Annotated in this window: 53 protein-coding genes, 1 tRNA gene and 2 pseudogenes; 46 read left to right on the plus strand and 10 right to left on the minus strand. The window is 46.6% G+C overall.

Features of this window, described 5'->3' with window-relative positions:
• Positions 1 to 129: 129 nt before the first annotated feature.
• The gene (locus QOS03_RS04795; protein ID WP_283575526.1) at positions 130 to 282 is read left to right on the plus strand and encodes a winged helix-turn-helix transcriptional regulator; all 153 of its coding nucleotides are present in this window, start codon (positions 130 to 132) and stop codon (positions 280 to 282) included.
• A 29-nt stretch (positions 283 to 311) separates the two neighbouring features.
• Here the strand turns inward: QOS03_RS04795 and QOS03_RS04800 are convergent, their stop codons facing one another.
• Positions 312 to 2,243: an ABC-F family ATP-binding cassette domain-containing protein gene (locus QOS03_RS04800; RefSeq protein WP_283575527.1), complete on the minus strand. Its 1,932-nt coding sequence runs from the start codon at positions 2,241 to 2,243 to the stop codon at positions 312 to 314.
• Positions 2,244 to 2,582: 339 nt separating this feature from the next.
• Here QOS03_RS04800 and QOS03_RS04805 point away from each other — a divergent pair, with 339 nt between their 5' ends.
• From QOS03_RS04805 to QOS03_RS04840, 8 genes and pseudogenes are all read left to right on the plus strand, one after another.
• Entirely contained in the window at positions 2,583 to 3,230 is a 648-nt protein-coding gene (locus QOS03_RS04805; RefSeq protein WP_169461294.1) for a redox-sensing transcriptional repressor Rex, read from the plus strand.
• 231 nt (positions 3,231 to 3,461) lie between these two features.
• Positions 3,462 to 3,746 (plus strand): co-chaperone GroES, encoded by a 285-nt coding sequence (gene groES / locus QOS03_RS04810; RefSeq protein WP_283575528.1) that lies wholly within the window; start codon positions 3,462 to 3,464, stop codon positions 3,744 to 3,746.
• 49 nt (positions 3,747 to 3,795) lie between these two features.
• The gene (gene groL, locus QOS03_RS04815) at positions 3,796 to 5,418 is read left to right on the plus strand and encodes a chaperonin GroEL (RefSeq protein ID WP_283575529.1); all 1,623 of its coding nucleotides are present in this window, start codon (positions 3,796 to 3,798) and stop codon (positions 5,416 to 5,418) included.
• 135 nt (positions 5,419 to 5,553) lie between these two features.
• Complete coding sequence (locus QOS03_RS04820; protein ID WP_283575530.1) at positions 5,554 to 7,155, plus strand: APC family permease; 1,602 nt, start codon at positions 5,554 to 5,556, stop codon at positions 7,153 to 7,155.
• Positions 7,156 to 7,279: 124 nt separating this feature from the next.
• The gene (locus tag QOS03_RS04825; RefSeq protein ID WP_283575531.1) at positions 7,280 to 9,118 is read left to right on the plus strand and encodes an APC family permease; all 1,839 of its coding nucleotides are present in this window, start codon (positions 7,280 to 7,282) and stop codon (positions 9,116 to 9,118) included.
• Between the two features lie 22 nt (positions 9,119 to 9,140).
• A complete protein-coding gene (locus tag QOS03_RS04830; protein ID WP_169461289.1) occupies positions 9,141 to 9,413 on the plus strand; it encodes a hypothetical protein in 273 nt (90 codons plus the stop codon).
• Positions 9,414 to 9,525: 112 nt separating this feature from the next.
• Positions 9,526 to 9,945 carry a MarR family winged helix-turn-helix transcriptional regulator gene (locus QOS03_RS04835; RefSeq protein WP_283575532.1) on the plus strand — a complete coding sequence of 140 codons (420 nt, stop codon included), beginning with the start codon at positions 9,526 to 9,528 and terminating at the stop codon, positions 9,943 to 9,945.
• Positions 9,946 to 10,004: 59 nt separating this feature from the next.
• Positions 10,005 to 11,315: pseudogene (locus tag QOS03_RS04840) on the plus strand (MFS transporter).
• Positions 11,316 to 11,466: 151 nt separating this feature from the next.
• Here QOS03_RS04840 and QOS03_RS04845 read toward each other — a convergent pair.
• Positions 11,467 to 12,108: a YigZ family protein gene (locus QOS03_RS04845; protein ID WP_283575533.1), complete on the minus strand. Its 642-nt coding sequence runs from the start codon at positions 12,106 to 12,108 to the stop codon at positions 11,467 to 11,469.
• 84 nt (positions 12,109 to 12,192) lie between these two features.
• Here QOS03_RS04845 and QOS03_RS04850 point away from each other — a divergent pair.
• Positions 12,193 to 13,541 (plus strand): annotated as a pseudogene (locus QOS03_RS04850) (DEAD/DEAH box helicase).
• A 62-nt stretch (positions 13,542 to 13,603) separates the two neighbouring features.
• On the opposite strand, the gene QOS03_RS04855 reads toward QOS03_RS04850, so the two are convergent.
• Positions 13,604 to 13,756: a hypothetical protein gene (locus tag QOS03_RS04855; protein WP_272208542.1), complete on the minus strand. Its 153-nt coding sequence runs from the start codon at positions 13,754 to 13,756 to the stop codon at positions 13,604 to 13,606.
• A 23-nt stretch (positions 13,757 to 13,779) separates the two neighbouring features.
• Between QOS03_RS04855 and QOS03_RS04860 the strand changes: the two genes are divergently transcribed.
• The 11 genes from QOS03_RS04860 (at position 13,780) to trxB (ending at position 24,467) form a co-directional block, all read left to right on the plus strand.
• Positions 13,780 to 14,187, plus strand: a complete 408-nt coding sequence (locus tag QOS03_RS04860; protein WP_169461284.1) for a ComF family protein — start codon at positions 13,780 to 13,782, stop codon at positions 14,185 to 14,187.
• A gap of 348 nt (positions 14,188 to 14,535) precedes the next feature.
• Positions 14,536 to 15,078, plus strand: a complete 543-nt coding sequence (gene hpf / locus QOS03_RS04865) for a ribosome hibernation-promoting factor, HPF/YfiA family (protein ID WP_006500424.1) — start codon at positions 14,536 to 14,538, stop codon at positions 15,076 to 15,078.
• Positions 15,079 to 15,291: 213 nt separating this feature from the next.
• Positions 15,292 to 17,658 carry a preprotein translocase subunit SecA gene (gene secA, locus QOS03_RS04870; protein ID WP_283575534.1) on the plus strand — a complete coding sequence of 789 codons (2,367 nt, stop codon included), beginning with the start codon at positions 15,292 to 15,294 and terminating at the stop codon, positions 17,656 to 17,658.
• Positions 17,659 to 17,735: 77 nt separating this feature from the next.
• A protein-coding gene (prfB, locus tag QOS03_RS04875) for a peptide chain release factor 2 (protein ID WP_283575535.1) occupies positions 17,736 to 18,852 on the plus strand; the annotation gives its coding sequence in 2 pieces (ribosomal slippage) (positions 17,736 to 17,795 and positions 17,797 to 18,852; 1,116 coding nt in all).
• Between the two features lie 59 nt (positions 18,853 to 18,911).
• The gene (locus QOS03_RS04880) at positions 18,912 to 19,247 is read left to right on the plus strand and encodes a PspC domain-containing protein (protein WP_169461281.1); all 336 of its coding nucleotides are present in this window, start codon (positions 18,912 to 18,914) and stop codon (positions 19,245 to 19,247) included.
• Positions 19,247 to 19,600, plus strand: coding sequence for a phage holin family protein (locus QOS03_RS04885; protein ID WP_283575536.1), 354 nt, complete (start codon positions 19,247 to 19,249; stop codon positions 19,598 to 19,600). Before QOS03_RS04880 ends, QOS03_RS04885 begins: the two co-directional genes overlap by 1 nt.
• 20 nt (positions 19,601 to 19,620) lie before the next feature.
• Positions 19,621 to 20,595, plus strand: a complete 975-nt coding sequence (hprK, locus tag QOS03_RS04890) for an HPr(Ser) kinase/phosphatase (RefSeq protein WP_283575537.1) — start codon at positions 19,621 to 19,623, stop codon at positions 20,593 to 20,595.
• Positions 20,588 to 21,421, plus strand: coding sequence for a prolipoprotein diacylglyceryl transferase (gene lgt, locus QOS03_RS04895; protein ID WP_283575538.1), 834 nt, complete (start codon positions 20,588 to 20,590; stop codon positions 21,419 to 21,421). The genes hprK and lgt overlap by 8 nt, the downstream gene beginning before the upstream one ends.
• A complete protein-coding gene (locus QOS03_RS04900) occupies positions 21,414 to 22,430 on the plus strand; it encodes an NAD(P)H-dependent glycerol-3-phosphate dehydrogenase (protein WP_283575539.1) in 1,017 nt (338 codons plus the stop codon). The genes lgt and QOS03_RS04900 overlap by 8 nt, the downstream gene beginning before the upstream one ends.
• Positions 22,431 to 22,499: 69 nt before the next feature.
• Entirely contained in the window at positions 22,500 to 23,405 is a 906-nt protein-coding gene (galU, locus tag QOS03_RS04905) for a UTP--glucose-1-phosphate uridylyltransferase GalU (protein ID WP_272218335.1), read from the plus strand.
• 126 nt (positions 23,406 to 23,531) lie between these two features.
• Complete coding sequence (gene trxB / locus QOS03_RS04910; protein ID WP_283575540.1) at positions 23,532 to 24,467, plus strand: thioredoxin-disulfide reductase; 936 nt, start codon at positions 23,532 to 23,534, stop codon at positions 24,465 to 24,467.
• A gap of 50 nt (positions 24,468 to 24,517) precedes the next feature.
• Here trxB and QOS03_RS04915 read toward each other — a convergent pair whose 3' ends face one another.
• Positions 24,518 to 25,459, minus strand: coding sequence for an L-lactate dehydrogenase (locus tag QOS03_RS04915; RefSeq protein ID WP_283575541.1), 942 nt, complete (start codon positions 25,457 to 25,459; stop codon positions 24,518 to 24,520).
• 178 nt (positions 25,460 to 25,637) lie between these two features.
• Between QOS03_RS04915 and QOS03_RS04920 the strand changes: the two genes are divergently transcribed.
• From QOS03_RS04920 to QOS03_RS04930, 3 genes are all read left to right on the plus strand, one after another.
• Positions 25,638 to 26,453 (plus strand): HAD-IIB family hydrolase, encoded by an 816-nt coding sequence (locus QOS03_RS04920; protein WP_283575562.1) that lies wholly within the window; start codon positions 25,638 to 25,640, stop codon positions 26,451 to 26,453.
• A gap of 42 nt (positions 26,454 to 26,495) precedes the next feature.
• Positions 26,496 to 28,220: a phospho-sugar mutase gene (locus QOS03_RS04925; RefSeq protein ID WP_283575542.1), complete on the plus strand. Its 1,725-nt coding sequence runs from the start codon at positions 26,496 to 26,498 to the stop codon at positions 28,218 to 28,220.
• A 71-nt stretch (positions 28,221 to 28,291) separates the two neighbouring features.
• Positions 28,292 to 28,930: a YfbR-like 5'-deoxynucleotidase gene (locus tag QOS03_RS04930; RefSeq protein ID WP_169461271.1), complete on the plus strand. Its 639-nt coding sequence runs from the start codon at positions 28,292 to 28,294 to the stop codon at positions 28,928 to 28,930.
• 42 nt (positions 28,931 to 28,972) lie between these two features.
• On the opposite strand, the gene QOS03_RS04935 is transcribed toward QOS03_RS04930, so the two are convergent.
• Both QOS03_RS04935 and QOS03_RS04940 read right to left on the minus strand, forming a co-directional pair.
• Complete coding sequence (locus QOS03_RS04935; RefSeq protein ID WP_283575543.1) at positions 28,973 to 29,749, minus strand: hypothetical protein; 777 nt, start codon at positions 29,747 to 29,749, stop codon at positions 28,973 to 28,975.
• 14 nt (positions 29,750 to 29,763) lie between these two features.
• Positions 29,764 to 30,555 carry a hypothetical protein gene (locus QOS03_RS04940; protein WP_283575544.1) on the minus strand — a complete coding sequence of 264 codons (792 nt, stop codon included), beginning with the start codon at positions 30,553 to 30,555 and terminating at the stop codon, positions 29,764 to 29,766.
• Between the two features lie 131 nt (positions 30,556 to 30,686).
• On the opposite strand from QOS03_RS04940, the gene QOS03_RS04945 reads away from it, so the two are divergent.
• The 9 genes from QOS03_RS04945 (at position 30,687) to whiA (ending at position 41,616) form a co-directional block, all read left to right on the plus strand.
• On the plus strand, positions 30,687 to 30,890 hold the full coding sequence (locus tag QOS03_RS04945; RefSeq protein ID WP_283575545.1) for a hypothetical protein: 204 nt from the start codon (positions 30,687 to 30,689) through the stop codon (positions 30,888 to 30,890).
• A gap of 49 nt (positions 30,891 to 30,939) precedes the next feature.
• Positions 30,940 to 31,635 (plus strand): HAD family hydrolase, encoded by a 696-nt coding sequence (locus tag QOS03_RS04950; protein WP_283575546.1) that lies wholly within the window; start codon positions 30,940 to 30,942, stop codon positions 31,633 to 31,635.
• A 149-nt stretch (positions 31,636 to 31,784) separates the two neighbouring features.
• Positions 31,785 to 33,824 (plus strand): excinuclease ABC subunit UvrB, encoded by a 2,040-nt coding sequence (gene uvrB / locus QOS03_RS04955; RefSeq protein WP_283575547.1) that lies wholly within the window; start codon positions 31,785 to 31,787, stop codon positions 33,822 to 33,824.
• An 18-nt stretch (positions 33,825 to 33,842) separates the two neighbouring features.
• Positions 33,843 to 36,695, plus strand: coding sequence for an excinuclease ABC subunit UvrA (gene uvrA, locus QOS03_RS04960; RefSeq protein WP_283575548.1), 2,853 nt, complete (start codon positions 33,843 to 33,845; stop codon positions 36,693 to 36,695).
• Positions 36,696 to 36,833: 138 nt separating this feature from the next.
• The gene (locus QOS03_RS04965) at positions 36,834 to 37,739 is read left to right on the plus strand and encodes a shikimate dehydrogenase (RefSeq protein ID WP_283575549.1); all 906 of its coding nucleotides are present in this window, start codon (positions 36,834 to 36,836) and stop codon (positions 37,737 to 37,739) included.
• Entirely contained in the window at positions 37,740 to 38,492 is a 753-nt protein-coding gene (aroD, locus tag QOS03_RS04970) for a type I 3-dehydroquinate dehydratase (RefSeq protein WP_283575550.1), read from the plus strand. It begins immediately after the preceding gene.
• 295 nt (positions 38,493 to 38,787) lie between these two features.
• The gene (gene rapZ / locus QOS03_RS04975; RefSeq protein WP_283575551.1) at positions 38,788 to 39,657 is read left to right on the plus strand and encodes an RNase adapter RapZ; all 870 of its coding nucleotides are present in this window, start codon (positions 38,788 to 38,790) and stop codon (positions 39,655 to 39,657) included.
• A gap of 12 nt (positions 39,658 to 39,669) precedes the next feature.
• Positions 39,670 to 40,659, plus strand: coding sequence for a gluconeogenesis factor YvcK family protein (locus tag QOS03_RS04980; protein ID WP_283575552.1), 990 nt, complete (start codon positions 39,670 to 39,672; stop codon positions 40,657 to 40,659).
• Between the two features lie 18 nt (positions 40,660 to 40,677).
• Entirely contained in the window at positions 40,678 to 41,616 is a 939-nt protein-coding gene (whiA, locus tag QOS03_RS04985; RefSeq protein WP_283575553.1) for a DNA-binding protein WhiA, read from the plus strand.
• Positions 41,617 to 41,807: 191 nt separating this feature from the next.
• Here the strand turns inward: whiA and clpP are convergent, their stop codons facing one another.
• Together clpP and QOS03_RS04995 are read right to left on the minus strand one after the other, a co-directional pair.
• A complete protein-coding gene (gene clpP / locus QOS03_RS04990; protein ID WP_283575554.1) occupies positions 41,808 to 42,401 on the minus strand; it encodes an ATP-dependent Clp endopeptidase proteolytic subunit ClpP in 594 nt (197 codons plus the stop codon).
• 170 nt (positions 42,402 to 42,571) lie between these two features.
• Positions 42,572 to 42,697, minus strand: a complete 126-nt coding sequence (locus tag QOS03_RS04995) for a hypothetical protein (RefSeq protein WP_272208555.1) — start codon at positions 42,695 to 42,697, stop codon at positions 42,572 to 42,574.
• A gap of 402 nt (positions 42,698 to 43,099) precedes the next feature.
• Between QOS03_RS04995 and QOS03_RS05000 the strand changes: the two genes are divergently transcribed.
• Positions 43,100 to 43,231 (plus strand): hypothetical protein, encoded by a 132-nt coding sequence (locus QOS03_RS05000; protein WP_006500395.1) that lies wholly within the window; start codon positions 43,100 to 43,102, stop codon positions 43,229 to 43,231.
• A 134-nt stretch (positions 43,232 to 43,365) separates the two neighbouring features.
• Here the strand turns inward: QOS03_RS05000 and QOS03_RS05005 are convergent.
• Positions 43,366 to 43,437: transfer RNA gene (locus tag QOS03_RS05005), tRNA-Arg, on the minus strand.
• A gap of 309 nt (positions 43,438 to 43,746) precedes the next feature.
• On the opposite strand from QOS03_RS05005, the gene gap reads away from it, so the two are divergent.
• The 8 genes from gap to smpB all read left to right on the plus strand — a co-directional run bounded on the left by gap (position 43,747) and on the right by smpB (position 53,240).
• On the plus strand, positions 43,747 to 44,760 hold the full coding sequence (gap, locus tag QOS03_RS05010) for a type I glyceraldehyde-3-phosphate dehydrogenase (protein WP_169461259.1): 1,014 nt from the start codon (positions 43,747 to 43,749) through the stop codon (positions 44,758 to 44,760).
• Between the two features lie 91 nt (positions 44,761 to 44,851).
• Positions 44,852 to 46,060, plus strand: coding sequence for a phosphoglycerate kinase (locus tag QOS03_RS05015; protein ID WP_272208557.1), 1,209 nt, complete (start codon positions 44,852 to 44,854; stop codon positions 46,058 to 46,060).
• A gap of 93 nt (positions 46,061 to 46,153) precedes the next feature.
• The gene (gene tpiA, locus QOS03_RS05020; RefSeq protein WP_169461257.1) at positions 46,154 to 46,903 is read left to right on the plus strand and encodes a triose-phosphate isomerase; all 750 of its coding nucleotides are present in this window, start codon (positions 46,154 to 46,156) and stop codon (positions 46,901 to 46,903) included.
• An 88-nt stretch (positions 46,904 to 46,991) separates the two neighbouring features.
• On the plus strand, positions 46,992 to 48,314 hold the full coding sequence (gene eno, locus QOS03_RS05025) for a phosphopyruvate hydratase (protein ID WP_033934339.1): 1,323 nt from the start codon (positions 46,992 to 46,994) through the stop codon (positions 48,312 to 48,314).
• Between the two features lie 111 nt (positions 48,315 to 48,425).
• Positions 48,426 to 49,976 carry a ClC family H(+)/Cl(-) exchange transporter gene (locus QOS03_RS05030; RefSeq protein WP_283575555.1) on the plus strand — a complete coding sequence of 517 codons (1,551 nt, stop codon included), beginning with the start codon at positions 48,426 to 48,428 and terminating at the stop codon, positions 49,974 to 49,976.
• 64 nt (positions 49,977 to 50,040) lie between these two features.
• Complete coding sequence (gene secG / locus QOS03_RS05035) at positions 50,041 to 50,280, plus strand: preprotein translocase subunit SecG (RefSeq protein WP_033934341.1); 240 nt, start codon at positions 50,041 to 50,043, stop codon at positions 50,278 to 50,280.
• Positions 50,281 to 50,336: 56 nt separating this feature from the next.
• Positions 50,337 to 52,739, plus strand: a complete 2,403-nt coding sequence (gene rnr / locus QOS03_RS05040; protein ID WP_283575556.1) for a ribonuclease R — start codon at positions 50,337 to 50,339, stop codon at positions 52,737 to 52,739.
• A 27-nt stretch (positions 52,740 to 52,766) separates the two neighbouring features.
• The gene (gene smpB / locus QOS03_RS05045; protein ID WP_283575557.1) at positions 52,767 to 53,240 is read left to right on the plus strand and encodes an SsrA-binding protein SmpB; all 474 of its coding nucleotides are present in this window, start codon (positions 52,767 to 52,769) and stop codon (positions 53,238 to 53,240) included.
• 56 nt (positions 53,241 to 53,296) lie between these two features.
• Here smpB and QOS03_RS05050 read toward each other — a convergent pair whose 3' ends face one another.
• Complete coding sequence (locus tag QOS03_RS05050) at positions 53,297 to 53,905, minus strand: LURP-one-related/scramblase family protein (protein ID WP_283575558.1); 609 nt, start codon at positions 53,903 to 53,905, stop codon at positions 53,297 to 53,299.
• A gap of 121 nt (positions 53,906 to 54,026) precedes the next feature.
• On the opposite strand from QOS03_RS05050, the gene QOS03_RS05055 reads away from it, so the two are divergent.
• The 4 genes from QOS03_RS05055 (at position 54,027) to QOS03_RS05070 (ending at position 56,838) form a co-directional block, all read left to right on the plus strand.
• Entirely contained in the window at positions 54,027 to 54,722 is a 696-nt protein-coding gene (locus QOS03_RS05055) for a uracil-DNA glycosylase (protein WP_272216072.1), read from the plus strand.
• A gap of 29 nt (positions 54,723 to 54,751) precedes the next feature.
• The gene (pta, locus tag QOS03_RS05060; RefSeq protein ID WP_283575559.1) at positions 54,752 to 55,726 is read left to right on the plus strand and encodes a phosphate acetyltransferase; all 975 of its coding nucleotides are present in this window, start codon (positions 54,752 to 54,754) and stop codon (positions 55,724 to 55,726) included.
• Positions 55,727 to 55,856: 130 nt separating this feature from the next.
• Positions 55,857 to 56,324: a tRNA (adenosine(37)-N6)-threonylcarbamoyltransferase complex ATPase subunit type 1 TsaE gene (gene tsaE / locus QOS03_RS05065; protein ID WP_283575560.1), complete on the plus strand. Its 468-nt coding sequence runs from the start codon at positions 55,857 to 55,859 to the stop codon at positions 56,322 to 56,324.
• Complete coding sequence (locus QOS03_RS05070; RefSeq protein WP_283575561.1) at positions 56,317 to 56,838, plus strand: GNAT family N-acetyltransferase; 522 nt, start codon at positions 56,317 to 56,319, stop codon at positions 56,836 to 56,838. Before tsaE ends, QOS03_RS05070 begins: the two co-directional genes overlap by 8 nt.
• Positions 56,839 to 57,010: the final 172 nt, after the last annotated feature.

The raw sequence follows: 57,010 nt of genomic DNA on the forward strand, positions 1-57,010 counted from the left end.
TGTGACGACACCATTAAAGACCTTTATGGGTTTTTCTGTCCACTAAAATGTTCAACTTAAATTTTACAATCTGCCATTTTAAAAGAGCTGCAGGAAAAAGGCATCATTAAGCGTGAATAGTATAACGAGATGCCAATTAGAGTCGAGTACTCGCTGACCAAAGAAGGACGCTCGCTTTTGCCGGTGGTGAATGCAATGTCTGATTGGGCTGCCAAGCACAGCCCTAAAGATCTGTATACTGGCAGGCATTTTGATAAAGTGCATGCTGATGATTTTAAATAATAAAAGCTCGGCTTGGTGCCGAGCTTTTATTATTCGGGATTTTCTTGGTTAAATTTCTCCAAAGCTTCAGCTGCCTCAGTCCATTGCAACTCGATTTCCTCACTTTGCGCTTTTAAAGCATCCAGTTCTTTTTGCAGATCAGTCAGCTTGGCAATATCGGTAGCAATCTCTGGTTGAGCCATCTGGGCTTCGATGGTCGCTTGTTTGTCTTCCAACTCGCCCATCTGAGTCTCCAATTGGTTGACCTGACGCTGCAGTTTGCGCCGAGCACGCTGGGTTTCTTTGCTCTGCTGATAGGAGGCTTGACCCGCTGACTGTTTGGTCTTGACTGTAGGCTGAATGGCAGCTGATGTTTTGGCCTGCTGGGTTAGATAGTCATCATAGTTGCCCTCATAATGGGTCATGCCATCAGCCGTCATGTGCAGGATGTCAGTAGCTACTTGATTTAAGAAGTAGCGGTCATGCGAGATGAATAAGACGGTACCGTCAAACTCGTTGATAGCAGTTTCCAAGACCTCACGACTGTCGATGTCCAAGTGATTGGTTGGTTCATCAAGGATCAAGAAGTTGATCGGCATAAATGACAGCTTGGTCAGCTCAAGACGTGCCTTTTCACCACCAGAAAGAGCACTGACCGGTTTGTAGACGTCATCGCCAACAAACAAGAAGCTGCCCAAAAGCGAGCGAATATCTTTTTCAGAAACTTCGGGATGATCGTCCCAGACTTCTTCTAAAACGTTTTTTTCGGGGTGCAGCTGCTGTTGTTCCTGGTCGTAATAGCCAATCTCTAAGTTGGCGCCAAACTTGATCGTGCCACTGAGTTTGGGAATCTTTTTCAAAAGCGTTTTTAACAATGTGGACTTGCCAATTCCGTTTGGTCCGATGATACCGATGCGCTGGCCTTTGCGGACCTTAAACGATAATGGTCCAGCCAGTTTTTGATCCTGATAGCCAATGTTGAGATCAAAAACATCTAAGACCTCGTTGCCAGAGTCATGATCACTGTGAAACTGAAAGTGAATAGAGGCATCATCAGTCACTGGACGCTCCAGGCGATCCATTTTCTCCAGCTGTTTGCGCCGGGCTTGAGCTCGTTTGGTTGTTGATGCGCGCACGATATTGCGATTGACGAAATCCTCCAGTTTGGCGATTTCTTTTTGCTGCTGCTCATAGTGCTTCCATTCCGCTTGCAGTCGTTCACGCTTATGGGTAACAAACTGAGTGTAGTTGCCGGTATAGTGAATCAGAGTCCGGTTGTCTAGATCATAAACATCGGTAACGACGCGATCCAAAAAGTAACGGTCGTGAGAGACGATCAAGAGCGCACCCTGGTAGCTTTTAAGATAATCTTCCAACCAGCTTAAAACACCCATATCCAAGTGATTGGTCGGTTCGTCTAAGATTAAAAGATTAGGCGACTGCAGCAAAATCTTGGCTAGGGCCAGCTTAGTCTTTTGACCGCCAGAAAGCGCATTGACTGAGGTATCATACATTTCTTCACCAAAGCCAAAACCATGCAAAACACCCCGCATCCGGGAGGCATATTCATAGCCGCCTTGCTTTTTAAACTGTTCCGACAGTCGATCATAGCTGGCTAGTACTTCTTGATAGTCAGCATCGTCAGGAGCAAGCGTTCCTAATCGTTCTTCCAGATCATGCAGCTGACGTTCTAGATCGTGTAGGGGAGTAAAAACGCTGTCTAATTCAGCCCAGATTGAGTTTTGACTGTCGAGTCCTTGATTTTGGGCTAAGTAGCCAATCGTGAGATCACGAGCATGGGTGACCGTGCCTTCATCGGGCTCGGTCAGGCCAGCAACGATTTTTAAGAAAGTCGTTTTACCGGCACCGTTACGGCCAACCAGGGCAGTACGGCCGTGATCTTGGATCTGCATATTCATATTGTGAAACAAGACATCGTTGCCAAAACGACGCTCAACGTTATTGGTTTGCAATAAGAGCATAGTTCAACCTCATTTTTATTGTAGATAATCAGTAAGATTGTAGCACAAGATTGAGTGGACTGGCGAGATTGAACCGAGTGACGACAATGTTAAGCATTTAATTTAGTGTGTAAAAAATCGGTTCGAGAGCAAATGATCAGATGCGCATAATCAAAACAGCAATCGGTTTTTCACAAATTCCTCATAGACAAGCATCGATCCCTGTAGCATAATAAAAGGCATGTTAAGTATGAAAAAAGATTCTTTTCTTGGAAAATAGTTCACAAAGTCTGGCTGAGTTGCTAAAATAATAAAGGAATAATTTTCACAAACTAGAATCTGAATTGGAGGAATCTATTAATGGCAACGCGTAAAATTCCCCGTGCCACGGCTAAGCGGTTGCCGGTCTACTATCGGTATCTGAACGTTTTGCTTAATGCCAACAAGCGGCGGGTTTCATCAACTGAACTGTCAGAAGCAGTCAAGGTTGACTCAGCAACGATTCGACGCGACTTTTCCTATTTTGGCGAATTGGGCAAACGAGGCTATGGCTATGATGTGGAAAAGCTTTTGAACTTTTTCAAGGGTATCCTGAATCAAGACAAACTGACCAGTGTGGCGTTGGTCGGGGTCGGCAGCTTGGGCAGTGCCTTGATGAACTATAACTTTCATCAAAGTACCAATCTGCGGATCAGTGCCGCCTTTGATCCTAAACCTGCTCTGGCCAATACCGTTAAGAGTGGGATTCCTGTCTACCCAGTCGGTGAGATGAAAAAGCAGCTGAAGGAACAGCAGATTGACGTTGTTATTTTAACGGTTCCCGGTGAAAAGTCACAAGCAGTTACTGATGAGCTGGTTGAGGCCGGTGTACACGGTATCTTGAACTTTACGCCGGTACGCCTGTCAGTGCCAAAAGACGTTCAGGTGCAAAACATTGACCTGACCAATGAGCTGCAGACACTGATCTACTTTATTGAAAACAACAATGCCAAAGATGGTCAAAAATAGTGTAACGCACGGCGAGCAATCGTCGTGTTTTTTTAATTATTGATCAAAAAGTCAAAATGCCTTGATATCAGTAACTAAAGCGTTTTTAAAAGTCTAATAGTCAAAATTGGTCAAAATAATTGTTGCATTTTGGCAAGATCATGATATAGTAGATCATGTAATTAGCACTTAGGTGATGAGAGTGCTAAATAAATATCTGAATTATTAATGATGATTGATGGAGGGATTAACGTGTTAAAACCATTAGGAGATCGCGTTGTTCTTAAAGCGGAACAAGCTGAAGAAAAGACGGTTGGCGGAATCGTGTTGGCTAACAATGCCAAGGATAAGCCAACGACGGGTACGGTTGTCGCAGTTGGCGAAGGCCGCTACCTGGACAATGGTCAAAAAGTTGCTCCAGTCGTTAAGGAAGGCGACCGCGTCCTGTTTGACAAGTACGCAGGCAATGAAGTTGAATACAAGGGTGAAAAGTACCTGGTCGTTCGTGAAAAAGACCTGGTTGCCATTGTTGACTAAGTAGACTTGTTTTCGCATTCGATCAATATTAATGAGGTGAAAATCTAAAATGGCAAAAGAAATCAAATTTTCTGAAGATGCACGCAAGGCAATGCTGCGTGGGGTAGACAAGCTGGCCAATACCGTTAAGACGACGATTGGTCCTAAGGGCCGCAACGTCGTTTTGGAACAAAGCTACGGTGCTCCTACGATTACCAACGACGGGGTTACGATTGCCAAGAACATTGAACTGGAAGACCACTTTGAAAACATGGGTGCCAAGCTGGTTTCTGAAGTTGCTTCCAAGACCAACGACAACGCTGGTGATGGTACGACGACGGCTACGGTTCTGACGCAATCCATCGTCAACGCCGGTATGAAAAACGTTGCCGCCGGTGCCAACCCGGTCGGCATTCGTCGCGGGATTGACAAGGCTACCAAGGCAGCCGTTGAAGAACTGCACAAGATGAGCCACGAAGTTCAAAGCAAAGATGACATTGCTCAAATCGCTTCGATCTCGGCTGCCAACCCAGAAGTCGGTGAACTGATTGCCGATGCTATGGAAAAGGTTGGTCACGATGGTGTTATCACGATTGAAGACAGCCGCGGCGTTGACACGACGGTTGACGTGGTTGAAGGGATGAGCTTTGACCGCGGCTACATGTCTCAATACATGGTAACTGACACGGACAAGATGGAATCCGACCTGGATAACCCATACATTCTGATTACTGACAAGAAGATCAGCAACATTCAAGATATTTTGCCATTGCTGCAAGCAGTCGTTCAAGAAGGCCGCTCGCTTCTGATCATTGCTGATGACATTACTGGTGAAGCTCTGCCAACGCTGGTTTTGAACAAGATCCGTGGGACGTTCAACGTTTGCGCTGTTAAGGCGCCTGGTTTTGGTGACCGTCGTAAGGCTCAATTGCAAGATATTGCCATTCTGACTGGCGGTACGGTTATTTCTGACGACCTGGGCATGAGTTTAAAGGATGCTACGGTGGCTCAACTTGGATCTGCCAACAAGGTTACCGTAACCAAGGACAACACGACCATCGTTGACGGTAACGGTGCCAAGGACGCTATTGCCGAACGGGTTGAACAAATCAAGCAGGCCATTGCCAACACGACTTCTGAATTTGACAAGGAAAAGCTTCAAGAACGTCTGGCCAAGCTGTCGGGCGGGGTTGCCGTAATCAAGGTTGGTGCCGCTACGGAAACTGAGCTTAAGGAAAAGAAGTACCGTGTTGAAGATGCCTTGAACGCTACGCGGGCTGCCGTTCAAGAAGGTTTCGTACCTGGTGGTGGTACGGCACTGATCAACGTTATTCCAGCCCTGGAAAACGTTGAAACCGAAAGTGACGATGAAGAAACTGGTGTCAACATCGTTAAGAAGGCTCTTGAGGCTCCAGTTCGTCAAATCGCTGAAAACGCCGGGGTTGAAGGCTCAATTATCGTTAACCGTTTGAAGAGCGAAAAGCCTGGTATTGGCTACAACGCTGCCATTGACAAGTTTGAAGATATGGTTGCCGCTGGTATCGTTGACCCAACCAAGGTTACGCGCTCGGCTCTGCAAAACGCTGCTTCAGTATCTGCAATGCTGCTGACTACGGAAGCCGTTGTTGCTGACAAGCCAGAACCAAAGAATGATCAGCCAGCTGCTCCTCAAGGCGGCGCCGGCATGATGTAATCCTTATTGGATGAATAAAAAGCGTCTCGACTTTAAGTTGAGACGCTTTTTTGCGTTTAATGGCCACTTAGTGGTATTCTGTTAGTTATGTCCATTAAAATGATGGGCGCTAACTTATTTAGTGGAGTAATTTTTATGTCATCAAAAATACCTAGTCAGAAAATGTCTTTAACTTCCGTCATTTTACTGGCTCTGAATTCATTAATTGGATCCGGATGGCTGTTTGGGGCTGGCGAAGCGGCTAGAATTGCGGGGCCGGCAGCGGTTATTTCCTGGATTTTAGGGGCGATCATCATCATGGTGATTGCCTTTAACTACGTAGAATTAGGGGCGATGTTTCCAGAAAGCGGGGGCATGAGCCGCTATGCTCAATACAGTCACGGCCCGTTGTTGGGATTCGTAGCTGCTTGGGCTAATTGGGTCTCTTTGATTACACTGATTCCGATTGAAGCTGTAGCCTCGGTTCAATACATGAGCTCATGGCCATGGAGCTGGGCCAACTGGACGCGTAGCTTTGTCAGCCATGACAGCATTACCAATCAAGGGCTGCTGGTGGTCTTTGCGTTTATGATCGTTTTTACGCTGATCAATTTCTGGTCAGTTAAGATCTTAACTCATTTTACGGGCTTGATCTCGATTTTTAAGCTGCTGATGCCGACTTTGACGATTGTCGTTTTGATGCTGAGTGGTTTTCATACCGGCAACTTTGGTCACAGTGTTCAAGGCTTTATGCCCTATGGCAGCCGTTCGATTTTTGAGGCGACAACGGTAGCCGGAATTATTTTTTCATACGATGCCTTTCAAACGGTCGTCAATTTGGGTGGCGAGATGAAGGATCCACAAAAAAACATCTATCGTGGGGTCGTGATCTCACTGACGATTACAGCTGTGCTATATATTCTGTTGCAGATTACTTTTATTGGTGCCGTTAAGCCATCACTTTTGTCTGCGCATGGCTGGCACGGGATTAATTTTGCTTCGCCGTTTGCAGATCTGGCCATTTTGATGGGGATCAACTGGCTGACGATTCTTTTGTATATTGATGCTTTCGTGTCGCCGTTTGGTACCGGGGTGGCTTTTGTTACCAATGCTTCACGAACGCTGGCGGCAATGGCGCGTGGCGATCATTTGCCAGCTTGGCTGGGGAGACTGCAGCGCCGCTATATGGTACCGCGTTTTGCCATGGTGGTGAATCTGATTTTGGCGGCTGTTTTGGTCTGCATTTTTCGTAATTGGAGTGCGCTTGCCAGCGTCATCTCGGCCTCAACGCTGATTGCCTATTTGACGGGACCGGTAGCTGCCGTAGCACTTAGAAAAATTGCGCCTGATTTGAAGCGGCCATTTAAGCCACGTTCTTTAAGCTGGATGGCACCATTGTCGTTTGTGCTGACCAGCCTTGCAATCTATTGGGCAATGTGGCCGACGACGATTGAGGTGATTTTTGTCATTTGCCTCGGTCTGCCAATCTATGCCTATTATGAGATTCGTTACCATCACGTTTCTTGGAAGATGCAGCTGAAAGGATGCGGCTGGCTGTTGGGCTATCTGGTGTTCATATCAATTATGTCTTATCTGGGTAGTGATGGCTTTGGTGGTCAGAACTGGATTGAATATCCTTTTGACTTTGTTGTAATCATTTTATGTTCACTAGTATTTTACTGGTGGGGGATCAATAGCAGCGTTGCTGGCCAGGATCTTGAATTGGGACGGGCCGTCAACGCGCGTATCGATGAATAGAGCAGCTTTGATAAAGTCTTTTAAACCGCTGATCCGCCAATTGCGGGTGGGTGGTATTAACCATTTTAGTGGTGTAGAATAACTGTTGACTTTATATCTTAATAGAGTGAAGGAGAAAAAGAATATGTGGCGGTATTTAAAACGCGTCCTCATTGGTAAGCCATTAAAGACGCTGGATGAAGGCCAGGCCCATTTGACCAAGTTTAAGGCATTGGCCTTGTTATCGTCGGATGCTTTATCATCCGTTGCCTATGGTACTGAACAGATTACGACTGTTTTGGTAACCTTGTCAGCGGCCGCGATCTGGTACTCACTGCCGATTGCAGCGCTGGTTTTGATTCTGCTGGTGGCAATCACGTTTTCCTATCGGCAGATCATCAATGCTTATCCAAGCGGTGGTGGTGCCTATGTCGTTGCTACCGAAAACTGGGGCCGCACCGGTGGCTTGTTGGCTGGTGGCTCACTTTTGGTTGACTATATGCTGACGGTCGCGGTTTCAACGACTTCCGGCACTGAAGCGATCGTTTCTGCGGTCCCGCAGCTTTATAAGTATTCGGTGCCGATTTCAGTCATTATCGTCTTGCTGATTATGATTTTGAACCTGCGGGGATTGAGTGATAGTGCCAATTTCTTAACGGTTCCGGTTTATTTCTTTATCGTTATGATCACGGCCATGATTGTTTGGGGCTTTATCAATATTGCCACGGGCCACTTGACCTATCATGCGACGGCATCGTTTGGAACACCGGTTGCCGGAATGTCGGCAGTGCTGTTTATTCGGGCTTTTTCAGCCGGTTCATCCTCATTGACCGGGGTTGAGGCGATCAGCAATGCCGTGCCAAACTTTAATGAACCTAAAAAGAAGAACGCGGCCAATACGCTGGCGATCATGAGTCTAATTCTGGCTGCCTTCTTTGGCGGAATCACGTTCTTTAGCTACTACTTTGGAATTGTGCCAAACTCACATGCCACCGTGCTTTCACAGATTGGTGCCGTAATCTTTGACGGTCATGGAATCGGCTTTTACCTGCTGCAGCTTTCTACGGCCATGATCTTAGCCGTTGCTGCCAATACTGGCTTTTCGGCCTTTCCAATTCTGGCGTTTAACATGGCCAAGGACAAGTATCTACCACATGCCTTTATGGATCGTGGGGACCGTTTGGGATATTCCAATGGGATCATTGCCCTGGCCGTTGGTGCCATCGTCATGATTTTGATCTTCCATGGTAAGACCAACATGTTAATTCCACTGTATGCGGTTGGTGTTTTTGTGCCATTTACGCTTTCTCAGTCCGGGATGATCATTCACTGGTTTAGACATCGCCAGGGACACTGGCTGGGCAAGTCCACGATCAATCTGGTCGGGGCCTTGATCTCGGCATGCCTGGTTGTCTTCTTGTTCTGGCAGCATTTTGGCAACGTATGGCCATACTTGATCATCATGCCTGCTCTGCTGTTTATGTTCTACAAGATTCACAACCACTATATCAAGGTCGGCATGCAGCTGCGGATTGCCGAAAAGACCAAGGTTCAGCTGCATGACTATGATGGTTCGACCGTGATCGTCTTGATTGGTAACGTGACCCGAGTTACCAAGGGAGCCATCAATTATGCGCGTTCAATCGGTGACTATGTCATTGCCATGCACGTCTCATTTGATGAAAACCCTGGTAAAGAACACAAGACGGCCAATGAGTTTAAAGCAGAGTATCCAGACGTACGATTTGTCGATATTCATTCGTCATATCGCTCAATTGCCAAGCCAACGCTGCGCTTTGTTGATGTCGTTGCCAAGCGAGCGGCAGCCAGAAACTATTCAACAACGGTTCTGGTACCGCAGTTTATTCCCAATAAGCCATGGCAGATGGCACTGCATAACCAGACCAGTGTCAGACTGCGAGCTGCTTTGAACTCACGGGAAAACATCGTCGTTTCCAGCTACAACTATCACTTGCATGAATAGCCAATAGGAGCAATTTTGAACTATGGAAAAATTTTTGAAGCATCGTCAATGGCTCTGGGCTGCATTAGGAGCAGTCGGTATCTTTTTGATTTCGAGCTTTTCAATTCGGCATCAGCACTTTGTTTCTGATCTGGGCGGCTTTTTGGGCTGCGTACTGCTGGTTGGCGCGTATTTGGGCTTTAATTGGACAAAGATTAAGAGTCATGATCGAAAAACCATTGCTTCGGTGCGATTGATCTTAGTTTTAGTTATCGTTTTGATCGGTTTGGAAGTAGTTCAATCATTACTTGGTTAACTTAAACAAAAGACTGACATTGATGAAAATCAATGTCGTTTTTTTGTTTTGACAGGCAATGAGACATGCCTTAGCATATTAATGTTAGCCGGCTAACAAAAAGGAGAAAAACATGAGCTATCTGGAAAAAGAACTGCATCAAACTGCCAACTATCTGGCCTGGAAGTTTGATCATTTTGCAAATGAATATGGATTGACCGGACAGCAGCTGTCAACGATTGATTTTTTGGCTAACCAGCCACAATGGCAAAGTACGCAGCATGCGATTGAATTGGAATTCAACATCAAACGGTCAACGACGGCCAAGATGCTGCAGCGAATGGAAAAAGCAGGGTTGGTTACCAGAAAAACTGCCAGCAATGACCGGCGCAACAAGATCGTTTCATTAACACCGCAGGCCAGGGTGTTTGCCAAGACTGCTCGTCGGTATCTTGACATGCGTCAGCAGCGTTTGGAAAATCGTTTTTCTTCTAAACAGCTGGCAGACTTTGAAGAAGTTTTGGCATATCTGCAAGAAAAGAGTGATGATTAGTGAATCAAACGGATCGAATCGATAAGCGGGTCTACGCAGCGATTCTAGCAACGGGACTGATGTCGTTTAGCGGTGTGATTGTGGAAACGGCAATGAACATAACCTTCCCCACATTGATGAAGGAATTTGATATTACAACAAACATGGTTCAGTGGATGACATCGATCTATCTATTGATCGTGGCAATTATCGTGCCACTGTCAGCCATCTTAAAGAAGTCGTTTGCAACCAAGAAATTATTTTTATGTGCCAATCTGCTGTTTATTACTGGGGCTTTGATTGATGCTTTGGTGGGCAGCTTTGCCCTTTTACTGATAGGACGAGCAATTCAAGGAATTGGAACGGGGATTGCCTTACCATTGATGTTCAATATTATTTTGGAACAGGTACCGCAAAGTAAAATTGGTTTTATGATGGGACTGGCCAATATGATTACCGGGATCGCGCCAGCAATCGGTCCAACCTTTGGCGGAATCGTCGTCAGCAGTCTTGGCTGGCGCTGGGTCTTTTACTTTTTATTACCACTATTGGTAATCTCTTTGCTCTTGGGAATCTGGGGTATTGAGCGGCAAAAAATCGATGGCATCAGCTTTGCTGGTATTGCCATGATGTTTTCCGGCTTGATTTTTGGCTTCAGCAACCTCAGCAGTGGTCAATTCTTAAGCTGGCAAGTTGGTAGCGCACTTTTGTTTGGGCTGATTGGCATGATTGTTTTGATTGTGCGCTCACTAAAGATTGCGGTGCCAATCTTGAATCTAAGACTGTTTAAGAACCAAGCTTTTGCTGGACACGTACTGGGCTTCTTTTTGACGCAGATCATCTCATTGGGCTTTGCCTTTTTGTTGCCAAACTATATTCAGCTGGTTAATGGCAACTCAGCGCTGCTAGCTGGGCTATTGGTCTTACCGGCTGGCTTTATGGGAGCATTTTTTGGTCCGTTTGGTGGTAAGCTGCTGGACTAATATGGTCCGTGCAAACCGATTTTAGCTGGCTTTACCAGCTGTGTGATCTCATTGGTGCTGTTTGCAGCCTTCAGCCGACAGCTAAGCAATATGTTTATTATGCTGATCTATATTTTGTATATGGGCGGCATGGGTGCGTGCATGGGCTGTGTTATGACCAGTGCCTTAAATACTTTGCAAGTTAAGGAGCGAACTCAAGGGAATGCGATTATGAACACGCTGCAGCAGTTTGCTGGTGCGATGGGGACCTCGCTTTCGGCTACCGTAGTGGCACAGAGTCAATACCATCTGCATGTTGGAACGGCTAAAGCTACGGCAATCGGTACGCAGCATGCCTTTATCATGCTGTTGATTTTTAGTCTGATCGTTTGGCTGAGCTACTTTAAGAGCGTGCCAAAGGAAAAATAAATAAACAAAGAAGCTGGGAATTAACTCAACCTCTTAACTATGTATGGATAATAATGCCTCAGCACAGTAGCCAGCCTTGCGGAGGTTCGAAGATAAACTCCGAAAATTGGTCGCAAGCTGATTTTCGGAGTTTTTTCTCACTCTCTTTTAGTTATGCCTTGGAATATGGAATCTCGTGAATGCGCGTCGGGCCTTTTTCAATTGTCAGCTGGTTGTTGAAACGATCAGTCAGCTGCTTTAGCCGTTCACTTAGCTGATCTTCATCAACATATATGCTGACGATGACACTGGCACCGTAATCTTCAGCGGCAATCTTAAGGTTGTTTTGCTTTAAAAAATAAAGTAGTGAGTCATGCTGTGAATAGGAAACATTGACTTTTAAAACGGACTGCTCGACACGTTCGACCAGTCCGGCCTGTTCGATGGCCTGCGATACCGAATTGCTGTAGGCACGAATCAAGCCGCCAGCTCCCAGCTTGATGCCGCCAAAATAGCGGGTGACGACGGCTAAAACGTTATGCAGCTGATTGGCCTTTAAAGCTTCCAGCATTGGTACGCCGGCGGTTCCACTAGGCTCGCCGTTGTCGCTTTCACGCTGAATCTGGTCGTGTTCGCCGAGCAGGTAGGCAAAGCAGTTGTGGGTTGCCTTGCGGTGAAGCTTATTAATCTGGGTAATTGCCGCTTGCGCCTGCTCTTCAGACTCAACGCGAAACAGGCTGCAGATAAAGCGTGATTTTTTAATGATGATTTCATGGGTGACATCTTGAGCAATAGTTAAAAATGGCGCAGTCATAAAAATTCCTCTTTATTATTTTATCGCTTAATTTAATTTGAACATGGTCTAATTGGCATAGAGTATCTCAGGAGGGGATTTGAAATGATAGAAGACTATTTTGGCCGTCGGATCTTGGTACCAATCGTTGATATGCCAAAAACACTGCCAGCAAAAATCAAGGTACTGCCAACGATGAAAGCTGCCAAGAGTACAATCATCTGTCAGCGCTGCGGTGCAAGAATCAGTTTAAGTGCCGCAGCGCTGCCCAATCATGAATTTTATTGCCCCATTTGCCTGAATCTAGGTCGAGTTGATACGCTGAGTAAATTTTACCATGTTGCCGAGCCAAATCAATTTTGTCCGCCATATCCGCAGCTGATTTGGCAAGGTCAGCTTTCATTGCTGCAAGAGCAGGTAGCAAAAGAGGTCCAGGTGAGCATGTGCCATCATGAAAGACGATTGATCTGGGCGGTTACGGGAGCTGGCAAGACAGAAATGATGTTTAAAGGACTGGCTGAGCGGCTGCAGCAAGGTGAGCGAATCGCTTGGGCCTCGCCGCGCGTTGATGTTTGCCTAGAGATTTATCCGCGTTTAAAAAAAGCATTTAAAAACTGCGAGATTGCACTGTTGTACGGCAAAGCTCAAGAACCGTATCACTATCGACAGCTGACCGTCTGCACCACCCATCAGCTACTGAGATTTTATCATGCCTTTGATAATCTGATCATTGATGAGGTCGATGCCTTTCCATTTGCGACTAACCCCCAGCTGTACTTTGCTGCCCAAAATGCCGTTAAGCCTGATGGTGGGATGACTTTTTTAACGGCTACGCCTGGTAAAGCATTGCTGCAGTCCGTAAAGCGAGGTCAACTGCAAGTCAGTTATCTGCCGCTGCGCTATCATGGTCATTTATTGCCAGTACCAAGAGTTGAGTTGACCTTAAACTGGCGTCTTCAGCTGCAAAAAGGTCATTTGCCGCCCAAAGTCAGACAAACACTGCAGCATGAGCTTGCGACTGGCCAGCGTTTTTTGCTTTTTGTACCACACGTTAAGGATCTGCCGGCAGTCAAGCTGGCTTTGCATAATGATTTGGAAACGATGGATTTTGCGACTGTCTATGCCAGTGATCCAAAGCGTCTGGAAAAAGTACAGGCGATGCGTGATCAAAAGTATTTTTTTTGGTTACGACGTCAATTTTGGAACGCGGCGTTACGTTTCCAGAAATTGATGTCATAATTCTGGGTGCCGATGATGAGGTTTTTTCAGCATCCGCGCTGGTTCAAATGGCAGGCCGAGCGGGGCGCTCACAAAAGCGTCCTACTGGCAGCGTCTGGTTTTACGTTGGGGCAATGAGCCGCCGGGTTCGCGAGGCTTTGTATCAGATTGCCTATATGAATCAAAAGGGGGCGCGTCTGCTTGCTAAAATGCCTGCTTTGCGGCGCGATGATTGAAAAACGTCTCAGCCTAAAACAATTGCTGCTGCCAGGTCGAATCCCGCAGCCTAAAATATGTATCAAGTGTCAAAGTCGCCTTGTTTTAAGGAAAAGTACTCATCCATGTCCAGGATGCGGTCGAAAGCTGCTGGCATCGGAAACGATATGCTGGGAATGTCAACAATGGCAGCATCAGTATGGCTGGCTATTGGCCAATCAAAGTCTTTACGCATATAATGACATGATGCGTGAATATATGAAAAGATATAAGTTTCAAGGAGACTATGGACTGCGCTTGGCTTTTCAGGCTGAATTCAACCAATTTTTAAAAGAATTTGACTATGATGTATTGGTCCCCATTCCAATAGCGCCGCATACATGGCAGACGCGTGGCTTTAATCAGACAACGGCTCTTTTGACACTGCCCTATACCACGGCCTTGACGACAATTGCGAATAATAAACAGAAACAATCATCCAAAACACGGCAAGAACGTCTAAAAACGCCACAGATTTTTCGCCTGACGCAGCCACAAAAAATCATTCATCAGCGGGTTTTATTGGTTGATGATGTCTATACGACCGGCCGGACATTATATCATGCAGCGGTTTTATGCCATCAGGCCGGTTGTCTTGAAGTCAAGAGTGCCACCTTGGTCAGTTAAAACTCTGTAAACGATTACAAAATGAATTTGTCTATTAAGGCAAAGTAATCTATAATAGAATTAGGATATGAGAAGAGTGGTCCTTCTGATATCAATCAGAACAAGCTTTTTGCTTGGACTGGAAGGAGATGAATTTCTGTCGGCAGATCTGGCGAGCACTATGCAATAGCAGCCCAATAAGTCTTATAGCTGATTTATTGGAAAAATTGCGGTTGTGGCTATCACCGTAGACTGCTGCTTGAGGCAAGGGCAGTGGTCTTGGGTGCCGTCTTTTCAGATTAATCTGTGACGGTAAGCATAGTGGGTAAATAATCAAATCTCGTCATTTTTGAGCGACAGAGAAGTGCAATGCTAAAATTCAATATTCGTGGTGAAAACGTCGAAGTTACCGAATCGATTCGCGACTACGTCATCAAGCGGATCAGCAAGCTGGAAAAGTTCTTCGAAGATAACGTTGAAGCAAACGCGCACGTTAATCTGAAGGTCTACCCTAACAAGACTTTCAAGGTGGAAGTAACGATTCCACTTCCATACCTGACGCTGCGGGCGGAAGAAACCTCCAGCGACATGTACGGTAGCATTGACTTGGTTACCGATAAACTGGAACGTCAAATCCGTAAGTACAAGACCAAGGTTAACCGTAAGTCCCGTGAAAAGGGCTACAAGAACATGGACTTTGTACCTGATGTTGAAGACGAACCAGTCAGTGATGATTTAAAGATCGTACGGACCAAGCAAATCTCCTTGAAGCCAATGGACCCAGAAGAGGCAGTTTTGCAAATGGACATGCTGGGACATGACTTCTTTGTCTTTGAAGATGCTGAAACCAATGGTACCAGCGTCGTATACCGTCGTAAGGATGGTCGCTACGGTCTGATTGAAATCAACTAGTCCGTAATCAAAGGAAAAGGAATGGCATTTTTAGCCGTTCCTTTTTTATTTGCTTTTGAGTTCTTCATTGGATAAGGCCTGGTTGAACAGTTTCATGTTCATGTCGCTGGTTCCATGTTAAAATGGGAAATATGAAAATAAAATGATAATGGGTTAGATCGCACCTGATGATTTAACTTTTTAGAATCATTGTAATGGAGGAAATGACGCTTAATGGCGAACGTACTGAAAAAGTGGATTGAAAGCGATCGACGAGAATTGCGCCGGATTGATAAGATTGCCAATCGGGTGGAAAGATACGCCAATCAAATGAGCAAGCTGACGGATGAACAGCTGCAAGCCAAGACGCCGGAATTTAGAGAACGCTACCAAAAAGGTGAGTCGCTTGACGATATGCTGCCAGAAGCCTTTGCGGTTGCTCGTGAGGCAGCCAAGCGGGTTTTGGGACTGTATCCCTTCCACGTCCAGATCATGGGGGGCATCGTTCTTCACGAAGGTAACATCGCAGAAATGAAAACTGGTGAAGGTAAGACGCTGACGGCCACAATGCCGGTCTACCTTAATGCGATCTCTGGTGAAGGCGTACACGTTATTACCGTTAATGAATATCTTTCCAAGCGTGACGCAACGGAAATGGGACAGCTGTACAATTGGCTTGGCTGCTCGGTTGGGGTCAACAACTCTGAGATGGATCCTGACGAAAAGCGTAAGGCCTACCAGTGCGACATTATGTATTCAACCAACAGCGAGATTGGTTTTGACTACTTGCGTGACAATATGGCTGTCTACAAAGAAGATCAGGTTCAGCGTGGCTTGAATTTTGCCATTGTCGATGAGGTTGACTCAATCTTGATTGATGAGGCACGGACGCCATTGATTATCTCAGGACCGGGTACGGGAACGTCAAAGCTTTATCAACAGACCGACCGCTTCGTCAAGAAACTGAAAAAAGACGTCGACTACAAGATTGATTTGGAATCCAAGACGGTTTCACTGACTGATGAAGGAATCAAAAAAGCTGATAAGTACTTTAATCTGGATAACCTTTACAACCCAGAGAACACGGCTTTGACGCACCACCTGGATCAAGCATTGCGGGCCAACTACATCATGCTGCGTGATAAGGACTACGTGGTTTCAAAAGATAAAGAAGTCTTGATCGTGGATTCATTTACTGGACGGATCATGCAGGGTCGGCGCTTTTCAGATGGTCTGCATCAGGCAATTGAAGCCAAAGAGCACGTGCCGATTCAAGAAGAAAACAAGACCATGGCCAACATCACCTACCAAAACCTGTTCCGGATGTACAAAAAACTTGCCGGGATGACGGGGACGGCCAAGACCGAACAAGAAGAGTTCCGTGAGATCTACAACATGGAAACCATCTCGATTCCAACCAACCGTCCCGTAGCTCGGATTGACGAGCCAGACCTGCTCTACCCAACTTTGGAAAGCAAGTTTAAGGCCGTCGTCAAGCGGATTAAGGCATTACACGAAAAGGGCCAGCCTGTTTTGGTTGGTACGGTGGCTGTTGAAACGTCAGAATACCTGTCTGAAATGCTGGACAAAGAGCATATTCCGCACGTTGTCTTAAACGCTAAGAACCATGCCAAAGAAGCCGACATCATCAAGAATGCCGGACAAGTTGGTGCCGTTACGATTGCTACCAACATGGCTGGTCGTGGTACTGACATCAAGCTGGGACCCGGCGTGCGTGAGTTGGGCGGCTTGGCGGTAATTGGGACTGAACGTCATGAAAGTCGCCGAATCGACAACCAGCTGCGAGGACGTTCTGGTCGTCAGGGTGATCCTGGGATCTCGCAGTTCTATCTGTCACTGGAGGATGATCTGATGCGTCGTTTTGGTGGCGATCGCATCAAGGCCTTCTTGGAACGGATGAAGGTTGAAGATGAGGATGCCGTCATCAAGAGCCGCTTTTTAACGCGTCAGGTTGAATCAGCTCAAAAGCGGGTTGAAGGGAACAACTACGACTCGCGTAAAAACGTGCTTCAATATGACGATGTAATGCGTGAGCAGCGTGAGATCATCTACAAGGAGCGTCAGCAGGTTATTACTGAAGAGAAGTCCTTAAAGTGGGTTTTGATGCCAATGGTTGAACGTACGATTCAACGTGAGGTTGATCAGCACACGCTGGGTGATCAAAAGGACTGGAAACTCCAAGAGATTGTTGACTTTGCCGTTGAAACGCTGGTCAAGCCAGAGCAGATCAGTATCAAGGATCTTGAAGGAAAGTCTCAAGAAGAGATTACCAAACATTTGATGAGTCTGGCCAATGGCGTCTATAAAGACAAGCAGCGCCAGCTTTATGATCCAGCACAGATGCTTGAGTTTGAAAAGGTTGTTATCCTGCGGGTCGTGGACTCTCACTGGACCGATCATATCGATGTGATGGATCAGTTCCGGCAGTCAGTTGGCCTGCGTGGCTATGGTCAGCTTAATCCATTGGTTGAGTATCAGACGGCCGGCTACCATATGTTTGAACAGATGATTGCCGATATTGAATATGAAACAACGCGTCTTTTCATGAAGTCGGAAATCAGACACAACGTTGAACGATAAAACCAAACAGGTACGGCAGCAAGGCGCCAAGCACGGTACCGCTGCCGTATTTTTGATTATTGAAAGGAAGAGTCACTTTGGAACTGAGTGAAGCCAAAAAGAATTTAGAAGCAATGCAGGCTGAGGTTGCACGCTTCGGGAGGTCTCTTTGACCTGGATGCATTAAATGAGCGTATCGCTGAAAACGAGCATCAAATGACCGCTCCTGATTTTTGGAACGATAATGAGACTGCTCAAAAAGTCATCAATGAAAACAATGACTTAAAGGCCAAACGCGACACCTACGTGCATCTAAAAGAACAGCTTGAGAACCTGCAGACGACGATTGAACTGTTAAGCGTTGAGCCCGATGATGAGCTTAAAGAAGCGTTTGACCATGACTATGAGGCCACGCAAAAAGAACTGCGTGAATATCGACTGACGCAGCTTTTGGATGGCCCATACGATGACAAAAACGCAATTTTAGAAATTCATCCTGGTGCTGGCGGTACCGAAGCTCAAGACTGGGGGGCAATGCTTTTGCGCATGTATGTCCGTTGGGCAGAGCGGCATGGCTTTGTCGTGGAGACGGCCAACTATGAAGCTGGTGAAGAAGCCGGTATCAAGAGTGTCAGTCTATTGATTAAGGGCCGCAACGCCTATGGCATGCTGCGCAGTGAAAAAGGCGTTCATCGTCTGGTTAGAATCTCGCCATTTGACGCAGCCAAGCGCCGTCATACGTCATTTGCCAGTGTTGACGTCATGCCTGAACTTGATGACAGTATTCAAATCGACATCGATCCATCTGATCTGCGCGTTGATACCTTCCGTTCATCAGGTGCCGGTGGTCAGCATATCAATAAGACCGAATCGGCCGTCCGAATCACTCACTTGCCAACTGGGATCGTGGTGGCTTCGCAGGCTGAGCGTTCACAGCTGCAGAACCGTCAGACGGCGATGAGTATGCTGAAATCCAAGCTCTATGAACTGGAAGAAGAAAAACAGGCCAAGCAGCGTGCTGAGATTGAAGGAGTACAGTTGGATATTGGCTGGGGCTCGCAGATTCGTTCATATGTCTTCCAACCATACACGATGGTCAAAGATAATCGCAGCGGCTATGAGACCCATGACGTGCAGGGCGTAATGGATGGCGATTTGGACCCATTTATCAATGCCTATCTGCAATGGCGGCTCAGCAAGAAAAATCCGCGTTAAAGCAGATTGTGATGAAAGCGAAAACAAAGTAAGATAGATAAGGAAAGGAAGGGAAAATCTTGACCAGAGAACAGCGTTATAAACCAAATCGTCGCCTGACTCGATCAGCAAGCGATCGTTATATTGCCGGTGTTTTTGGCGGCTTGGGTCGTTATTTTAAGATCGATCCTAAATGGCTGCGAATCGGCTATGCGGTGCTGACGATTTTGACTTCGATCGTCCCAGGGGTTTTGATCTATCTGCTGATGGCAATCATCATTCCAGCAGACCCACAACCTTTCAATTTTTTTGACTGGCTGAGCCATACCAAAAAAGGCGAACCGGAGCCAAAAGAATCACGACGAGTATTGCATAACGTCGAAGAGCATGATGTTAAATCAGGAAGGAAAGATTAATGGGCTTTTTTAAGAGCATTTTGATTGATGCCGTTTTATTTATCGCCTTAGCGGGCATATTTGCTCAGACCGGAATGTTTTATGTCTCCAGCGTTGGCGTGGCATTGTTGGCTAGTTTGGTTTTAGCAGTCTTGAATGCATTGGTAAAACCCTTTTTGATGCTGATCTCCTTGCCAATCAACGTCTTGACGCTAGGACTTTTCAGCATTGTAATCAATGGCTTGATGTTGATTATGACCTCGAGCGTAGTTGGTAAAAGCGCATTTTACTTTTCATCGCTGTGGTCAGCCATGCTGATTGCCTTGATTATGTCAGTATGCAATACGATTATTGCCAATCACTTTGAAAGCTAATTATCAGGAAGTGAATAAAAATGCCAGAAAGCGTAACTGTTGAAGAGTTGGTCAAAAACGTCCGACTCAAAGTGCTGCAAGGTGAAGACTATCTGCAGCGGCCAATCGTCACCAGTGACATCTGTCGGCCAGCATTGGAATTTGCCGGCTACTTTACTCATTATCCAGCTGAGCGAATTCAGCTCTTGGGAATTACGGAAACCTCTTTTGCCAAGGACATGACTCAAGAGCACCGAACGGAATATATGACCAAGATGTGCATGCCACAGACGCCATGCTTCGTTATCTCAACGGATCTGCCAATTCCAGTAGAACTGTCAAAAGCTGCCGAAGAGGCTCATATTCCAATTTTGGGCACGCATCTGACCTCTTCGCGAATTCTAAGCAACATGACCTCATATTTGGTTGGCTGTCTGGCCAAACGGCAGTCACTGCACGGGGTTTTGGTTGACATCAACGGGATTGGGGTTCTGATTACCGGTGACTCAGGGGTCGGTAAATCAGAAACGGCGCTGGAGCTGGTCCGGCGTGGTCATCGGCTGGTTGCCGATGATCGTGTTGAGGTTTACGCCAGAGACGAGCAGACGCTGGTTGGCTCAGCACCGGCAATTCTTGATCACTTAATGGAAATTCGGGGTATCGGGATTATTGATGTGATGAACCTGTATGGTGCCGGGGCCATTATGGAAAGTGACATCATCAACTTCATCGTCCACCTGGAAACATGGACGCCTGATGCACGGTTTGACCGGCTTGGCGATCGTGGTGACACGCAGACGATTCAAGGCGTTATCATTCCTAAGGTATCGATTCCGGTCAAAACCGGTCGTAACTTGGCTATTATTATTGAATCAGCAGCGATGAACTATCGTGCTGAAACGATGGGATACGATGCCACCAAGACTTTTGATGACAACTTAAACCGGCTGATTCAACAAAATTCGGTTCACGACACGCAGGTAAAGGAACAAAAACAGGGTCAAGAGCATGACTGATACACTCTTGAGTTTGGATCCGATTGCCTTTCGCCTGGGGGCAATCAAGGTTCACTGGTATGGTATCATTATTGCAACTGGTGTCGTTTTGGCACTGTGGCTTTCGATTCGTGAGGGCCAGCGCAAGGGAATCGATGAGGAGTACTTTTACGACTATCTTTTATGGGCGCTGCCAATTGCTGTAATCTGTGCTCGCATTTATTACGTAGCGTTTCAGTGGTCGTATTACTCTCGTTTTCCTGGTGAGATCATTGCAGTGTGGGATGGTGGGATCGCTATTTATGGCGCGATTCTGGGTGGCTTTTTGACCCTGTGGCTTTTTTGCCGGGCGAGAAGAATATCGACTTGGACGATGCTTGACGTCATTGCGCCAACCGTGATTATGGCTCAAGCGATGGGACGCTGGGGAAACTTTTTCAACCAAGAAGCCTTTGGGAAAATCACGACGCTGGTTGCCTTAAAGGCTCAGCACCTACCTGCTTTTATCATTAATCAAATGTATATTGGCGGTCATTATCGCGTGCCGACTTTTCTATACGAATCATTGTGGGATCTGACAGGCTTTTTGCTATTGGTGAGCCTGCGCCATCGCCCACGTTTGTTTAAGCAGGGTGAAATCTTTTTGACCTACGTTATGTGGTATGCATTTGGCAGATTCTTTATTGAAGGAATGCGCACGGACAGCCTGATGATCGGCCCCTTGCGTATCTCGCAAGTCTTATCTGCCGTCTTCTTTATTGGTGCATTAATAATTTGGATCACGCGGCGTCATTCAAAACAATTACCATGGTATGCCGCATCGTTGAAAGGAGAAAAATATGAGTAACAAAATTGCTGTTTTAGGTGCCGGATCATGGGGCAGTGTCTTAGCTAATCTTTTGGTTGGCAACAATCAAGAAGTAATGCTTTGGTCACGTGACTCCGAACAGGTGGTTACGATGAATCGCTGGCACATCAATCCTCAATACATGAAGGACTTTAAGTACTCCCCAGGTCTAAAGGCGACTGATGACATGGAAGAAGCTGTGCGGGGTGCCGAATATATTTTGATGGTCATTCCAACCAAGGGCTTGCGCGAAGTTGCCGGTAACCTGAATCAGATTCTGGTTAAGCTAAACCAAAAGCCACTTTTGATTCACGCCACTAAGGGTCTGGAACAGGAAACCTACAAGCGTCCTTCTCAAATGCTGGCCGAAGAAATTGATGAAAACCATCGTCAAGACATTGTCGTGCTTTCCGGCCCAAGCCATGCCGAAGACGTTGCTATCCAAGATATGACGGCAGTTACCGCAGCTTGTGCCAATCTGACGGCTGCTGAGCGCGTTCAAAAACTGTTCTCCAACAACTTTTTCCGAGTCTACACCAATGATGACGTCATCGGTGCTGAATTTGGCGGGGCTTTAAAGAATATTATCGCAATCGGTGCCGGTGCACTGCAGGGACTGGGCTACAAGGACAATGCACGGGCAGCTCTGATTACGCGGGGACTGGCTGAGATTCGGCGCTTAGGCGTGGCCTTTGGTGCTAATCCATTCACGTTTATTGGCCTTTCCGGTGTTGGTGATCTGGTCGTAACGGCTACCAGTAAAAACTCACGTAACTGGCGAGCCGGTTATCAGCTGGGGCAAGGACGCCAGTTAGAGGATGTCATCAGCAACATGGGTATGGTTATTGAAGGAATCTACACGGCCAAGGCAGCCTATGAACTGGCCCAAAAACGCAATGTCAAAATGCCGATTACCGAGGCACTCTACCGAGTTCTTTATGAAGGAGAAGACATTGAAACGGCGATTACCAATCTGATGAGTCGAAAGGCCACATCTGAAATGGAATAATCTGCCATAAGTATGGTAAAATGTAAGCGTGTAACTATTCTGCTATGAAGCTGAAAGGATTTTTTGATAATGAAACAAGTTCGTAAAGCAATTATTCCTGCAGCTGGTCTGGGGACGCGGTTCTTACCGGCTACCAAGGCCTTAGCTAAGGAAATGCTGCCAATCGTTGACAAACCAACGATTCAATTTATCGTTGAAGAAGCCCGTAAGTCAGGCATTCAAGATATCGTCGTTGTTGATGGCAAAAACAAGCGCTCGATTGAAGATCACTTTGACTCCAATCCAGAGCTGGAAGACAATCTGCGTGACAAGCACAAGGACGAGATGCTCAAGCTGGTTCAAGAAACCACTGACATCAATATCTACTTTATTCGTCAGTCACACCCCCGCGGTTTAGGGGATGCCGTTTTGACGGCGCGTGACTTTATTGGTGACGAGCCATTCGTTGTAATGCTTGGTGACGACTTAAACAACATCAACAACAACGGAACGCCATTGACTAAAGAGCTGATCGACAGCTATCAAGAAACGGGTGCCTCTACTTTGGCCGTTATGCGCGTGCCACATGAGGATACCTCAAAATACGGTGTGATCAATCCAAGTCAGGAAGTCAAGCCAGGGCTGTTCAACGTCACGAGCTTCGTTGAAAAACCAGATCCAAAAGATGCACCGAGCGATCTGGCAATCATTGGCCGTTACGTCTTTACGCCAGAGATCTTTGACGTTTTGGCTAAGACCAAGCCAGGCAAAGGCAACGAAATCCAATTAACGGATGCCATCAACACGCTGAATAAAACGCAACGGGTCTTTGCTCACGAATACAAAGGCGACCGCTACGACGTCGGCAACAAGTTTGGCTGGATCGAAACCAACATTGAATATGGTCTGAACCACCCAGAAGTCAAAGACGAGCTGCGCGAATACATTAAAGAACTCGGTGCCAAAATGACTGCTGAGGACAAAGCCAAGAAATAACATAAAAATGGGACGCCGTTATCAGCGCCCCATTTTTATTAACTAACAAAAAGTAAGCAAAGTTATGGACAAATAAAATCAAACCAAGTAAGATGGCATTAATCATAAATTATACGGAGGAACAACATGGCAGAAGAAAAACAAACCAGTTATGACGTAATCGTGGTTGGTGCTGGGCCTGCCGGCATGACTGCGGCCTTGTATGCCTCACGGGCCAATTTGTCCGTGTTGATGCTGGATCGCGGTATCTATGGCGGTAATCTGAACAACACGGCGGCAATCGAAAACTATCCTGGCTTCAAATCAATCCAAGGACCTGAACTGGCCCAGGATATGTACCAAGGAGCAACCCAGTTCGGTGCTCAGTATGCCTACGGAACGGTGGAAAAAGTTGAGCTTGATGGTGATCTAAAGCGTCTGACGACTGATATGGGCGATGTTTTTGAAACCAAGGCCCTGGTAATTGCAACGGGCACCCAGCAGCGTCATATGGGCGTCCCAGGTGAAGAAGAATATGGTGGTCGCGGCGTATCCTACTGCGCGGTATGCGATGGTGCCTTCTTTAAAAACAAGCATGTTATCGTTGTTGGTGGTGGCGACTCTGCCGTTGAGGAAGGAATGTATCTGACTCAGCTGGCTGATAAGGTAACGGTTGTCGTTCGTCGTGATCAGCTGCGGGCTCAGCCATTGATTCAAGAACAGGCCAAGCAAAATAACAAGATGGAGTTTGTCTTCAACACCAACGTTACCGAAGTGCTTGGCGATGAAAACAAAGTTACCGGCGTTAAGGTACACAATTCGCAAACCGGTGCGGATGAACAGCTGCAAGCAGACGGTGTCTTTATCTACGTTGGCAGCCTGCCAATGACGGCGCCATTTAAGAATCTGGGTATCCTAAATGAGCAGGGATATGTTAAGACCAATGATCTGATGGCTGCCGATGTACCAGGCATCTTTGCCATTGGTGATGTGCGTGAGACGCCACTGCGCCAAGTAGCAACAGCAGTTGGTGATGGTGCAATTGCCGGTCAACAGGTTTACCAATACCTGAGAAGTCTTTAAGCCAAAAAAGGATGGGTGATAACCCATCCTTTTTTATTGCCTTGGTATGCTTATTTGCCTTCCTTGGCGGCTTCTTGACTTTCGGCATACTTTTGCTTGATGTAGTTGGCAGAGGTCTGCAGCTTTTCCAGTTCTTCATCAGTCAGATCCAGTTGAACCTGTTTCAAGATGCCATCGCGACCAACAACGGCAGGGTAGGAAAGATAGGTGCCGTATTCTTCACGATAGTTGGAAACTGGCAGTTCCGTGTGGGCATCGGAAAGAATCGTGTTGACCAGACGAACGGCAGCCGTTGCGACCCCGTAGTTAGTGTACTTCTTGCCACGGAAAACGGTAAAACCGCCAACCCGTGCTTCTTGGTCCAGACTGTCCAAGTCCAAGCCGCGATCCTTGGCCAGTTCAGTAATTGGCTGATCCAAAACGCGAACCGTTGACCAAGCCGTAAATTGTGAGTTACCGTGTTCGCCAAGGTTATAGCCGGTAACGGAACGAGGATCCAGGTGCAGACGCTGAGCAACGGCCCGCTTCATCCGCGCGGAGTCAAGCAGCGTCCCGGTACCGATGACATGATTCTTTGGCAGACCAGTAACCTCTTGATAAATTGAAGTAATCACGTCAACTGGGTTGGTAATTACGACCATCTTGCCATGGAAGCCAGATTCCTTAATCTTTTGAGCAACCTCACGGACTTGAACACGCGTAAATGGCAGTTCGGCAAAGCGGTCATCATCTTTGTTATCCTGCAGCTTGATATTGCCAAGTGCTGAAACTACGACATCAGCATCTTCCAATTGTGAGTAATCATTAACGAAGATGTTGGTGTGGTTCTTCAGATTAGGCATTGCGTCGTAGAAGTCCAATGCGTCAGCTTTGACTTTGGCTTCGTTTTTGTCAATCAGCACCAGATCATCAACAAAGCCACAAGCAACAATATAGTGAGCGACTGCGGCACCAACGTTTCCCATTCCGATAACAGCAACTTTTCGACTCATACGGACATCTCCCTTTAAAATTAGAATAAAAACTTATTTTTTAATGTTTTTCTAATATTAACGCTATTTTTTATAAATGTCTATGAAAAGTTTGCTGAAAATAGCAAACTTTTTGCGAGTCGACCGTGCTAAGATTAGAAAAATACCATCTTTAAGGAGAAATGATTTAACAGTGGGCATGCAATATTATCTAATCAGCGATCTGGACCATACGCTGCTCAATGAACAAGGCAGATTGAGTCAAAGAACGATTCATGCCGTCGTTTCTAGCGGTCTTTCACTGATGCTGGACTCAGCAAGAATGCCGGCTCAGATGCTGGATGTCATCAATCAGCTGCAACTGAAGGGACCACAGACAGCCTTAAATGGCGCGGTTGTTTTTCAGCCAAATCAGGATAAATTTGAAATCTTAAACCAGCATGCGATTCCTGATCCAGCCGCGCAAAAGGTGCAAGAATTGATTGAATCGGTGTTTCCTCAGCTCAATCTTACCTGGATGGATGCTTTTGCTTGGCATGTCTCAACTTATGACCAAGGGGTAGCCAATGAGATCTTTTATACTGGCATCAAGCCAATCTATGATGTACATAATCGCCCAATCCAAAACGCACTGCAAATGCTTTTGATCATTGAAGATCCCATCCTTTTAAAAAAGGTCAAATCAGCAATCCTAAGTCTACAGTCAGCTGAGATTGCAGTACATGAAGCCGGTGATGGCTATTTGACGATTAACGCAGCCAGTGCCGATAAGAGTCAGGCTGCGCATTATTTGATCAATCATGGTCTAGCCAGTTATGGTCAGTTGATGGCATTTGGCGACGATGAAAACGATCTGCCGCTGCTTAAAAGCGTCGCTCATCCGGTTGCCATGGCAAATGCCAGTCAAAACGTTAAGGAAAGCGCTGAGATAATCGCTTTAAGCAACGAAAAAGATGGTATAGCCCAAATTATTGAACGAATTGCACCAAACAAGGACCAAGTGCGGTATACTTAAGTTACTGTGATACAGGTGATTATAATTTAAGGAGATGTCATTGTGAGTTGGAAAGATACCTACCAAACCTGGCTCGATCGCAAAGATCTGGAACCTGGCTTGAAGCGTCAATTGGCAGCAATGAAGGACGAAAAAGAAATTGAGGATGCCTTTTATGGTCCGCTTTCGTTTGGAACGGCCGGCATGCGAGGATTGATGGGTCCTGGGATCAACCGTATGAATGTCTACACGGTTCGGCAGGCTACGGAAGGTCTGGCTCAATTTATGGACACGCTGGGTGATGAGATCAAACAGCGCGGGGTTGCCATCAGCTACGATTCCCGTCACAACTCGCGTCTGTTTGCACACGACGCTGCCCGTGTTCTGGGAGCCCACAACATTAAGGTCTACATCTACGATAATCTGCGGCCAACCCCTGAGCTGTCGTTTGCCGTACGCTACAAGCACACTTATGCCGGTATTATGATTACGGCCAGCCATAACCCTAAGGAATACAACGGCTACAAGATCTACGGTGAAGACGGCGGTCAGATGCCACCTAAGGAATCTGATCTGATGACCAGCTATATTCGCAAGATTGATGATATTTTTGATATCAAGCTGGCTGACGAGCAGGAAATGCTGGATAACGGTATTGAAAACATCATGGGCGAAGACGTGGACGCCGCTTACCTTGAAAATGCTAAGACGGTTACGATCGACCATGAGCTGGCCAAAAAGTACGGTAAGGAAATGAAGTTTGTCTTCACGCCGCTGTGCGGAACCGGTCGAATGCTTGGCGAACGGGCCTTGCGTCAAGCCGGCTTTACCAACTATGAGGTCGAACCATTTGAAGGTCAGCCAAATGGTGATTTCCCTGGCTTGGAACATCCAAATCCAGAATTCCCTGAAGCCTTCGTTCGTTCTGAAAAGCTGGGTAAGCAGGTTAATGCCGATATTCTAATCGCTACTGACCCTGATGCCGACCGTCTGGGATGTGCAATTCGTCAGCCAGATGGTGAATACCTGCTCTTGACTGGTAACCAGATTGCCTCAATTATGCTGCACTACATTTTGGAAGCCCACAAACAGGCTGGTACGCTGCCAGAAAATGCAGCTGCTGTTAAATCGATCGTTTCGACTGAGTTTGCCACCAAGATTGCAGAAGACTATGGTGTCAAGATGGTCAACGTCTTAACCGGCTTTAAGTGGATTGCCGATCAGATTCACCAATATGAGACCAAGCACAACCACACGTTTATGTTTGGTTTTGAAGAAAGTTTCGGCTATCTGATCAAGCCATTCGTCCGCGACAAGGATGCCATTCAAACGCTGACGCTGCTGGCTGAAGTAGCTGCCTATTACCGGAGCCGCAATATGACGCTGTACGATGGTCTGCAGGAACTGTTCCAAAAGTATGGCTACTTCCAAGAAAAGACGATTGCCAATACTTATGCTGGGGTTGAGGGACCCGCTAAGATCAAGGGCTTGATGAAGAAGTTCCGTGAAGAGGCACCAAAGGACTTTGCCGGTCAAAAGGTTGCAGCTACCGAAGACTTCTCCAACAATACCAAGACGCTGGCCGATGGTACGGTTGAAGAACTGGGCATTCCAGAATCAAACGTACTGCGCTATGTTTTGGCTGATGGTACCTGGATTGCTATTCGTCCTTCTGGTACAGAACCAAAACTTAAGTACTACATTGGTACGAGTGCCGACACTTTGAATGGCGCTAAGCAAAAGCTGGTTGACTTTGAAAAGGCACTGCAGGAATTTGCTGAGGCCTAGTCAATCTGAAAAACGACTTGCGGGGAACCACAAGCCGTTTTTATTATTATTTTAAGAAAGCAGGTGATCAAATGGGAATGCATGAATACTTAAAAAGTCTGAGTGATCTTGAGATGATCAACCGTGCACCGGGATATTTTAAATTTGAGCAGCATAACGTGGCAGCTCATTCGTTTAAGGTTACCCAGGCGGCACAGATGCTGGGCGATATTGAAGAGCAGGCTGGCAATGAGATTGATTGGCGCTCGCTTTATGAAAAGGCCTTGAATCATGACTATACGGAACGCTTCATCGGTGATATCAAGACGCCGGTCAAGTATGCCACGCCAGAGCTGCGTGAGATGCTGGCCAAAGTTGATGACTCATTGACGGAAAACTTTATTGAAACCGAAATTCCGCTAGAGTTTCGTAAGGCCTATCGGCGACGCTTTAGCGAAGGTAAAGATGATACGATTGAGGGACGAATTTTATCCGTGGCTGATAAGATCGATCTGATGTATGAGTCGTTTGGCGAAATTCAAAAAGGCAATCCAGAGCCGGTCTACATGGATATTTATCGCTCCAGTCTAGAATCGATCATGGAGTTTCATGAGATGGCCAGCGTTAAGTATTTCTTAAAAAGAATTCTGCCTGAACTCTTAAAAGACAATGCGGGGACGCAAAGTCAGACGCAATTGGCCGTTGTTACCACGCAGATTATTCAACGTTAAAATTAAAATAAAAAGATTCTGCCGAAATGCAGAATCTTTTTGTTATATGGAAAATGGCAACAGCAGCTGGACATGTCTTGAATTGACGTTTGCAAGCGGCAGTGATTTAAATGAATCTTGAGTTAAGGGCTCATTATGCCAGCTATTTTGAGTGGGTACCAAAAGATAAGGCCAAGCTGCTTGAATTCTTGAGGTCATGGAAAAATTAATAACAACCTCGCTAAACCAGCGATGGACTAGTGCCATGGCAATATTGCTTAAAGCACCGACAAAGTCTGCAACGTTATTAAAATGAGCCAGTTCAGCATCGTAATCCAAAATCTCATGATCATGGGCCAGATCTCTAGCCAGGGCAAGCAGCGGTACGATGCCGGTCTGTAGCAGAAAATAGTCGTTTCTATCATGTGACTGACCGTGATAAAGCTGCAGGGCCTGCCAGGACTGCTGAGTGCCGATGACGTCAAGCAGAGCTGCTATAACTTCTATAGTCTGAACGACGGTCTGTTCAGAAGCGGGTCGCAATGAATTGGCATAGCTGGTCATCATTTGATCAGCAAGGCTGGTCGAGCCGGCAAAGCGCCAGGGATTGGCCATGAACTCCTCGGTAAATGAAGGAATTACATGATGAAGTCTCTGGGCGGCAATGCGCTCGCGCTGCTCATCAAAAACGGTAAACGTGTTCAGTCCCAGCGGTGAATAGTAAAATTCCGTCTCACCCGGTTTTAATGGTGACGATGAAAATGTCTTTAAAATGTAGTCATGGACTGGGTCGCTGGAAAACTCCTGCAATAATAGTTCAAACAACTCATCTGGGATCATCAGCATCATCCTTTCTAATCATGATCCTCACTGGCCAAATCGGCATTCAAAGACATGGCCATAATGACGCGACCATGCAGATTCCAATAATCCGCGCGTGTAGGAAACTCATCTTGCAGCGTCCAGTGCTCGAAATGGCGATCCGGCTGTAAAAACAAGGTGTCGCTAGCAGCGGCCTCGCCAAGGTCAGGCTGCTCGGTCATTTCCAGTGCTAAGGCATGAAATAAGGTAAAAACCCATTGATCAAATTGGTGATAATTGGTTGAAAACAAATCATCAGCCGAGAAGTTAAAGGCATTTTCCATTGAGTGGGCTAAATGATATAAAGGTGCAAAGCCGGCGGTAAACATCTGATAGTCATGATGCATTGGGTCAGTACCGAAAAAGCACAGTAAGGCATGATCCAGTGATGTCGTTCCCACATGATCCAATAACTGAGCGCTGACTCGCCAGATATGAATTGGCTGACCAGTCAGCTCTCCCATCCAGCGCGTGGCCTGAGCCGTTGAATAGCGATAGTCGCTTTCGTTAAAGTCCTGACTGAAACTTTGAGAAAAGGCCAGCTGCTGAAATTTCTCCGGAATGCCGCGCTTTTTTTGCATCATCAGTGAGCGCTGATTCAGTTCCATCCGTGCTTGATCATAAGCTGCGATGGTTGTTTTAGTGGGCCGAAAGATAAACTCGGTCTGTCCGGGCTTTAAAAGTGGTGAGCGAAAGAATCCGGTTAGATAATTGGTATGCCGATTAAAGCGGTAGGTCAGATACTCACGCTCCAATCCTTTGCACATGGCTGGCGTAACAAACATGGCCAACTTCCTTTCCGATACTGAATAGATATAATTAATTTTTTCACGTTTTTTCTGATTTGACAAATAAATGCATTTTTGAACTTGATCGCCTATAATTTAGTTCAACGCTACTGCAAGGGGGATTTTAAATGGATAAGCCAACGCGCCGTCGAATTGATGGTCAGATTCTACTGTCGGGCCTGGCTAATTTTGCCATGTTTGTCGGCGGCTTTTGTCTGGCCGGTCATCATATGGGCTGGATGGCGGCCATGCTGCTGATTTATCTGGCAGCTACGGGACTGCAGTTTTATCTGATGGGTAAATTAGCTACCCAACAGCGTCATGATGATTAAAAATGCGCTATACTAAGTGAAGAATAATTTAAAAAGGGGTCAATTGCCAATGATTTTGACTTTTGCCGTTAATGGCACGCTATTGGATGAAACGCCATTTTTTGATGCATTAAAAGCACTTGCCAAAGAGCCAGAACTGGATGAAGAACAGGTTGTTTCGGCTTACCGCTTCTACCAGGCTCGCTTACAGTATGGCCAGGCATACCAGGATCAAAAGACGATCTTAAAGCAGACCTTAATGCTGATGGACGTGCAATTTAATGACCGCGGCTGGTTTGGTCGTCACTATGACGAGCTGCTGGCCGCCCAAAAAGAACTGCATCCATTCAACGATGCTTTAAAGGCGCTGCCGGTATTAAAGCGTCATAATAAACTGTATGCGATTGCCAATACCGACAATGATATTGCTCAAGCTCAGCTGCAGGAATTGAATGAATGGCTGGATGGCATCTTGACTGCTGAACAAGTACAGGATTACCAGCCACAGGCAGCCTTATTTGATCTGGTCAGCGAAAAGCTCAACCTTGACCAACAGGCTCATGCACATATCGGCAGTGATTATTGGCAAGATATCAAGCCAGCTGCTGATCGGTCTTGGCATAACGTTTGGATCAATCGGCAAGGAATGGCCAACTCACGGATGTACAAGCACAATAAGGCGCTGCCAACCTTAGAGAAGCTGCCAGACTATATTGCCCGCGTTGTGCCAGATATGGAGGAACGAGCTGCGCACCAATCAAACTAAAGAGCTTAAGCTGCCAAATCAGGCGGCTTTTTATTTTTAAGGCAGGAGCAAATCGTTAGACGAATAAACGTTCGTGTGCTAAACTTGTACCGATTTTATGCGACGGCAGAATCAGCGAATCCTGCTGTCGTCAACAAGGAGGAATTCTTTTGATTTATCGTCAGCCTGATCGACCATTTGAACTGGTTTCTGACTACCGGCCAACCGGTGATCAGCCCGAGGCCATTGCTCAGTTGACGCAAGGTCTTAAAGAAGGCGAGCATGCCCAGATTCTGCTGGGGGCAACCGGGACTGGCAAGACGTTTACGATCTCAAACGTCATTGCCCAAAACAACAAGCCAACACTGATTTTGTCGCACAACAAGACTCTGGCCGGTCAGCTGTATGGTGAGATGAAAAAGTTCTTCCCCAACAATGCAGTTGAGTATTTTGTTTCCTATTATGACTACTATCAGCCGGAAGCCTATGTACCATCCAGTGACACCTATATTGAAAAGGATGCCTCAATTAATGATGAGATCGATAAATTGAGGCATGCAGCCACCAGCGCGCTTTTGGAACGCAATGACGTAATCGTTGTCGCTTCGGTTTCCAGTATTTTTGGTTTGGGTGATCCGCGCGAATATCGTGATCATGTCTTGTCGCTGCACGTTGGTCAAGAAATCGAGCGTAACCAGCTGCTTAGAGACCTGGTCGAGATTCAGTTTGATCGCAACGATATTGATTTTCAGCGTGGCCGTTTTCGCGTTCATGGCGACGTTGTCGAGATCTTTCCAGCTTCGTGTGACCAGCGAGCACTGCGCGTTGAGTTTTTTGGCGATGAGATCGATCGAATTCGTGAAGTCGATGCTTTGACTGGCGAGATTATCGGTGATCGTGAACAGGTTTCGATTTTCCCGGCTACGCACTTTTTAACCAGTGACGATATTATGGATACTGCCTTACCACAGATTGAAGCTGAGATGAAAGAGCAGGTTGCAAAATTTACTAAAGAAGGCAAGCCGTTGGAAGCGGAACGGATTCAGCAACGGACGACCTATGATATTGAAATGATGCGCGAGATGGGCTACACCAACGGTATTGAAAACTATTCGCGCTTCATGGATGGCAGAAAGCCCGGCGAGCCACCATTTACGCTGTTGGACTTTTTCCCTAAGGATTTTCTGCTGGTCGTTGACGAATCACATCAGACCATGCCACAAGTACGTGGGATGTATAATGGTGACCGCGCTCGTAAGCAGCAGCTGATCGATTATGGATTCCGGCTGCCAAGTGCTTTAGACAACCGGCCACTGAGACTAAGCGAGTTTGAAGAACGAATCAATCAGGTTATCTACATGTCAGCCACACCAGGCCCTTATGAACTGGCCCAGACTGATCATGTTGTTCAACAGATTATCCGGCCAACCGGACTTTTGGATCCTAAGGTTGAGGTTCGGCCAGTTATGGGACAGATTGATGATCTGGTTGGTGAGATCAATCAGCGGATCGAAAAGAACGAGCGCGTCTTGATTACGACTCTGACTAAAAAGATGTCAGAGGATCTGACCGACTATCTAAAGGATCTGGGCTTAAAAGTCAAATATCTGCACAGTGACATTAAGACATTGGAGCGAACTCAGATTATTCGTGAGCTCCGGTTAGGCAAGTTTGATGTTTTAGTCGGAATCAACCTGTTGCGGGAAGGTCTGGATATTCCGGAAGTTTCGCTGGTCGCAATTTTAGATGCGGATAAGGAAGGCTTTCTGCGCAATGAACGCTCCTTGATTCAAACCATTGGGCGGGCTGCCCGTAATGCTAACGGTCAGGTTATCATGTACGCCGATACGATTACCGATTCAATGCAGGGTGCCATCGATGAGACCAAGCGGCGGCGTGAAATTCAAGAAGCCTACAATCAGGCCCATCATATCGTGCCCAAAACCATCATCAAGCCGATTCAAGAAGCGATTAGTGCCGTTAAGCCAGCCGAAGATACTGGTAAGGTTGAGCATGATACTGAATTTACGGTCAAGGACTTTAAGGCCCTGGCTAAAGACGAGCAGGCAAATCTTTTGGCTGAGCTGACCGAGCAGATGCGCTCAGCTGCCAAGCGACTTGATTTTGAACAGGCGGCCACGCTGCGCGATACGATCATGGAACTCAATGCCGCAATCAAGCATCAGAAAACCAAACAGGCTAAGCACTGAGACTAGGGGGATTTGGCAATGGCCAACGATAAAATCGTGGTGCATGGTGCACGTGCCCACAACTTAAAAAATATAGACGTAACGATTCCTAAAAACAAGCTGATCGTGATCACGGGGCTTTCCGGATCAGGCAAGAGCTCACTGGCCTTTGATACACTGTATGCTGAAGGACAGCGTCGCTATGTTGAGAGCCTTTCTGCCTATGCGCGGCAGTTCTTGGGGCAGATGGACAAACCCGATGTTGACTCGATCGATGGCCTGTCACCGGCAATTTCGATCGATCAAAAAACAACTTCGCACAATCCGCGTTCTACGGTCGGCACGGTTACTGAGATCAATGACTTTTTGCGGCTGCTGTGGGCAAGGGTTGGGACGCCAATCTGTCCTAATGATGGCAGCGTGATTGCCAGTCAGTCCGTCGAGAAGATGGTTGACCGTGTATTGGAATTGCCAAAACGCACGCGACTGCAGGTCTTGGCTCCGGTCGTTCGTGATAAGAAGGGAACACAAAAAGCGGTCTTTGAAAAAATCAAGAAGGCCGGTTTCGTCCGTGTCCAAGTCGATGGCGAGACCTATGATCTTGAAGAGATTCCAGAGCTGGATAAAAATAAAAAGCATACCGTTGACGTGGTGGTTGATCGAATCATCATCAAAGATGGTATCCGCTCGCGCCTATTCGACTCGTTTGAGGCTGCGCTGCGTTTAAGCGATGGTTATGCAACGGCGGACGTGATTGGCGGAACGCCATTGATGTTTTCTGAGCAGTATGCCTGTCCAGTCTGCGGCTTTACGGTTGGCGAATTAGAACCACGACTGTTTTCATTCAACGCACCGCTGGGGGCCTGCTCTGAGTGTGAAGGCCTGGGCAGTAAATTAGAGGTTGACGAAGAATTAGTCGTGCCAGATCGACAAAAAACACTGCGTGAAGGTGCCATGCTGCCATGGAATCCAATCTCGTCTCAGTACTATCCAAAAATGCTGGAACAGTTCTGTGACTCGGTTGGCATTGATATGGACGTACCATTTGAAAAGCTGCCGGCCAAGCAGCAAAAGCAGGTTCTTTATGGCAATGGTGAGACGACGTTTCATTTTCATTATGAAAACGACTTTGGCGGGGTGCGTGACGTTGACGTACCGTTTGAAGGCGTCATTAACAATGTCAAGCGGCGTTACCATGAAACCAACTCTGACTTTACTCGTGAGCAGATGCGCAAGTATATGACTGAGCTGCCATGTCCGGCCTGTCATGGCTATCGTTTGAACGAAAAGGCTTTGGCCGTTAAGATCATGGGTAAAAACATTGGCGAGGTCTCTGAACTGCCAATCAGCCAAGCCATTCCATTCTTTAAAGATGTTGAGTTGTCACCAGCCAAGACCAAGATTGCCAAGCCGATTCTAAAAGAAATTTTGGATCGCTTGACGTTTATGGCTAACGTTGGCGTTGAATACCTGACGCTGAGTCGAGCCGCACGGACGCTTTCGGGTGGTGAGGCGCAGCGAATTCGGTTGGCTACTCAGATTGGCTCAAACCTTTCCGGCGTCATGTACGTCTTGGATGAACCATCAATTGGTCTGCATCAGCGCGACAATGATCGACTGATCGCTTCACTCAAGAAGATGCGTGATCTGGGTAATACTCTGATCGTCGTTGAACACGATGAGGATACCATGCGGGCAGCTGACTACATTATCGATATTGGCCCCGGCGCCGGTGAAAACGGTGGTCAAGTCATGGCCGCTGGAACGCCAAAACAGATCATGCGTTCACGCAAGTCGCTGACTGGTCAATATCTTTCCGGCAAACAGCTGATTCCTGTACCTGAAAAACGGCGTAGCGGCAACGGAAACTTTATTGAACTAAAAGGCGCCCAGGCCAATAATCTGAAAAATATCGACGTTAAATTCCCGTTGGGTGAATTTATTTGCGTAACCGGCGTTTCCGGATCTGGCAAGTCAACGCTGGTCAATCTGATCCTCAAGCGCATCCTGGCTCAAAAGCTTAATGGTGCATCAGCCAAGCCAGGACGCTATGCTTCGATCAGTGGTCTGGAAAATATCGAAAAAGTCATTGATATTGATCAATCGCCAATCGGTCGGACGCCGCGCAGCAATCCGGCAACCTATACCGGGGTCTTTGACGATATTCGTGATCTGTTCGCACAGACCAATGAGGCTAAATTACGCGGCTATACCAAAGGACGCTTCAGTTTTAACGTCAAGGGCGGTCGCTGTGAGGCCTGCCGCGGTGATGGGATCTTAAAAATCGAGATGAACTTTTTGCCTGATGTCTATGTACCATGTGAGGTCTGTCATGGCACACGTTATAATTCCGAAACGCTGGAAGTTGAATATAAAGGCAAAAACATTGCTGAAGTCCTTAAGATGACGGTTTCTGAAGCACTGGAATTCTTCAGTGCCATTCCGAAGATCCGGCGCAAGCTGCAGACGATTGAAGACGTTGGGCTGGGCTACGTGCAGTTGGGTCAGCCGGCAACGACGCTTTCGGGTGGTGAGGCCCAGCGGATGAAACTAGCCAGTGAATTGCACCGGCAGTCGCATGGCAAGAGCTTTTATATTCTTGATGAGCCGACAACCGGTCTGCACATGTCTGATATCAAGCGGCTCTTGGGTGTTTTGCAGCGTCTGGTTGATACCGGCAATACCGTCTTGGTAATCGAACATGACCTGGATGTGGTTAAATCAGCGGACTGGCTGATTGATCTGGGGCCAGAAGGCGGCGAGGCTGGCGGCTATATCGTGGCCACCGGGACGCCAGAAACAATTGCTGAAGTGTCAGAAAGCTATACGGGACAATACCTCAAGCCGATGCTGGAGCGTGACCGCAAATGGGCTGCTCAGCATGAAAGATAAAATGATTTTGATTTGAATGTTACTAGTCCAGTGGAGTTTGATCCGCTGGACTTTTTAATTAAGATTGAAATTCCATAATCGTTATATTAAGATTAGAATATTATATTTTAATTAAAAATAAAAACGGAGGTCTGGCTGATGGATCTGAACAATATTCATACCGGGAAAAACATTTCACTTAATGGACACACGATTTTAATTGGCTTGATGGCGGATCCGATTCGTCACTCAATGTCGCCAACGATGCATAACAATGCTTTTGCTAAATTGGGTCTAAACTACGCCTACCTTTGTTTTGAGATTGATAATCAAAAGCTGCCCAAAGCTATTGATGCCATCAGAACGTTGGATATGCGTGGCTCCAATATCTCAATGCCCAACAAGCAAAAAGTAATTCCATACCTAGACAAGCTGGATGAATCGGCTGAACTTTGTCAGGCCGTCAATACCATTGTTAACAATCATGGCGTCTTGATGGGCTACACAACGGACGGAATCGGCTTTATGCAATCGTTGCGAGACGAGGGGCTGGATATTAGTGGCAAAAAGATGGTGCTGACCGGAGCAGGCGGTGCTGGGACACCGATTGCCATGCAAGCAGCAATTGATGGCGTTAGTGAGCTTTCGCTGTTTAACATTGCCGATGACAAATGGCCAAATGCCGAGCGCAACGTCAAGATCATCAATGAAAAGACCGGTGCTCATGCTACGCTGCATCGTTTAGAGGATCAGGATGACTTTAAAAAAGAGCTGGCCGATTGTGATATCTATGTTGATGCAACCGGTGTCGGTATGAAGCCACTGGAAGATATGACTTTGGTTGAGGATCCAAGCTGGTTCCATGAGGACATGATTGTCTACGATACGGTCTACTCCCCACGTGAGACCAAGCTGATGAAGGTGGCCCGGCAAGCAGGCGTCAATCACGTCTTCAACGGACTGGGCATGATGCTGGAGCAAGGAGCCGCAGCTTTTAAGCTTTGGACTGGTCAGAACATGCCGGTTGAATACATTCGCAATCTGCTTTTCAAAGAGGAAGATTAGATGAAAGAGGTTAAGCTTAGAAATATCGTCTTGGGCAATGGCAGACCTAAAATTGCCGTTCCAATCGTTGCTGATGATCAAACATCCATTGAAAAGCAGGCACAAGCCATCGTAAATGCGCAGCCAGACGTTGTTGAATGGCGAATTGATTTTTTTGATGATGTCCTGGATTTTGAAAAACTACGCTCAGCAGCCCTTAAATTGAGAAAAATACTGACTGAGCTGCCGCTTTTAACCACGTTTCGCACGATTGAAGAAGGTGGCAGTCGAAAGCTTGATGAAGCAAAGTATTTTCAGATCGTACATTTTGTAATTGAAAATGAGCTGACGGATGCCATTGATCTTGAGCTGTTTCATCAAAGATCTCAGATTGAGCGAATCGTAGCACTGGCAAACACTCATGGTATTAAGGTAATTATGAGCAGCCACGATTTTGCCCGAACGCCAGCTGCTGAAGAGATCTATTATCGCTTGCACGTGATAGCTGATCTTGGTGCCGATGTGGCTAAGATTGCCGTTATGCCGCAAAACTCAAATGATGTTTTGACACTTTTGCAAGCGACTGCTCAAGCACATGCACAACTGGATTTGCCATTGATTACCATGGCCATGGGCGATCTAGGGAAGGTAACGCGCATGGCCGGTGAGGTCTTTGGCTCAGCATTGACGTTTGGTGCCGTTGAAAAGGCCTCAGCCCCCGGTCAGCTAAGCATTGCCGAATTAAGGAGGGCACTGGATAATTTAAAAATTTAAGATAATTGATCTTAAAAGCATGAGGCTGGGAATTAACTCAACCTCTTAACTATTTTATGGATAGTAATGCCTCAGCGCAGTAGCTGGCTGGCAGTTCAAACGCTGATAAATCAGCATTTGACCGACCTAGCCATCATTGCGGAGGTTCGAAGACAAACTCCGAAAATTGGTCGCAAGCTGATTTTCGGAGTTTTTTCTCACTCTCATGCTTTTTTAATGAAAAGTCATTAAAATTAAAAGACACGCCCGGGTGTGATACAATGAGAAGCGTATTTTGAATTGAGGTGATAGCTCCGTGGCAAAACCACTACAAGTCGTGATCATTACTGGGATGAGTGGCGCCGGTAAGACGGTTGCCGTTCAAAGCTTTGAGGATCTAGGCTATTTTGTAATTGATAACATGCTGCCTAATCTGGCGGAAAAATTTGCCGACGTGATCCAAAACGCTGCTGAATTCGACCAGATGACGATGGTAATGGACTCGCGATCACAAGCATTCTATGACCAGATTCTACCTTGCATTCAGCGCTTGAAGAATCGGACTGATCTAAAAGTTGAAGTTTTGTTTTTGGATGCCAGTGATGTTGAGCTGGTATCACGCTATAAGGAAACGCGGCGCTCGCACCCGCTGTCACGGCAAGGTGGCGTTTTAGAAGGAATTCAAAAGGAACGGACGCTTTTGAGTGATCTGAAGAGTCAAGCCGACGTTGTTATTGACACCACTAACCTGACGCCGCGCAATCTGCGGCTACGGATTGATGACTACTTTGGCAATGGTCAGACCAGCAGCTTTTTTGTTGAGGTTATGTCGTTTGGTTTTAAATATGGATTGCCATTAGATGCTGATATCGTTATTGATGCTCGTTTTTTGCCCAACCCATTCTATCTGCCTGAGCTCAAGCATTTAACCGGCAACGATCAGCCAGTCCAAGACTATGTGATGAAGAGTCAGTTGGCCCAAGATTTTTATTCACACCTCAAGGCCCTGTTAAAGGTAACCTTACCTGGCTATATTCAAGAAGGCAAAAGCAGCCTGACGATTGCCATTGGCTGTACTGGCGGTCAGCATCGTTCAGTAACGATTGCCAACCGGTTAAATCATGATCTGCGTCAGGATGGCTATACGGTCAATCTGCATCATCGTGACGTCGATAAGGCAAAATAAGGAGGCATTCAAATGATCCACAAACCTAAAATCGTCATGATCGGTGGGGGGACGGGACTTCCTGAGATTCTACATGGTCTTAGGGACAAAGACGTTGACGTTACAGCAATCGTGACGGTAGCCGATGACGGCGGCTCATCAGGAATCTTGCGCGACTATGTCAATGTGGTACCGCCTGGTGATATTCGCAATGCACTGGTTGCCTTATCAGAATTATCGGAACTAGAGCTGTCAATTTTTCAATATCGTTTCAACAGTACTGACCAGTTCCTGGCTGGGCATGCGATTGGTAATCTGATTATTTCAGCTTTGGCTGAGATGAAAGGCGGCGATATTTTCGCTGCCGTGCAGGAACTGTCGTCATTGATGAAGATTAAAGGACACATCTATCCGGTTACCGATGAGCCGCTGACCTTAAATGCCGAGTTTACTGACGGTTCGACATTGAGTGGTGAATCCGAGATTACGGCGGCACATAAGCGAATTCAGCGGGTCTGGATCACGCCGTCCAATAATGAGAATCATCACCAGGCAAAAGCGGTCAAGCAGGTTATTGATGCCATTATGGATGCCGATCAAATCGTATTAGGACCAGGGAGTCTGTTTACCAGCATCTTGCCCAACCTGATGATCGAAAACGTTGGTCGGGCCGTCTGTGAAACCAAAGCTGAAGTTGTCTATATCTGCAACATCATGACACAAAAGGGTGAAACCGACAATTTCTCAGATGCTGATCATGTGCGCGTGCTCAACTCGCACTTAAAGCAAAATTTCATTGATACCGTTTTGGTAAATATTCAGCCGGTGCCAAAAGACTATATTGATTTTCAAGAATGGAACGAGATCTCTCAGCCTGTCAAGCATGACTTTCAAGGCTTGCGTGATATGAGCTGTCGGGTAATTTCCAGTAATTTCTTGCGTTTAAGAGACAATGGGGCGTTTCATGATCGCGACAAGGTGGTGGCTGAACTGCTGAATCGTCTACATGGCGTCCATTATTAACAAGAGGGGGAATCGCGCATGTCATATGCCAACGAGGTAAAAAAAGAGCTGACGGGGCTGCAGGTGCACTTGGATAATGCCAAGGCCGAACTGATGGCGCTGATTCGGATGAATGGCGCTTTAGGAATTGCCAATCGCAATCTGGTTTTAAACGTTCAAACGGAAAGCCCGGCGATTGCTCGCAGAATCTACTCGCTTTTAAAGCAGTTTTATCAAGTTGAAAGTGAGATCGTCGTCCGGCGTAAGATGAAGCTTAAAAAGAACAATCAATACGTGGTACGCCTGCGCTATCACGCCCAAGAGATTCTCAGTGATCTGGGAATTTTGGAAGGTTTTCAGATTAAAGAAAAGGTTCCAATGGCATTGCTTAAGGATGATTTGATGATTCGTTCGTATCTGCGTGGGGCGTTTTTGGCGGGCGGTTCAGTCAATAATCCTGAGACATCGCGCTATCATCTGGAAATTTATTCTTTATATGAAGAACATAATGAAATGATTGCCCAGATGATCAATCGCTATCATCTGAATGCCCGAACCACGGCTCGCCGCAGCGGCTACATCGTCTATCTGAAAGAAGCCGAAAAGATTGCCGAGTTTCTTCAGTTAATCGGTGCTACCAATGGCATGCTCAAGTTTGAAAATATTCGAATCGTACGTGACATGCGCAATTCCGTCAATCGACTGGTCAACTGCGAGAATGCCAATATGGATAAGGTTGCCAATGCATCCAATCGCCAAATCGAAAATATCCGTCTGATTGATTCAATGGTTGGTTTGGACAGTCTGCCAGAAAAGCTGCGCGCTATTGCCGAAACCCGTCTGGCTCATCAAGAAGTCAGTCTAAAAGAGCTCGGCGTTTTGGTGCCAGGTGGTCCAATCTCGAAATCAGGGGTTAACCACCGATTGCGTAAATTAAATGCCTATGCCGATGAATTACGGCACGCTAAGAGCAACTAAAAAGAAACTGAGAATAAAGTCCGAAAATAGAAAAATGGCTGAAGATTGCGTCACTCAAAACGTTGATCTTCAGCCGTTTTATTATTAAAGATTGTTTTATTTCACTATAAAAATTAATCTTTCCCAGCCTCAATAGCAAATAAAAGCCACGGCTGATAACAGTCGTGGCTTTAGTTATTTAGGTCAAACAATTACTTCAGTTTGGCACTGTTTTCCATGATGCCGTCAAGCAGACCGTAGTCAACGGCTTCCTGGGCCGTTAAGTAGTGGTCGCGTTCAGTATCACGTTCGATTTGCTCAATTGGCTGGCCGGAATTTTCTGCCAAAATGCCATTGATCATCTTACGCGTCTTCAAGATTTCTTCAGCTGCGATCTGAATCTCGGTTTGTTGACCTTGAGCACCACCAGATGGTTGGTGAATCATAACCGTTGAGTGTGGCAAACCGAAACGCTTGCCCTTGGCACCAGATGATACCAGCACGCTGGCCATTGATGCGGCCATACCGATTACGATGGTCTGAACATCGGCTTTGATGAAGTTCATCGTGTCATAGATGGCCATCCCAGAGGTTACGACACCACCGGGTGAGTTAATGTAAAGGTAAATATCTTTGGTTGAATCTTGCGCATCCAAGAATAGCAGCTGCGCAACGATTGAGTTTGCCATGTCATCTTCAATCGGACCGGACAGCATAATGATGCGGTCCTTCAACAGACGTGAATAAATGTCATAAGCGCGTTCGCCGCGTGATGACTGTTCAATGACCGTTGGAACTAAGCTCATGCTTTGGCCTCCCTCTTAATTAGCAGTAGTCAGCTTCGATTGCTAACTTATGTGAATACTATACTCGATAGGTCAGAAAAGGTCAAATGTTTTGTCACAAAAAAAGACGCTGCCAAGTACGACCTAAATGTCGTCAATGACAGCGTTTTCTAGTCTTATAATAGGTAGAATTATTTCAAGTCAGCTGAGATCATGCTCAGTTCTTGATCGGCGATTTCGGCATCCAGCATGGCCCGATCGTCATTTTCGATCAATTTCTTAAGTTCGTTCAATTCGTGCATGTTCTTTTTAAACATAGATTTCATCTCCCCGAATAATATGGATTTGTGAATGAATTAATTGTTAACCTCTGTGATGTCTAAGACTATACACCCAATTGGTATTATTGACAAGTGCCTATTTTAAGCTATTTTTGGTTTTTATGCCTAAATTGGTATAGGTCAAATTGGCGGAAAACGTTTATCAATTTTTTATTGTGAAAATAGTGCTAACGTTTCCAAAGGTCAACGCAGACTGGCTTTCCAGCTTAGAAATTAAAAAATGAGCAAGATGCCCAAAATCAGTCAGATAATCAAAAAATTTTTTTGAATTTTATTGATGACAGCTTGGTTGTAATAATAGTTGTTGATTTTTGATACCTTGACCCTTATAATTGGAATGTTGATTATTTACGTTAGATATAAAGGAGGCATATTGCTATGCGTAAAGCACATCCATACGGCGTACAAGGCCGTCGCCCAGTCGCAGACCGTTACACGCGGGCTAAGAAGGAAAAGAAAATCGAAGCTATTCGTAAGTGGGCTAAGCAAAAGCCAGCTGAAGAAAAGTAATTTGCTTTTCCATTTAAAAAAGACCTCATCCAGGCTGACTGTGATGAGGTCTTTTTTATGCTGATTTTTAATTAAGATCATTTAAGTATAATAAAAGCACTGATCAGCCTGACCAGTGCTTTGATGTACCTAAATGCGCCCCCCGGGAGTCGAACCCGGATCTCGAGAACCGGAATCTCACGTGCGATCCATTACACTAAGGGCGCATCTTGTTTAGATGAGTTCGCATAAATAACGCGAACGTTTATTATAATATCCTTTGCAGCACCAAAATGCAAGAGGAAAATGAATATTTTTACAAAAATATTGGATGGATCCAATTTGATGAAAACTAAATACATTTCCATGGACAAGTTAGTCGGTTTTGAGTATCATAAACAACGTAGGTTAGTGTGATTGTTTAGCTAGCAGACAAAATTGCCAATTTTTTCCTTAAATTTGGCAATTTTGGATGAAAAGTTGTGGTAAACTAAACAAGAACATTGAATTATTTTCCTAAAGGAGGAAATTGCAGTATGACTGTAAAAATTGGTATTAATGGCTTTGGCCGTATTGGTCGTTTGGCTTTCCGTCGGATCCACGAACTGGGCTCCAAGGACATTGAAGTTGTTGCAATCAACGATTTGACTACTCCTTCAATGCTGGCCTACCTGCTGAAGTACGACTCTACTCACGGCAAGTTCCCTGGCGAAGTTTCTTCCACTGACAAGGGCATCGTTGTTGATGGCAAGGAATACCCTGTATACGCTGAACGCGACGCACGGAACATTCCTTGGGTTAAGAACGATGGTGTTGACTTCGTTCTGGAATGTACTGGTTTCTACACTTCTGCAGAAAAGTCACAAGCACACCTGGACGCTGGCGCAAAGCGTGTGCTGATTTCTGCACCTGCTGGTAACATCCCAACTGTTGTTCCTGGTGTTAACCTGGACACGCTGAAGGCTGACGACAAGATCGTTTCTGCTGGTTCTTGCACGACCAGCTGCCTGGCTCCAATGGCTTACTTCCTGAACAAGGAATTCGGCGTTAAGGTTGGTACCATGACTACGATCCACGCATTTACTTCCACGCAAGCTATCCTGGACGGTCCTCGTGGCAAGAAGATGCGTAACAACCGTACTGCAAGCACGAACACGATTCCTCACTCTTCTGGTGCTGCCAAGGCTATCGGCCTGGTTATCCCAGAACTGAACGGTAAGCTGTCCGGTCACGCACAACGTGTTGGTGTCGTTGACGGTTCCCTGACTGAACTTGTTTCTATCCTGGACAAGGAAGTTACGGTTGATGAAGTCAACGCTGCTATGAAGAAGGCAACTGAAGGCAACGAAGCCTTTGGTTACACTGAAGACCCAATCGTATCTTCTGACATCATTGGTTCTACTTACGGTTCTGTCTTCGACCCATCTCAAACTGAAATCATGTCTGATGGCGAAGGCGCACAACTGGTTAAGACGGTTGCTTGGTACGACAACGAATACGGCTTCACTTGCAACATGATCCGTACGCTGCTTCACTTCGCTACTCTGTAATGGTAATGCGAACTGAATAGTACCAATTAGGAAGGCGGGAGGAGGAAACTCCGCCCGCCTTCTTTTCAAATTAAGGAGGAATTGGTCAATTATGGCTAAAATGACTGTTGAAGATCTTCCATTGGAAGGCAAAAAGGTTTTGATGCGTGTTGACTTCAACGTGCCAATCAAAGACGGTGTCGTTGGTGACGACAACCGAATCGTGGCTGCACTGCCAACGATCAACTATGTAATCGATCATGGTGGTCGGGCAATTCTGTTCTCCCACCTTGGTCGAATCAAGAAGGAAGAAGACAAGCCAGGTCTGTCACTGCGTCCAGTTGCAGAACGGCTTTCCAACCTGTTGAACAAGCCAGTTACCTTCGTTCCAGTAACGGAAGGTAAGCAATTGGAAGATGCCATCAACCAAATGAACAATGGCGACGTACTGCTGGTTCAAAATACGCGTTACGAAGACGTTAAGGATGGCGAATACGTCAAGCGTGAATCTGGTAACGACCCTGAACTTGGTAAGTACTGGGCTTCCTTGGGCGATGTCTTTGTCAACGATGCCTTTGGTACGGCTCACCGTGCCCACGCTTCCAACGTCGGGATTGCGCAAGCGATCGGCGAAGGCAAGTCAGGTGTTGGTTTCTTGATGGAAAAGGAAATCAAGTTCTTGGGTGATGCCGTTGACAACCCGGTTCGTCCTTTTGTTGCCATCCTGGGTGGTGCCAAGGTTTCTGACAAGATTGGCGTTATCGATCACCTGTTGGACAAGGCCGACAAGATCATCATCGGTGGCGGTATGGCCTACACGTTCTACGCAGCTAAGGGCATCAAGACTGGTAATTCACTGGTTGAAAAAGACAAGATCGACGTTGCCAAGCAAATTATGGACAAAGCCGGTGACAAGCTGGTACTGCCAATTGACAATGTAGTTGCCGATGCCTTCAAGAATGATGCCAACACCAAGGTAGTCGAAGGCGACATTGACGATGGCTGGATGGCCCTGGATATTGGCCCTAAGACGATTGAACTGTACAAGAGCGTATTGGCTGATGCTAAGACGGTTGTATGGAACGGTCCAATGGGTGTCTTTGAAATGAGCAACTTTGCCAAGGGTACGCTGGAAATCGGCAAGTTCCTGGGCACGCTGACGGATGCTACGACGATTGTTGGTGGCGGGGACTCTACGGCCGCTGCTAAGCAATTGGGGATTGCCGACCGTCTGAGCCACATTTCAACTGGTGGCGGTGCCTCATTGACTTACTTGGAAGGTAAGGAACTGCCAGGGATTGCAGCAATTTCCGAAAAGTAAAGATATTTAAGCGATTGATTAGCATAGTAGCGATTCAATCGCTTTTTTTGATAAAATAAAAGTAGCGGAAAAATAATTAGAGGAGGCTTTTGCATGCGCGTACCAATTGTTGCGGGCAACTGGAAGATGAATAAGACGGTTTCAGAGGCCGTTGAATTTGTTAATTACGTTAAAAACGATCTCCCAGACCCTAGTGAGCGTGAAACCATTCTGGCTGCACCCACGCTGTCTTTAACGTCAATGGTACAAGCGGCGAAAGATACGCCGTTAAAAATCGCTGCTGAAAATTGTTATAGTCGAATTGCGGGGGCCTATACCGGCGAAACCAGTCCACGCTCTTTGTCTTTAGCAGGCATTCATCATGTCATCTTAGGGCATTCTGAGCGGCGGCGGCTGTTTAACGAGACCGATGAACTAATCAATCAAAAGGTTCAGGTGGCCTTGCGCAATGGCCTGTGCCCAATCGTCTGCTGTGATGATACAATGGGACGCCGAATTGCCGGTAAGAAGGTTCGCTGGGTTGTCAGCCGCATTCTGGCCGATTTAAAAGGTCTGTCACCGATTGACGTTACCAAGGTTACGATGGCCTTTGAGCCAAGCTGGGCAATCGGTACCGGGCAAAGCGCCGACCCAGAGCAGGCGGCAGAAGGATGCTACCTGATTCGTCAGACGATTCGCGATATGTATGGCGAAGATATTGGCAATGCCGTGCGAATTCTTTATGGTGGCAGCGTCAATGAGACCAATATCAATGCGCTGATGGCCTATGATGATATCGATGGCGTTTTGGTTGGTGGCGCCAGTCTGGACCCCAACCGATTTTTAAAGCTTGTAAACTCTTAAGATAAAGCTTGTTTTAAATTGTTCTGAATAATACAATGGAAAGCGGAAGAACTTTCCAATTTTAAAATGACAGAGGAGAGATTCATCAATGTCACTCATTACTGATATTTATGCTCGTGAAGTCCTGGACTCACGTGGTAACCCAACTGTTGAAGCAGAAGTCTACACTGAAGCTGGCGGTGTTGGCCGCGGTATCGTACCTTCTGGTGCTTCTACTGGTGAACACGAAGCGGTTGAACTTCGCGATGGCGACAAGAACCGTTTTGGCGGCAAGGGCGTTCTGAAGGCCGTTGCTAACGTCAACAACGTAATTGCCAAGGAAATCGTCGGCATGGAAGTTACTGACCAAGTTGCAATCGATAAGGCAATGATCAAGCTTGACGGTACGCCTAACAAGGGCAAGCTGGGTGCCAACGCTATCTTGGCCGTTTCCCTGGCTGCTGCTCGGGCTGCTGCTGATGAACTGCAAGTGCCACTGTACAACTACCTTGGCGGCTTCAACGCTCATCTGCTGCCAACGCCAATGATGAACGTTATCAATGGTGGTGCCCACTCTGACAACAAGGTTGACTTCCAAGAATTCATGATCATGCCAGTTGGTGCACCAACTGTTCGTGAAGCTATCCGTTGGGGTGCGGAGACTTTCCACGCCCTGAAGAAGGAACTGGAAGCTGCTGGTAAGGTTACCTCAGTTGGTGACGAAGGTGGTTTTGCTCCTGACTTTGCCAACAACGAAGAACCATTCCAATACCTGATCAAGGCGATTGAAGACGCTGGCTACAAGCCAGGTAAGGACATTGCCATTGCTTGCGACGTTGCTGCTTCTGAACTTTGGAACGATGAAGACAAGAAGTACAAGCTGCGTTGGTCCACTGGTGAAGAATACACCACTGAAGAATGGATCGAATACCTGACTGGTATCATTGAAAAGTACCCAATCGTATCCGTTGAAGACCCAATCGACGAAAACAACTGGGATGACTGGGTAACGATTACCAACAAGCTGGGTAAGAAGGTTCAACTGGTTGGTGACGACTTCTTCGTTACGAACACGGACTACCTGCGCAAGGGTATCAAGATGGGTGCTGCCAACTCCATCCTGATCAAGCTGAACCAAATTGGTACGCTGACTGAAACGGTTGAAGCAATCGAAATGGCTAAGGAAGCCGGCTACACGGCTATCGTTTCCCACCGTTCTGGTGAAACTGAAGACACGACGATTGCTGACCTGGTTGTTGCTACTAACGCCGGCCAAATCAAGACTGGTTCCATGAGCCGGACTGACCGTCTTGCTAAGTACAACCAACTGATGCGGATCGAAGACAACCTGGGCGACGTTGCTCAATACAAGGGGATTCACTCCTTCTACAACCTGAGCGAACAAGCTCGTCAAGACATCGAAAACCGTTAATTTTTCAATTAATGATTTTAAAGCGTTTGGATTTTTCCAAACGCTTTTTTTGCGACCGCAAATCTGTGCTAGACTAGTTTAGTAACAAGAATTTTTGGGTGTGAAGAGAAAGTGAAAACTACAAGAATTGCAAGACTCAGGTATGCAAATCTACGTCAGCTTGGCCGCGCCACCATCATTGGCCTGCTTGCCGGACTAGTTGTAAGTTTGTTTCGCTGGGCAATTCAGAATCTGTTAAATGGGGTCATCAGAGCATTTGGATATTTTCATGGTCATCCATTTTGGCTGCTGCCTTGGAGTTTGGCAAGCATACTGGTCGCGCTTTTTTTAGGACGATTGGTGCAGAAAAATCCGGATATTAAAGGTTCTGGGATTCCTCAAGTTGAGGGACAGCTGACAGGACAGTTTGATGAAAAATGGTGGCCGGTACTGTGGCGCAAGTTTTTTGGTGGCATTATCAGTATTGGCTCGGGGCTGTTCTTGGGGCGAGAAGGTCCCTCGATTCAACTAGGAGCCGCGATCGGCCAAGGAATTGCCGAAAAAAATACCGGTACTGAAATCGAAAGACGCGTTGGGATTGCCAGCGGGGCTGCGGCTGGACTTTCAGCGGCCTTTAATGCTCCAATTGCCAGTACAATGTTTATCTTAGAAGAGGTTTATCATAACTTTTCGCCGTTAGTCTGGCTGTCGGTGTTTATCAGTTCCTTGGCCGCTAATTTAGTATCGATGGCTTTCTTTGGATTAGCGCCAGATCTGAATGTGCCACATGAGGTGCTGCTTCCAGCTTCACAGTACTGGCATCTAATCTTGCTGGGAATCTTACTGGGGCTATTGGGGCGACTGTATCAGGTTGTGATTTTGCAGCTGCCAAAATGGATGCACAAGCTGCATTTCTTAAAACCAGCTTGGTATCCGGTGATTCCGTTTTTACTGGTAATTCCAATTGCCTGGTGGTGGCCGATAACGCTGGGTGGCGGCAATAATCTGGTCGTGGCGCTGCCTAAGATGCCGGCTGAGTTTAAAGTGATGCTGGGATTGTTTATCTTACGCTTTGTTTTTTCCATGATCAGCTATGCTTCTGAGCTGCCCGGGGGGATTTTTTTGCCGATCCTAACGCTGGGTGGCATTATCGGGGCACTCTATTGCGCAATCATGATCCATTGGGGATTGATTCCAGCCAAGTATCTGCCAAATTACGTTATCTGTGCTATGGCCGGCTACTTTGCCTGTATCAGCAAGGCCCCCTTTACGGCGATTTTATTGATTACGGAAATGGTGGGGACGCTGACACATCTGATGCCCCTGGCGATTGTCTCGATTGTGGCTTGGCTGGTGGTTGATCTGATGGGCGGCACGCCGATTTATGCGGCGATGTTTGCCAACATGATGCACAAACATCCGCAAAGAGAGCTGTTGGGCCTGACCCAGATGACAACGCCGATTTTTGTTGGTTCCGTACTGGATGGCTGCTTAATTAAGGATTTTGACTGGCCAGCCGGGGCGCTGATCACTTGCATCTATCGTGGTGAAAACCAGCTGATTCCGCGTGGCAATACCAGATTAAAGGCTGGTGATACGCTGGTCGTTCAATTGCGCGGTAAAAATCACATTGCCAACCAGGCACGGATCAATGCCGCGGCTCGGCAATCGTTGCATGATTAGCCAAATGACTGAAAATATGGTATGATTTAACGGATATAGTGGGTGAAATAGGAGGAAATCTTTTTTGTATAATACGATTATGACCCTCTTCTTGATTGTCTGCGTCATTTTAATTGCTTGCGTAATGATGCAGCCAGCCAAGAATGACAACGATGCCATGTCCGCTTTGACCGGGGGTGCTGGCGACCTGTTCAGTCGGCGCAAGGCTCGCGGTTTTGAAGCGGTTATGCAGATTGCTACGACCATCTTTGGTGCCCTCTTCTTTATTTTGGCACTGGCGCTGGTCTATGTTTCTTCACACTAGTTTAAGTGTCTCCTGCCAATCTCAGGGGGCTTTTTATTTATTAAAGAGGTATATGGATGACACAATTACAACTTGAAATACTCAAGCGTTTACTCGATCATCAAGAACTCAGCTTTTCGGCTGAAAAAATCGCCCAGCAGCTGGGAATGAACAGAGCTGACCAATTTACGCCGGTCGTGCAGGCACTGGCTCAATTGGAACGTGACAAAAAGGTCATGGTAACGGATCAAGGCGAGTTTAAGGCCGTGATTAAGCCAAAGACGGTCAGTGGGGTCTTTCGGGGAAATGCCAAGGGATTTGGTTTTGTGGCCTACGATCCCGAACAGCCTGATATCTACGTCAATCCCGATCACACTATGCACGCAATGAGTGGTGATGAGGTTGAGGTCAAGATTTTGCGCATGCCAGAACCAGGCAGTGATCAAGGACCAGAAGGACAGGTTACCGAGATTCTGACGCGGCATTATGAGCACGTGGTCGGTGAGTTTAAAAATATTACGATGGGACATTTCATTGGCGAGATTATTCTAAAGGACAAAAAACTCAGTAATTTCCGGTTTTTTGTCACAGATGATGGTCTGCACCCAGAAGACAACGAAATCGTTAATGCCACGATTTCTTCTTATCCAAGCGATGAATCGTCACAAATCATGACGGGGATGGTAACTGAAGTAATCGGCGATAAGGACCAGCCTGGTATCGACATTCTCTCCGTCGTTTATGCCCATGACGTTCCGCACGTCTTTCCGCAAGAAGTTATGGACGAGGCCAACGCTATTCCAGACCATGTTTTGCCAGAAGAAAAGAAGGGTCGCAAAGACATTACCGCTCAGCCGCTGGTTACCATCGACAGTATTGAATCAAAGGACCTTGACGATGCCGTAGTTGCCTGGAAATTAGACAATGGCAATTATCACCTGGGCGTTCACATTGCAGACGTTACGCACTACGTTAAGCCTGGCTCAGCACTGGATAAAGAGGCTTTTAAGCGTGGAACTTCAGTCTATTTAACGGATCGGGTAATTCCGATGCTGCCAAAGCGATTGTCAAATGGGATCTGTTCTTTGAATCCAAATGAAGAGCGTTTGGCAATGAGCTGTGAGATGGAAATTGATCCGCAGGGCAATATCGTCAAACACGAAATCTTCCCTAGCGTAATGCGCTCACATGCGCGAATGACCTACAAGGCAGTCAATGCCATCTTAGAAGATCATGATCCGCAGGTAATCAAAGAATATGAGGAACTGGTGCCAATGTTTGAGACGATGGGCGAATTGCACCAGATTCTTTTAAAGCATCGACATGACCGTGGTGCGATCGATTTTGACGCACCAGAAGCCAAAATCATTGTTGATGAAGAAGGGCATCCAACTGACATTCAGCTGCGGGAGCGGGGGACTTCAGAACGGATGATCGAATCGTTTATGCTGGCAGCCAATGAAACCGTGGCTGAGCATTACTATAAATTGCACGTGCCATTTTTATACCGGATTCATGAAACACCGGATGCCGACCGGATTAAGAGCTTTGCTGAGCTGCTCAGTGTCTTTGGTATTGAGATGAAGGGTGATCTGAAAAACGTCAAGCCTAAGATGCTCCAAGACGTTTTAAAGAGCGTAGAAGGCAAGCCAGAAGAGCAGATGGTTCAGGTAATGATGCTCAGAAGCATGCAGCAGGCTAAATATGCCGATGAAGAGGTCGGACACTTTGGTCTGGGTGCTCAATACTATACGCACTTTACCTCACCGATTCGCCGTTATCCTGATGAAATGGTCCACCGTTTGATCAGCTGGTATGCCGAAAACGGCACGACTGAAAAAGCCAAGTCTAAGTACCGTGATTGGCTGCCAGAAGTGGCTGAGCATACCTCGGTTACCGAACGACGTGGGATCGATACCGAACGGGATGTTGACAGCATGAAGAAGGCCGAATATATGGAAGATCACGTTGGCGAAACGTTTGATGCCGTTGTCAGCTCGGTAATGAAATTTGGCCTGTTCGTGGCCTTGGAAAATACCGTTGAGGGTCTCATTCACATCAGTGTTATGAATGATGACTTTTATGAGTACCTAGAATCCAACATGGCCCTGGTTGGTCGTCGTCATCATCACATCTTCCAGATTGGTCAGCCGGTTAAGGTTAAATTGATTAGAGTTGACAAGGATCAGCGCGAAGTCGACTTTGAGCTGGTCAACCCTGAAGACGCACCAACGACCAAGCTGCGCGTACCGCGTAAAAACGATGGTCGCTTTAACAGTCGTGGGCGCAATAATCGAGATGACAAGCATGGCAAGTTTGGTCGTAATGGTCGCGATAAAAATGGCAGCCAGCGTTCCTACCGCGGTAAGGGCAATGGCAACGGCCGGCGCAGTAATCATCTGTTTGACCGCGGTCCATCGCATCGACATGACGGTGGCAAACGTTCTCAGCGTGGACACAATAACGGTAATCGGCGCTAGCGTTAGGCTTTAACGGGAGGGAAAAAGATGGCAAAAAAATCCCATCACGAAAAAGACGATAATCTGGTTGCCCAAAATAAAAAAGCGCGTCATGATTATGCGGTTTTAGAAACCTATGAGGCCGGCATTGCACTGACTGGAACTGAGATCAAGTCAGTACGGGCTCGCCGCGTCAACCTTAAGGATGGCTTTGCACAGCTGCATAATGGCGAATTATGGCTGATGAACGTGCATATCAGCCAATATGACAACGGCACGTTCTTTAATCATGATCCGTTGCGCAATCGTAAGCTGCTGCTGCATAAAAAAGAGATTAAAAAGATTGCTGGTGAGCTGTCGACCAAGGGGATTGCGCTGATTCCGCTGAAAATGTATATCAAGCACGGTTATGCCAAGGTGCTGCTTGGTCTGGCCAAAGGAAAGCATGAATACGATAAGCGTGAGTCGATCAAGAAGCGTGAGCAGGAACGACAGATTGAACGTGTTTTGAAGCATTATTAAGTCGGATCTTGAGTAAAATAAAACGGGTGTGCATTATAAAAAGATGCACCCCGTTTTTATTCTGGCTGATGAATGTGTTTGCCGATGTTTTGATCATTAAGCAGTGTTTTCGGCACGAATCCCATGCTTAGATCGCCTTGATCAGTTGATGACATCGGATTCAGCTGACGCAGTTTTTCATGCAGCGGCTGGCGATCCTGATGTCTGGCCCAGCGATTGATGATTGTTGCCGTCAGAATTGCCAATGGCTCATCGGCCTGATTGACGACACTTAATCGACTACAAAAGCCCCCGGTATTTTGCACCGGCTCAACCTCAAAAATTAGCCGGCTGCCACAAAAGACCTTGAAGTGTCCGCTCATCAGCGAACCAACGACAATCCAGTTTAAGCCGCGAATATAGATTAGTTCATGAAAAAAGCCCAGTGATTTGCCGATCGTGCCAACTTGTCGCTGATTCAAATAAAGGGCAAACTTTGGCGTCAGCCCAAGTGTCAGCTGCTTGGCTTCTGCCAACAATTCACCGCTCATCGTATATAATGAAAGTGCATCGTAGCGAATGCCCCATTTGCCGGCTAAGAGATAGCATGAATGGCCGCTTTCATCGTGAATGACAGTGGCGCCATTCAGATCGGTTGAACGGTCGCGGATGTACAATTGCCGCATGACAGAAATCACCACTTTTCTTAAGTATCTATCACTATTTTAACAGCTGTTGGCAATAAAAACAGTCAATAACGTATCGTAATCATCATAATCATGTTAAAATATTCACGAGGTGCTGACTTTGAAACAACTTATCCATAACGATTGGTGGGGCGTCTTGGAACCCCAGTTTGAATCTGCATATTATGCGCAGCTGCACGCTTTTTTAGCCGATGAGTATGCTCATCAGACGATCTATCCTGAAATGCATCATATTTTTGAAGCTTTTGAATGGACTCCATTTTCAAAGGTAAAAGTGGTAATCTTAGGACAGGATCCTTACCATGGACCGCATCAGGCACATGGCTGCAGCTTTTCGGTTTTGCCGGGGGTCAAGATTCCGCCTTCCTTACAAAATATCTATAAAGAGCTGCAAAGTGACCTTGGCTATCCACCGGTTAATCACGGTTATCTGAAGAAGTGGGCCGATCAAGGCGTACTGCTTTTGAACTCGGTGCTTACCGTGCGGGCTGGTCAAGCATTCTCGCATCGCGGTCATGGTTGGGAGCAGCTTACGGATGCAGCGATTCATGCGCTGTCGGAACGGCCGCGACCAGTGGTATTTATTCTTTGGGGCAAGGCAGCCCAATCCAAGATTCCTTTGATCAACACGCAGACCAACATCGTTTTACAATCACCGCACCCCAGTCCTTTTTCTGCCAACCGTGGCTTCTTTGGCTCAAAGCCTTTCTCAAAAACCAATGAGGCTCTGGTGGCAATGGGAGAGACGCCAATTGACTGGCGCCTGCCCGAACATGTTGATCTTGATGCTCAATAGATGCAGACATAGAAGCGAGGTTATGAATAATGGATGTATTTGAACATTTGAAGACACAGCTTTCATCAGCAAACAAGCGGATCGTTTTTCCAGAAGGCGCGGATGAGCGAGTTTTTGGCGCCGCGGCCCGTCTGGCACACGATGGCCTCTTGACGCCAATTCTGCTGGGTAATGAGGCTAAGATCAAAGCAGCCGCAGCACAAAACGGCGTTGATTTGACTGGTGTTGAGATTATGGATCCGGCCGCCTATCCAGCTGCTGACTACCAAGCAATGCATGCGGCACTTTTAGAGCGGCGTCACGGTAAGAACACGCCTGAACAAGTCGATGCCATGCTCAAAGACGTCAGCTACTTTGCCACGATGCTGGTTTACATGGGTAAGGTTGACGGAATGGTTTCTGGTGCCATTCACTCAACTGGTGACACGGTCCGGCCAGCTTTGCAGATCGTTAAGACCAAGCCAGGCATCAAGCGGATCAGTGGGGCCTTTTTGATGCAAAAGGGCAATCAGCGCTACATTTTTGCCGACTGTGCCATCAATATCGAGCTGGATGCGCCAACGATGGCTGAGGTTGCTGTGGAAAGCGCCAAGACGGCTAAATTATTTGGCCTTGACCCTCGTGTTGCTATGCTGAGCTTTTCGACCAAGGGATCGGCGAAGGGCGAAATGGTTACTAAAGTGGCTGAGGCAACCAAGCTGGCTCAAGCTGCCGATCCAGAATTGGCAATTGATGGCGAGCTGCAGTTTGATGCTGCCATCGTACCAGCCGTGGCCGAATTAAAGGCCCCTGGCTCTAAGGTAGCTGGTCATGCCAACGTCTTTGTTTTTCCAAGTCTGGAAGCGGGCAATATTGGCTACAAGATTGCCCAACGTTTGGGCGGCTTTGAAGCGATTGGACCGGTTCTGCAAGGCTTGAACGCGCCAATTGCCGACCTGTCAAGGGGATGCAATGAAGAAGACGTCTACAAGGTTGCCTTGATTACGGCAGCACAGGCATTATAAAATCCAGGTCGTCTGGCAGAAGTCAGGCGGCCTTTTTTGGCTTTATAACGTCGATACGCTAAAATAGAAAGCGTTAGGCCATGGTCAGTAATTTGATCAAAATGGCCAATTCCAGCAAAGGACAATAATAATGACTGAATTAATCTTACACAATCGAGAAGCAACGATGGCAATGGGACAAAAGCTGGCACCATACTTACAAGCTGGTGACGTGATTGTTTTAAACGGTGACCTCGGTGCCGGTAAAACGACCTTCACCAAAGGACTGGCTGCCGGACTTGGTATTAAGGACGTAATCAAAAGCCCAACGTTTACGATTATTCGTGAATATCAATCAGGACGCTTGCCGCTCTATCATATGGATATCTATCGTCTGGAAAATGGCGGTGCCGAAGATTTGGGATTGGAAGAATATTTTGATGGTGATGGCATCAGCGTGGTTGAATGGGCAGAATTTATTGAAGATGAGCTGCCAGCTGATTTTTTGGCAATCAACTTTAAACGTACTGATGACGAAAAGACCCGCATTTTAAGCTTTGAGCCGCATGGTGCGCGTTTTGAGACAATCGTTAATCAAATGGTGACTGCTCATGACTGAAACAGTAGGAATCAAACTAGCCACGCCAGCAGATGCCCAGGCCATTTTGAAGCTGCTTAGGCAATTATCCTTGGAAAGCGAGGCTATCTTGGTACCGCACTTAGACAAGCTAACGGTTGAGCAGGAAGAATACAGCCTTTGTGATATCTGCGAAAGTACGGATTCATTGATTCTATTGGCTCAGTACCAAGATCAGCCAATTGGCATCGTTACGATCATGGGGCTGGCTGATCAGCCTCAAGTCGGCGAGCTGGGTGTAGCCGTCTTAAAAGATTTTTGGCAAAATGGGATTGGCAGCCTATTGGTTGATGAGGCCACATATTGGTTTGAAAACTACAGTACCTTGGAAAAACTGGTTTTAGACGTTTTCAGCGACAACGTACTTGCAATCAGACTGTATCAAAAATATGGCTTCATCAAAACGGGTGATGCAACGGTTGAAGACCAAAACAAGCATCCCCGCTCGGCAATCTTGATGGAGTATCGCTCGTCAACAGATAATAAAAATGACTAACTTACGTCTGCTAGGGCATGAAATACGCTTAATGGCGATTTCATGCTTTTTATTTACCTATTATTTACTCATATTTACTAAATAAGGTATAATCAATACGTCAATTGCTAGTTTGTAACATTCCAAATTTTGCTAGATTATTCGTCATGACAAGTGCCTCGATCTGTGCTTG

The organism is Limosilactobacillus pulli (genome assembly GCF_947381555.1).
GTDB lineage: Bacteria > Bacillota > Bacilli > Lactobacillales > Lactobacillaceae > Limosilactobacillus > Limosilactobacillus pulli.

Bases quoted from the DNA above. Each gene is read 5' to 3' on its own strand.
- QOS03_RS04795 (WP_283575526.1), top strand. From the start codon at position 130: ATGCCAATTAGAGTCGAGTACTCGCTGACCAAAGAAGGACGCTCGCTT.
- QOS03_RS04800 (WP_283575527.1), bottom strand. From the start codon at position 2,243: ATGCTCTTATTGCAAACCAATAACGTTGAGCGTCGTTTTGGCAACGAT.
- QOS03_RS04805 (WP_169461294.1), top strand. From the start codon at position 2,583: ATGGCAACGCGTAAAATTCCCCGTGCCACGGCTAAGCGGTTGCCGGTC.
- groL (WP_283575529.1), top strand. From the start codon at position 3,796: ATGGCAAAAGAAATCAAATTTTCTGAAGATGCACGCAAGGCAATGCTG.
- QOS03_RS04820 (WP_283575530.1), top strand. From the start codon at position 5,554: ATGTCATCAAAAATACCTAGTCAGAAAATGTCTTTAACTTCCGTCATT.
- QOS03_RS04825 (WP_283575531.1), top strand. From the start codon at position 7,280: ATGTGGCGGTATTTAAAACGCGTCCTCATTGGTAAGCCATTAAAGACG.
- QOS03_RS04830 (WP_169461289.1), top strand. From the start codon at position 9,141: ATGGAAAAATTTTTGAAGCATCGTCAATGGCTCTGGGCTGCATTAGGA.
- QOS03_RS04835 (WP_283575532.1), top strand. From the start codon at position 9,526: ATGAGCTATCTGGAAAAAGAACTGCATCAAACTGCCAACTATCTGGCC.
- QOS03_RS04845 (WP_283575533.1), bottom strand. From the start codon at position 12,108: ATGACTGCGCCATTTTTAACTATTGCTCAAGATGTCACCCATGAAATC.
- QOS03_RS04855 (WP_272208542.1), bottom strand. From the start codon at position 13,756: ATGCGTAAAGACTTTGATTGGCCAATAGCCAGCCATACTGATGCTGCC.
- QOS03_RS04860 (WP_169461284.1), top strand. From the start codon at position 13,780: ATGAAAAGATATAAGTTTCAAGGAGACTATGGACTGCGCTTGGCTTTT.
- hpf (WP_006500424.1), top strand. From the start codon at position 14,536: ATGCTAAAATTCAATATTCGTGGTGAAAACGTCGAAGTTACCGAATCG.
- secA (WP_283575534.1), top strand. From the start codon at position 15,292: ATGGCGAACGTACTGAAAAAGTGGATTGAAAGCGATCGACGAGAATTG.
- QOS03_RS04885 (WP_283575536.1), top strand. From the start codon at position 19,247: ATGGGCTTTTTTAAGAGCATTTTGATTGATGCCGTTTTATTTATCGCC.
- hprK (WP_283575537.1), top strand. From the start codon at position 19,621: ATGCCAGAAAGCGTAACTGTTGAAGAGTTGGTCAAAAACGTCCGACTC.
- lgt (WP_283575538.1), top strand. From the start codon at position 20,588: ATGACTGATACACTCTTGAGTTTGGATCCGATTGCCTTTCGCCTGGGG.
- QOS03_RS04900 (WP_283575539.1), top strand. From the start codon at position 21,414: ATGAGTAACAAAATTGCTGTTTTAGGTGCCGGATCATGGGGCAGTGTC.
- galU (WP_272218335.1), top strand. From the start codon at position 22,500: ATGAAACAAGTTCGTAAAGCAATTATTCCTGCAGCTGGTCTGGGGACG.
- trxB (WP_283575540.1), top strand. From the start codon at position 23,532: ATGGCAGAAGAAAAACAAACCAGTTATGACGTAATCGTGGTTGGTGCT.
- QOS03_RS04915 (WP_283575541.1), bottom strand. From the start codon at position 25,459: ATGAGTCGAAAAGTTGCTGTTATCGGAATGGGAAACGTTGGTGCCGCA.
- QOS03_RS04920 (WP_283575562.1), top strand. From the start codon at position 25,638: ATGCAATATTATCTAATCAGCGATCTGGACCATACGCTGCTCAATGAA.
- QOS03_RS04930 (WP_169461271.1), top strand. From the start codon at position 28,292: ATGGGAATGCATGAATACTTAAAAAGTCTGAGTGATCTTGAGATGATC.
- QOS03_RS04935 (WP_283575543.1), bottom strand. From the start codon at position 29,749: ATGATCCCAGATGAGTTGTTTGAACTATTATTGCAGGAGTTTTCCAGC.
- QOS03_RS04940 (WP_283575544.1), bottom strand. From the start codon at position 30,555: ATGTTTGTTACGCCAGCCATGTGCAAAGGATTGGAGCGTGAGTATCTG.
- QOS03_RS04945 (WP_283575545.1), top strand. From the start codon at position 30,687: ATGGATAAGCCAACGCGCCGTCGAATTGATGGTCAGATTCTACTGTCG.
- QOS03_RS04950 (WP_283575546.1), top strand. From the start codon at position 30,940: ATGATTTTGACTTTTGCCGTTAATGGCACGCTATTGGATGAAACGCCA.
- uvrA (WP_283575548.1), top strand. From the start codon at position 33,843: ATGGCCAACGATAAAATCGTGGTGCATGGTGCACGTGCCCACAACTTA.
- QOS03_RS04965 (WP_283575549.1), top strand. From the start codon at position 36,834: ATGGATCTGAACAATATTCATACCGGGAAAAACATTTCACTTAATGGA.
- aroD (WP_283575550.1), top strand. From the start codon at position 37,740: ATGAAAGAGGTTAAGCTTAGAAATATCGTCTTGGGCAATGGCAGACCT.
- QOS03_RS04980 (WP_283575552.1), top strand. From the start codon at position 39,670: ATGATCCACAAACCTAAAATCGTCATGATCGGTGGGGGGACGGGACTT.
- whiA (WP_283575553.1), top strand. From the start codon at position 40,678: ATGTCATATGCCAACGAGGTAAAAAAAGAGCTGACGGGGCTGCAGGTG.
- clpP (WP_283575554.1), bottom strand. From the start codon at position 42,401: ATGAGCTTAGTTCCAACGGTCATTGAACAGTCATCACGCGGCGAACGC.
- QOS03_RS04995 (WP_272208555.1), bottom strand. From the start codon at position 42,697: ATGTTTAAAAAGAACATGCACGAATTGAACGAACTTAAGAAATTGATC.
- QOS03_RS05000 (WP_006500395.1), top strand. From the start codon at position 43,100: ATGCGTAAAGCACATCCATACGGCGTACAAGGCCGTCGCCCAGTCGCA.
- gap (WP_169461259.1), top strand. From the start codon at position 43,747: ATGACTGTAAAAATTGGTATTAATGGCTTTGGCCGTATTGGTCGTTTG.
- QOS03_RS05015 (WP_272208557.1), top strand. From the start codon at position 44,852: ATGGCTAAAATGACTGTTGAAGATCTTCCATTGGAAGGCAAAAAGGTT.
- tpiA (WP_169461257.1), top strand. From the start codon at position 46,154: ATGCGCGTACCAATTGTTGCGGGCAACTGGAAGATGAATAAGACGGTT.
- eno (WP_033934339.1), top strand. From the start codon at position 46,992: ATGTCACTCATTACTGATATTTATGCTCGTGAAGTCCTGGACTCACGT.
- rnr (WP_283575556.1), top strand. From the start codon at position 50,337: ATGACACAATTACAACTTGAAATACTCAAGCGTTTACTCGATCATCAA.
- smpB (WP_283575557.1), top strand. From the start codon at position 52,767: ATGGCAAAAAAATCCCATCACGAAAAAGACGATAATCTGGTTGCCCAA.
- QOS03_RS05050 (WP_283575558.1), bottom strand. From the start codon at position 53,905: ATGCGGCAATTGTACATCCGCGACCGTTCAACCGATCTGAATGGCGCC.
- pta (WP_283575559.1), top strand. From the start codon at position 54,752: ATGGATGTATTTGAACATTTGAAGACACAGCTTTCATCAGCAAACAAG.
- tsaE (WP_283575560.1), top strand. From the start codon at position 55,857: ATGACTGAATTAATCTTACACAATCGAGAAGCAACGATGGCAATGGGA.
- QOS03_RS05070 (WP_283575561.1), top strand. From the start codon at position 56,317: ATGACTGAAACAGTAGGAATCAAACTAGCCACGCCAGCAGATGCCCAG.